Origin of the sequence: Sandarakinorhabdus glacialis, from assembly GCF_014643455.1 — a bacterium.
Lineage (GTDB): Bacteria > Pseudomonadota > Alphaproteobacteria > Sphingomonadales > Sphingomonadaceae > Sandarakinorhabdus > Sandarakinorhabdus glacialis.
This window is the reverse complement of record NZ_BMJM01000005.1, coordinates 112,627-168,493: the sequence shown is the minus strand read 5'-3', so window position 1 is coordinate 168,493 and position 55,867 is coordinate 112,627. Positions and strand designations below refer to the sequence as shown.

The 55,867-nt window shown below is 66.5% G+C and carries 61 protein-coding genes (2 of these 61 running past the window's edge); 29 read left to right on the top strand and 32 right to left on the bottom strand.

Annotated elements, in window-relative coordinates:
- The 7 genes from der to IEW98_RS08920 form a co-directional block, all read right to left on the bottom strand.
- Positions 1-415, bottom strand: the 5' end (the start) of a protein-coding gene (gene der / locus IEW98_RS08950) for a ribosome biogenesis GTPase Der (protein ID WP_188762592.1). It extends 1,052 nt beyond the left edge of the window; 415 of the gene's 1,467 nt are visible here — the first part of the coding sequence; its start codon is at positions 413-415; the stop codon falls past the left edge of the window.
- 35 nt (positions 416-450) lie between these two features.
- Positions 451-1,788 carry an outer membrane protein assembly factor BamB family protein gene (locus IEW98_RS08945; RefSeq protein ID WP_243450651.1) on the bottom strand — a complete coding sequence of 446 codons (1,338 nt, stop codon included), beginning with the start codon at positions 1,786-1,788 and terminating at the stop codon, positions 451-453.
- A gap of 11 nt (positions 1,789-1,799) precedes the next feature.
- A complete protein-coding gene (locus IEW98_RS08940) occupies positions 1,800-2,552 on the bottom strand; it encodes a tetratricopeptide repeat protein (protein WP_243450665.1) in 753 nt (250 codons plus the stop codon).
- A 123-nt stretch (positions 2,553-2,675) separates the two neighbouring features.
- Positions 2,676-3,527, bottom strand: coding sequence for a 3-methyl-2-oxobutanoate hydroxymethyltransferase (panB, locus tag IEW98_RS08935; RefSeq protein ID WP_188762590.1), 852 nt, complete (start codon positions 3,525-3,527; stop codon positions 2,676-2,678).
- Positions 3,527-6,142, bottom strand: coding sequence for an AMP-binding protein (locus tag IEW98_RS08930; protein WP_188762589.1), 2,616 nt, complete (start codon positions 6,140-6,142; stop codon positions 3,527-3,529). Before IEW98_RS08930 ends, panB begins: the two co-directional genes overlap by 1 nt.
- 97 nt (positions 6,143-6,239) lie before the next feature.
- Positions 6,240-7,382 carry an acyltransferase family protein gene (locus IEW98_RS08925; RefSeq protein ID WP_188762588.1) on the bottom strand — a complete coding sequence of 381 codons (1,143 nt, stop codon included), beginning with the start codon at positions 7,380-7,382 and terminating at the stop codon, positions 6,240-6,242.
- 191 nt (positions 7,383-7,573) lie between these two features.
- On the bottom strand, positions 7,574-7,978 hold the full coding sequence (locus tag IEW98_RS08920) for an EVE domain-containing protein (RefSeq protein ID WP_188762587.1): 405 nt from the start codon (positions 7,976-7,978) through the stop codon (positions 7,574-7,576).
- Positions 7,979-8,067: 89 nt separating this feature from the next.
- Here IEW98_RS08920 and IEW98_RS08915 point away from each other — a divergent pair, with 89 nt between their 5' ends.
- The 3 genes from IEW98_RS08915 to IEW98_RS08905 all read left to right on the top strand — a co-directional run bounded on the left by IEW98_RS08915 (position 8,068) and on the right by IEW98_RS08905 (position 10,096).
- Complete coding sequence (locus IEW98_RS08915) at positions 8,068-8,952, top strand: DMT family transporter (protein WP_188762586.1); 885 nt, start codon at positions 8,068-8,070, stop codon at positions 8,950-8,952.
- 78 nt (positions 8,953-9,030) lie between these two features.
- A complete protein-coding gene (locus tag IEW98_RS08910; protein WP_188762585.1) occupies positions 9,031-9,810 on the top strand; it encodes an SDR family NAD(P)-dependent oxidoreductase in 780 nt (259 codons plus the stop codon).
- A gap of 103 nt (positions 9,811-9,913) precedes the next feature.
- Entirely contained in the window at positions 9,914-10,096 is a 183-nt protein-coding gene (locus IEW98_RS08905) for a YegP family protein (protein WP_188762584.1), read from the top strand.
- Positions 10,097-10,099: 3 nt separating this feature from the next.
- On the opposite strand, the gene IEW98_RS08900 is transcribed toward IEW98_RS08905, so the two are convergent.
- Positions 10,100-10,381 carry a 4a-hydroxytetrahydrobiopterin dehydratase gene (locus tag IEW98_RS08900; RefSeq protein WP_188762583.1) on the bottom strand — a complete coding sequence of 94 codons (282 nt, stop codon included), beginning with the start codon at positions 10,379-10,381 and terminating at the stop codon, positions 10,100-10,102.
- 44 nt (positions 10,382-10,425) lie between these two features.
- Between IEW98_RS08900 and IEW98_RS08895 the strand changes: the two genes are divergently transcribed.
- A complete protein-coding gene (locus tag IEW98_RS08895) occupies positions 10,426-10,827 on the top strand; it encodes a metallopeptidase family protein (RefSeq protein WP_188762582.1) in 402 nt (133 codons plus the stop codon).
- Between the two features lie 418 nt (positions 10,828-11,245).
- Here the strand turns inward: IEW98_RS08895 and IEW98_RS08890 are convergent, their stop codons facing one another.
- Both IEW98_RS08890 and IEW98_RS08885 read right to left on the bottom strand, forming a co-directional pair.
- Positions 11,246-13,597 carry a TonB-dependent receptor gene (locus IEW98_RS08890; protein ID WP_243450650.1) on the bottom strand — a complete coding sequence of 784 codons (2,352 nt, stop codon included), beginning with the start codon at positions 13,595-13,597 and terminating at the stop codon, positions 11,246-11,248.
- 149 nt (positions 13,598-13,746) lie between these two features.
- Positions 13,747-14,829: a Gfo/Idh/MocA family protein gene (locus IEW98_RS08885; protein WP_188762581.1), complete on the bottom strand. Its 1,083-nt coding sequence runs from the start codon at positions 14,827-14,829 to the stop codon at positions 13,747-13,749.
- A 29-nt stretch (positions 14,830-14,858) separates the two neighbouring features.
- On the opposite strand from IEW98_RS08885, the gene IEW98_RS08880 reads away from it, so the two are divergent.
- Both IEW98_RS08880 and IEW98_RS08875 read left to right on the top strand, forming a co-directional pair.
- Positions 14,859-15,794: an aldo/keto reductase gene (locus IEW98_RS08880; protein ID WP_188762580.1), complete on the top strand. Its 936-nt coding sequence runs from the start codon at positions 14,859-14,861 to the stop codon at positions 15,792-15,794.
- Positions 15,795-15,805: 11 nt separating this feature from the next.
- Positions 15,806-16,864: an LLM class flavin-dependent oxidoreductase gene (locus tag IEW98_RS08875; RefSeq protein ID WP_188762707.1), complete on the top strand. Its 1,059-nt coding sequence runs from the start codon at positions 15,806-15,808 to the stop codon at positions 16,862-16,864.
- 57 nt (positions 16,865-16,921) lie between these two features.
- On the opposite strand, the gene IEW98_RS08870 is transcribed toward IEW98_RS08875, so the two are convergent.
- Complete coding sequence (locus IEW98_RS08870) at positions 16,922-17,335, bottom strand: hypothetical protein (protein WP_188762579.1); 414 nt, start codon at positions 17,333-17,335, stop codon at positions 16,922-16,924.
- 303 nt (positions 17,336-17,638) lie between these two features.
- Between IEW98_RS08870 and IEW98_RS08865 the strand changes: the two genes are divergently transcribed.
- The 5 genes from IEW98_RS08865 (at position 17,639) to wrbA (ending at position 22,547) form a co-directional block, all read left to right on the top strand.
- Positions 17,639-19,282 carry an O-antigen ligase family protein gene (locus IEW98_RS08865; protein WP_188762578.1) on the top strand — a complete coding sequence of 548 codons (1,644 nt, stop codon included), beginning with the start codon at positions 17,639-17,641 and terminating at the stop codon, positions 19,280-19,282.
- A 21-nt stretch (positions 19,283-19,303) separates the two neighbouring features.
- Positions 19,304-19,723 carry an acyl-CoA thioesterase gene (locus IEW98_RS08860; RefSeq protein ID WP_243450649.1) on the top strand — a complete coding sequence of 140 codons (420 nt, stop codon included), beginning with the start codon at positions 19,304-19,306 and terminating at the stop codon, positions 19,721-19,723.
- A gap of 220 nt (positions 19,724-19,943) precedes the next feature.
- Complete coding sequence (gene guaA / locus IEW98_RS08855; protein ID WP_188762577.1) at positions 19,944-21,500, top strand: glutamine-hydrolyzing GMP synthase; 1,557 nt, start codon at positions 19,944-19,946, stop codon at positions 21,498-21,500.
- Positions 21,491-21,844 (top strand): ArsC family reductase, encoded by a 354-nt coding sequence (locus tag IEW98_RS08850; RefSeq protein ID WP_188762576.1) that lies wholly within the window; start codon positions 21,491-21,493, stop codon positions 21,842-21,844. The genes guaA and IEW98_RS08850 overlap by 10 nt, the downstream gene beginning before the upstream one ends.
- Before the next feature lie 103 nt (positions 21,845-21,947).
- A complete protein-coding gene (gene wrbA / locus IEW98_RS08845; protein ID WP_188762575.1) occupies positions 21,948-22,547 on the top strand; it encodes an NAD(P)H:quinone oxidoreductase in 600 nt (199 codons plus the stop codon).
- Between the two features lie 235 nt (positions 22,548-22,782).
- Here the strand turns inward: wrbA and dnaA are convergent, their stop codons facing one another.
- Entirely contained in the window at positions 22,783-24,207 is a 1,425-nt protein-coding gene (gene dnaA / locus IEW98_RS08840; protein ID WP_371870767.1) for a chromosomal replication initiator protein DnaA, read from the bottom strand.
- A gap of 194 nt (positions 24,208-24,401) precedes the next feature.
- On the opposite strand from dnaA, the gene IEW98_RS08835 reads away from it, so the two are divergent.
- On the top strand, positions 24,402-24,620 hold the full coding sequence (locus IEW98_RS08835) for a hypothetical protein (protein WP_188762574.1): 219 nt from the start codon (positions 24,402-24,404) through the stop codon (positions 24,618-24,620).
- Positions 24,621-25,139: 519 nt separating this feature from the next.
- Here IEW98_RS08835 and rpsT read toward each other — a convergent pair.
- Together rpsT and mutM are read right to left on the bottom strand one after the other, a co-directional pair.
- Positions 25,140-25,409 carry a 30S ribosomal protein S20 gene (gene rpsT, locus IEW98_RS08830; protein WP_188762573.1) on the bottom strand — a complete coding sequence of 90 codons (270 nt, stop codon included), beginning with the start codon at positions 25,407-25,409 and terminating at the stop codon, positions 25,140-25,142.
- Positions 25,410-25,529: 120 nt separating this feature from the next.
- Positions 25,530-26,345, bottom strand: a complete 816-nt coding sequence (mutM, locus tag IEW98_RS08825) for a bifunctional DNA-formamidopyrimidine glycosylase/DNA-(apurinic or apyrimidinic site) lyase (protein WP_188762572.1) — start codon at positions 26,343-26,345, stop codon at positions 25,530-25,532.
- 76 nt (positions 26,346-26,421) lie between these two features.
- On the opposite strand from mutM, the gene IEW98_RS08820 reads away from it, so the two are divergent.
- The 7 genes from IEW98_RS08820 (at position 26,422) to IEW98_RS08790 (ending at position 33,862) form a co-directional block, all read left to right on the top strand.
- Complete coding sequence (locus tag IEW98_RS08820; protein WP_188762571.1) at positions 26,422-27,156, top strand: class I SAM-dependent methyltransferase; 735 nt, start codon at positions 26,422-26,424, stop codon at positions 27,154-27,156.
- Positions 27,157-27,214: 58 nt separating this feature from the next.
- Positions 27,215-28,759, top strand: a complete 1,545-nt coding sequence (locus IEW98_RS08815) for an AarF/UbiB family protein (RefSeq protein ID WP_188762570.1) — start codon at positions 27,215-27,217, stop codon at positions 28,757-28,759.
- Positions 28,752-29,273: a GNAT family N-acetyltransferase gene (locus IEW98_RS08810; RefSeq protein ID WP_207792538.1), complete on the top strand. Its 522-nt coding sequence runs from the start codon at positions 28,752-28,754 to the stop codon at positions 29,271-29,273. Before IEW98_RS08815 ends, IEW98_RS08810 begins: the two co-directional genes overlap by 8 nt.
- A 19-nt stretch (positions 29,274-29,292) precedes the next feature.
- Entirely contained in the window at positions 29,293-30,480 is a 1,188-nt protein-coding gene (coaBC, locus tag IEW98_RS08805; RefSeq protein ID WP_188762569.1) for a bifunctional phosphopantothenoylcysteine decarboxylase/phosphopantothenate--cysteine ligase CoaBC, read from the top strand.
- Positions 30,470-30,922, top strand: coding sequence for a dUTP diphosphatase (gene dut / locus IEW98_RS08800; protein ID WP_188762568.1), 453 nt, complete (start codon positions 30,470-30,472; stop codon positions 30,920-30,922). Before coaBC ends, dut begins: the two co-directional genes overlap by 11 nt.
- Positions 30,923-31,008: 86 nt before the next feature.
- Positions 31,009-31,767: a HesA/MoeB/ThiF family protein gene (locus IEW98_RS08795; RefSeq protein WP_188762567.1), complete on the top strand. Its 759-nt coding sequence runs from the start codon at positions 31,009-31,011 to the stop codon at positions 31,765-31,767.
- A gap of 31 nt (positions 31,768-31,798) precedes the next feature.
- On the top strand, positions 31,799-33,862 hold the full coding sequence (locus IEW98_RS08790) for a transglycosylase domain-containing protein (RefSeq protein WP_243450648.1): 2,064 nt from the start codon (positions 31,799-31,801) through the stop codon (positions 33,860-33,862).
- Here the strand turns inward: IEW98_RS08790 and queG are convergent.
- Genes queG through IEW98_RS08775 form a run of 3 tightly spaced genes read right to left on the bottom strand, consistent with a single transcriptional unit; the run spans position 33,821 to position 37,956 of the window.
- Positions 33,821-34,885 (bottom strand): tRNA epoxyqueuosine(34) reductase QueG, encoded by a 1,065-nt coding sequence (queG, locus tag IEW98_RS08785; RefSeq protein WP_188762566.1) that lies wholly within the window; start codon positions 34,883-34,885, stop codon positions 33,821-33,823. The genes IEW98_RS08790 and queG overlap by 42 nt on opposite strands.
- 57 nt (positions 34,886-34,942) lie before the next feature.
- Positions 34,943-35,752, bottom strand: a complete 810-nt coding sequence (locus IEW98_RS08780; RefSeq protein WP_188762565.1) for an alpha/beta hydrolase — start codon at positions 35,750-35,752, stop codon at positions 34,943-34,945.
- Positions 35,749-37,956 carry an NADP-dependent malic enzyme gene (locus IEW98_RS08775; RefSeq protein WP_371870766.1) on the bottom strand — a complete coding sequence of 736 codons (2,208 nt, stop codon included), beginning with the start codon at positions 37,954-37,956 and terminating at the stop codon, positions 35,749-35,751. Before IEW98_RS08775 ends, IEW98_RS08780 begins: the two co-directional genes overlap by 4 nt.
- A gap of 254 nt (positions 37,957-38,210) precedes the next feature.
- Here IEW98_RS08775 and mutS point away from each other — a divergent pair, with 254 nt between their 5' ends.
- From mutS to IEW98_RS08745, 6 genes are all read left to right on the top strand, one after another.
- Positions 38,211-40,781: a DNA mismatch repair protein MutS gene (gene mutS / locus IEW98_RS08770; RefSeq protein ID WP_188762702.1), complete on the top strand. Its 2,571-nt coding sequence runs from the start codon at positions 38,211-38,213 to the stop codon at positions 40,779-40,781.
- 134 nt (positions 40,782-40,915) lie between these two features.
- Positions 40,916-41,383: a c-type cytochrome gene (locus IEW98_RS08765; protein ID WP_188762563.1), complete on the top strand. Its 468-nt coding sequence runs from the start codon at positions 40,916-40,918 to the stop codon at positions 41,381-41,383.
- Between the two features lie 151 nt (positions 41,384-41,534).
- On the top strand, positions 41,535-42,446 hold the full coding sequence (locus tag IEW98_RS16755) for a c-type cytochrome (protein ID WP_188762562.1): 912 nt from the start codon (positions 41,535-41,537) through the stop codon (positions 42,444-42,446).
- A 164-nt stretch (positions 42,447-42,610) separates the two neighbouring features.
- Positions 42,611-43,285, top strand: coding sequence for an ABC transporter ATP-binding protein (locus IEW98_RS08755; protein ID WP_188762561.1), 675 nt, complete (start codon positions 42,611-42,613; stop codon positions 43,283-43,285).
- Complete coding sequence (locus IEW98_RS08750; protein ID WP_188762560.1) at positions 43,282-45,822, top strand: FtsX-like permease family protein; 2,541 nt, start codon at positions 43,282-43,284, stop codon at positions 45,820-45,822. The genes IEW98_RS08755 and IEW98_RS08750 overlap by 4 nt, the downstream gene beginning before the upstream one ends.
- The gene (locus IEW98_RS08745; RefSeq protein WP_188762559.1) at positions 45,822-46,874 is read left to right on the top strand and encodes a lipocalin-like domain-containing protein; all 1,053 of its coding nucleotides are present in this window, start codon (positions 45,822-45,824) and stop codon (positions 46,872-46,874) included. The genes IEW98_RS08750 and IEW98_RS08745 overlap by 1 nt, the downstream gene beginning before the upstream one ends.
- Before the next feature lie 9 nt (positions 46,875-46,883).
- On the opposite strand, the gene IEW98_RS08740 is transcribed toward IEW98_RS08745, so the two are convergent.
- The 14 genes from IEW98_RS08740 to IEW98_RS08675 all read right to left on the bottom strand — a co-directional run bounded on the left by IEW98_RS08740 (position 46,884) and on the right by IEW98_RS08675 (position 51,969).
- Positions 46,884-47,324, bottom strand: a complete 441-nt coding sequence (locus tag IEW98_RS08740) for a PaaI family thioesterase (protein WP_243450647.1) — start codon at positions 47,322-47,324, stop codon at positions 46,884-46,886.
- A complete protein-coding gene (locus IEW98_RS08735; protein ID WP_188762558.1) occupies positions 47,321-47,803 on the bottom strand; it encodes a PaaI family thioesterase in 483 nt (160 codons plus the stop codon). The genes IEW98_RS08740 and IEW98_RS08735 overlap by 4 nt, the downstream gene beginning before the upstream one ends.
- Complete coding sequence (locus IEW98_RS08730; protein WP_188762557.1) at positions 47,800-48,210, bottom strand: SufE family protein; 411 nt, start codon at positions 48,208-48,210, stop codon at positions 47,800-47,802. The genes IEW98_RS08735 and IEW98_RS08730 overlap by 4 nt, the downstream gene beginning before the upstream one ends.
- A gap of 39 nt (positions 48,211-48,249) precedes the next feature.
- On the bottom strand, positions 48,250-48,492 hold the full coding sequence (locus IEW98_RS08725; RefSeq protein ID WP_188762556.1) for a hypothetical protein: 243 nt from the start codon (positions 48,490-48,492) through the stop codon (positions 48,250-48,252).
- A 24-nt stretch (positions 48,493-48,516) separates the two neighbouring features.
- A complete protein-coding gene (locus IEW98_RS08720; RefSeq protein WP_188762555.1) occupies positions 48,517-48,774 on the bottom strand; it encodes a hypothetical protein in 258 nt (85 codons plus the stop codon).
- A 37-nt stretch (positions 48,775-48,811) separates the two neighbouring features.
- Positions 48,812-49,135 (bottom strand): hypothetical protein, encoded by a 324-nt coding sequence (locus IEW98_RS08715; protein WP_188762554.1) that lies wholly within the window; start codon positions 49,133-49,135, stop codon positions 48,812-48,814.
- 10 nt (positions 49,136-49,145) lie between these two features.
- Complete coding sequence (locus tag IEW98_RS08710; protein WP_243450646.1) at positions 49,146-49,424, bottom strand: hypothetical protein; 279 nt, start codon at positions 49,422-49,424, stop codon at positions 49,146-49,148.
- Positions 49,425-49,434: 10 nt separating this feature from the next.
- Positions 49,435-49,734 (bottom strand): hypothetical protein, encoded by a 300-nt coding sequence (locus IEW98_RS08705; RefSeq protein WP_188762553.1) that lies wholly within the window; start codon positions 49,732-49,734, stop codon positions 49,435-49,437.
- A 14-nt stretch (positions 49,735-49,748) separates the two neighbouring features.
- Positions 49,749-50,036 (bottom strand): hypothetical protein, encoded by a 288-nt coding sequence (locus IEW98_RS08700; protein ID WP_188762552.1) that lies wholly within the window; start codon positions 50,034-50,036, stop codon positions 49,749-49,751.
- 54 nt (positions 50,037-50,090) lie between these two features.
- Positions 50,091-50,471 (bottom strand): envelope stress response membrane protein PspC, encoded by a 381-nt coding sequence (gene pspC / locus IEW98_RS08695; protein WP_188762551.1) that lies wholly within the window; start codon positions 50,469-50,471, stop codon positions 50,091-50,093.
- A gap of 27 nt (positions 50,472-50,498) precedes the next feature.
- Positions 50,499-50,702, bottom strand: coding sequence for a PspC domain-containing protein (locus IEW98_RS08690; RefSeq protein WP_188762550.1), 204 nt, complete (start codon positions 50,700-50,702; stop codon positions 50,499-50,501).
- 41 nt (positions 50,703-50,743) lie between these two features.
- Positions 50,744-51,007 carry an envelope stress response membrane protein PspB gene (pspB, locus tag IEW98_RS08685; protein ID WP_188762549.1) on the bottom strand — a complete coding sequence of 88 codons (264 nt, stop codon included), beginning with the start codon at positions 51,005-51,007 and terminating at the stop codon, positions 50,744-50,746.
- 4 nt (positions 51,008-51,011) lie between these two features.
- Positions 51,012-51,686, bottom strand: a complete 675-nt coding sequence (pspA, locus tag IEW98_RS08680) for a phage shock protein PspA (protein WP_188762548.1) — start codon at positions 51,684-51,686, stop codon at positions 51,012-51,014.
- A 115-nt stretch (positions 51,687-51,801) separates the two neighbouring features.
- Positions 51,802-51,969, bottom strand: a complete 168-nt coding sequence (locus tag IEW98_RS08675) for a hypothetical protein (RefSeq protein WP_188762547.1) — start codon at positions 51,967-51,969, stop codon at positions 51,802-51,804.
- Positions 51,970-52,151: 182 nt separating this feature from the next.
- Here IEW98_RS08675 and pspF point away from each other — a divergent pair, with 182 nt between their 5' ends.
- Positions 52,152-53,222 carry a phage shock protein operon transcriptional activator gene (gene pspF, locus IEW98_RS08670; RefSeq protein WP_188762546.1) on the top strand — a complete coding sequence of 357 codons (1,071 nt, stop codon included), beginning with the start codon at positions 52,152-52,154 and terminating at the stop codon, positions 53,220-53,222.
- On the opposite strand, the gene IEW98_RS08665 is transcribed toward pspF, so the two are convergent.
- Positions 53,200-53,793: a septation protein A gene (locus IEW98_RS08665; RefSeq protein ID WP_188762545.1), complete on the bottom strand. Its 594-nt coding sequence runs from the start codon at positions 53,791-53,793 to the stop codon at positions 53,200-53,202. The two genes, pspF and IEW98_RS08665, sit on opposite strands and share 23 nt — an antisense overlap.
- A 136-nt stretch (positions 53,794-53,929) precedes the next feature.
- Here IEW98_RS08665 and ccmA point away from each other — a divergent pair, with 136 nt between their 5' ends.
- From ccmA to IEW98_RS08650, 3 genes are all read left to right on the top strand, one after another.
- Entirely contained in the window at positions 53,930-54,505 is a 576-nt protein-coding gene (ccmA, locus tag IEW98_RS08660; protein ID WP_188762544.1) for a heme ABC exporter ATP-binding protein CcmA, read from the top strand.
- Positions 54,505-55,131 carry a heme exporter protein CcmB gene (ccmB, locus tag IEW98_RS08655; protein ID WP_188762543.1) on the top strand — a complete coding sequence of 209 codons (627 nt, stop codon included), beginning with the start codon at positions 54,505-54,507 and terminating at the stop codon, positions 55,129-55,131. The genes ccmA and ccmB overlap by 1 nt, the downstream gene beginning before the upstream one ends.
- 124 nt (positions 55,132-55,255) lie before the next feature.
- A protein-coding gene (locus IEW98_RS08650; protein ID WP_188762542.1) for a DMT family transporter crosses the window boundary here: on the top strand, positions 55,256-55,867 show its 5' portion. The gene runs 264 nt beyond the window's last position; 612 of the gene's 876 nt are visible here — the first part of the coding sequence; it begins with the start codon at positions 55,256-55,258; the stop codon falls past the right edge of the window.

Below are 55,867 nucleotides of genomic sequence, written 5' to 3'. Positions count from 1 at the left end.
AGCTCTCGGCAACGCCAAGCTCGCCGGCGCGCCCTTCGGCCTTGTTGGCGACCAGAATTAGCGGCGTGCCGCGCTTGCGCAGCCAGTCGGCGAAATGCTTGTCGAGCGGCGTCACCCCGGCGCGCGCATCGAACACCAGCAGCGCGACGACGGCATCGCCAACCGCCGCATCGGTTTGCTGGCGCATCCGGCCGGCCAGGCTGGCGGCATCGGCATCCTCGAAACCCGCCGTATCGACGACGGTGAACTCGAGATCGAACAGCTTGGCGAGCCCCTCGCGGCGATCGCGCGTGACCCCCGGCATATCGTCGACAAGCGCCAGCTTGCGGCCGACGAGACGATTGAACAGGGTCGATTTGCCGACGTTGGGGCGCCCGACGATCGCGACGCGGGGTAGTGAATCAGTGTTGGACATTGCGCGCACCTAGCAGAGGAGCGCGCATCCGGCCATCATCGATACGCGGTCAGCTTGCCATCGTCGGTCAGCACATAGGCGGTATTGCCGGCGACGATCGGCGGCTGGAATGCCGAGGCCGACAATTTGATCGTTGAAATGATCTTGCCGGTATACGGCGAGACGACCACCATCTCCTTGTTCGAACCCGCCACGATCAGACGATCCGATGCCAGCACCGGCCCTGCCCATCTGATCGGCTTGGTCTTTTTCTTGACGTTGCCGAAATTGGGCAGCTGCAACATCCAGCGCACCTTGCCATCGCCGCGCGTCAGGCACAGGAGCTCGCCCTCGAGCGTCACCACGAACACGAATTCGCCGGCAACCCACGGCATCGACGTCCCGGCAAAATTGCGCTCCCAGGCGCGTTGCCCGGTCGCCAACTCCAGCGCCGCCATGCGCCCGCCATGGCCGATGGCATAGACCCGACCGCGATCGATCACCGGCGAGGCGTCGATGTCCGACAAGGCCGCCATCGCGGTCGAGCGCCCGGTCCGTGCCAGCGCATCGGACCATACCGTCCGACCGTTTTCAGCGCGTAGTGCATTGAGCTCCCCGCTCGAGAATCCGACCACGACAGTGTCCTGGGCCACCGCCGGCGCGCCCACCCCAAGCAGCCCGGCGACTTCGACGGTGCCCGCTACCGTCCACAATTCGTCGCCCTTTTCGGCGTTCAGCGCAAATATCTGGTTGTCCTGGGTGACCACGAAAACCCGGTTGTTTGCCACCGCGGGCGCCCCGCGCAGCGGTGCACCCAGCGTCTTGCGCCACAGTTCGGCGCCGGTTTTCGAATCGAACGCCGCAACGATGCCATAGCCGGTCGTCGCGAATATGCGCCCGTCACCGCCGCCGACACCGCCGCCGAACGCCGCATTGCTGTTCTTCTTGGCGACCGAAATCCGCGACTGCCACACTACTGCCCCGGTGGTCGCATCGAAGGCGCGAACATCGCCGCCGGTGTCCATGGTGAACACCCGCCCGTCCATCACGATCGGTCCGGAATTCAGCCGCCGCGTGCCGCTGCTGCCCGCGCCGATCGAAACCGACCAGGCCGCAGCCACCGTCTCGGGCAACGCCAGGTGGCCGTTCGCCTTCGACGCCGAACCGCCCGATTGCGCCCAATCGGCATTGGCTTCGGCGGGTGGCAAGACGATCGCCAGGTCCTGCAGCTCGGGCTCGGCAACGGCGCGGGTCTCGTAATTCAGCACCGGAATGCGCTCGCCCAGCGTCGGAGTCTTGGTCTTGCCGCCCTTGAATATGCCGCAGCCCGAAAGCGCCAGCGCCGCCACCACGACGAAACTCACCGATTGCTTGCGCAAGATCTGGCTATGCAAAGTTATGGCCCTTACTCGGCAGGCGCGGCGGCAGGCGCCGGCGCGGTTTGCGCACTGGTGTTGTCTGAGGACGCCGCGCCCGGCACCTTCAGGCTCGCCGCATCGACGCCGAGCGACAGCGCCAGTTCGGCGGCGCGACCACGCAGGCTCGTCGGCAGGCTTTGGTCACGCACGATCGCGGTCAGCAGCGGCTTGGCGAGATCGGGTTTGCCCGCCTTCAGATGCGCCAGCGCCGTCATCTCGCCGGCAATGCCGAACCAGGCATTGCCCGGGACGCTAAGCGTCTTCAACCGCTCGATCACCGCCGCCGGCGGCAGCGTGTCAAAGCCCAGCCGCACCGATTTGATCAGCGCCGCATCGCGCAGCGGCTGCGACAGCTTGCCGTCCACCGCAACCGCGTCGAGCAGCTTCATCGCCTTGGCATTGTCGCCGGCACCGGCGGCATCGGCCGCCTGCATCATCTGCGCCAACCCGCGATAGCCACCGGGGCCGTCCTTGGCGAGCCGATCGAGCACCGGACGCGCCGCCGCCGCATCGCCGACTTCCAGCTTGCTCATCGCCTGGGTCAGGTCCTCGCCCGCTGTCGCCCGCGCCTTGGCCTGCGAATCCTGCCACCACAGCCAGCCACCGACGGCTCCCAGGAACAGCACAACAGCCGCGATGATGGCAATCCCGTAGCGATCCCAAAGCGTCGCCACCTGGTCGCGGCGCACGCCTTCGTCGACTTCCCGCAGAAACGCTTCGTCGGGTTCGTGCGGGGTCACAGCCAAGATCAAAACGCTCCAAAATGCAGGTCAAAATACGGATCGGGCCGTCGCCTGCCCAGCGCCCAACCCATCGCAAATGCCGGGCGAAGGCTTTCGCAGGCGTGAATGCCCCAAGCGCGGTCAGAGATAAAGTTGTTTCTCCGTCGGGAACCGCCGCTCGCGCACCGCCGCTGCAAAGGTCGCCGCCGCCGTATCGATCCGCACCGCGAGGTCGTCGAAGCGCTCGACGAAGCGCGGCACCCGCTCGAACATGCCGAGCATGTCGTCGACCACCAGCACCTGGCCATCGCACGCCGCCGACGCACCGATGCCGATCGTCGGGCATTTGACCGTCTCGGTGATACGCCGTGCCAGCGGCTCGACGACGCCCTCGACCACCAGCGCGAACGCCCCCGCCGCCGCCACCGCTTCCGCATCGGCAAGGATGGTCGCGGCCTCTTCGGCGCTGCGACCACGGGCCCCGTAACCGCCCAACGCATTGACCGCCTGCGGGGTCAGGCCGACGTGCGCCACGACTGGAATTCCGCGCCGCGACAGGAAGTTGATCGTCTCGGCCATCGCCGTGCCGCCCTCCAGCTTCACCCCCGCCGCGCCGGTTTCCTTCATTACCCGTGCGGCATTCTCGAACGCCTGCTGCGGCGACGCTTCGTAACTGCCGAACGGCATGTCGACGACGACGACCGAATGATACGACCCGCGCACCACCGCCGCGCCGTGGGCGATCATCATCTCGAGCGTGACCTTCACCGTCGTATCGAGGCCATAGATGACCTGCCCGAGCGAATCGCCGACCAGCAACATGTCGCAATGCTTGTCGAGCAACTGCGCCATCCGCGCCGTGTAGGCGGTGAGCATGACGACAGGCTCGCCACCTTTGCGCTTGGCGATCCCCGGCACCGTCAACCGCCGCACCGGCTCCGGGACGGGATGCGCCCGGCTGGTACCGGTATCGAGCGTGAAAGTAGTCGACATCAACTGTGTTCCCGTTCGCGGCGCAATCGCCGAAAGTTTCGCGAGATCAGCCCACCGGCGGCCATCCAGGCGCGTTCGAAGACAAGCCCGGCAACGACGCTCAACACCAGCAGCGCCGGCACCATGATCTCGGTCTGCCCGGCGAGATCGAACCGGTATTTGAGCAAATGTGCCATCATGACGTGGCTGATATAGATGAAATATCCCGCCGACGCGATGCGCAGCACGATCGCCGCCGCCCGGTCGGGCACAGGCACCCACGGCACCGCCAGCAACGTCGCTATCGCCAGCGACAGCCAGGTCTGCCGCGCCGACATAAGGCCATAATCCCAGCCCGACAGCACGACGACCAGGACCACCACAGTCATCACCTGCCAGCGTCCGCGCGCAATCAGCGCCATCCAGCCGAGCACATAGAGATAATATTGCGCATCGATGGTTAGCGACACCGGGTTGGCATCGTCGAACACATACCTCGGCACGAGGATTTCCGCCGCCAACGCGCCTGCCAGCAGAGCCAGCGAAAACACGAACGGCCGCGCCCGGCTCAATCGGCGCAGCGGCGGCACCTTGAATACCAATATGGTCAGCAACAACGCGTGGAACACCGTCTCGATGAACCAGAACGCAAACAACGGCCCTCTCTGGGCATCGTCCACCGTGAACACGCTGACCAGTGTGAACCAGCCCCACGACCATGCCGCGCCGCTTGCCAGCAGCAGCGGAATCATCACCACCATGTAGGGCAAAATCATTCGCTCGAGCGATCCGGTCAGCGCCGGTCCCGTCCGGCCGGCCTCGAACGCCGACCGCTGGAACCGCGCCAGGTTATAGCCCGCCATCAGGAACAGGATCGCCGCGCCGCCGCGCAGGAACTCCGAATCGAGCGGCGCCGCATGCCCGGTGATGACCAGCGCCAGCGCCAGCAGCCGCACCAGCGTCTCGGTGCCGATCCGCGTCCCCCGGCGGCCGTGCGATGTCCCCGGCTCGGGCGCCATCGCCACCAGCGCGCTGATCGGCATCGCCTCCCACTGCGCCGGCAACTGGCCGAGCGACTTCTCGATCGCCACCGCGACATTGACATACGACATGCTGTCGCCGCCAAGCGCCTGGAAACTCGCCTCGCCGGTCAGCGCCGACCGGTTGAACGCCCGCCGATAACCCACCAGGATCGGATGCGCCCCCGTCTCCGCTACCGCCTGCCGCGCCGCCGCCGCCGCCGTCCCGGCGCGCCGCACCGCCGCATAATCGGTCTTGCCCGTCGCCAGCCGCGGCACCGGCCCCGCCACCACGGCGATCGCCGCCTCGGGAATATGGCAGCGCTCGGCGGTCAACGTCTCGATCCGCTCGCGCGCTTCGGCCGTAACAGCCGCCTCGACATGAACCGTTACCAGCGTGTCGTCGCCGCTGACGACCGCCTCGTGCCCGGCCTGCCGCAGCAACGCCTCGATGTCGTCGAACCCGATCCTGAGGCCCGCAATCTTGGCAAACCGGCTCGCCCGTCCAACGATCCGGTAAAGCCCCGCCGAATTGCGCACCGCGATATCGCCCGTCCGCAGCTCGCCCGGTCCGCTGGCTAGCGCCAGGTCGCCGCGTTCCAAAGCATAGCCCATCATCACGTTCGGCCCGCGATAGACGAGCTCGCCCGGTGTTTCCGCCGCCTCGATCACCGCGCCATCGTCCCCTAACAGCGAAAACGCCCCGCCCGGGATCGCCCGGCCGATGCAATCGGGAAACTCCGCCGCCTGTTCGTGCGGCAGCCACGCCATCCGCGGCGACGCCTCGGTCTGGCCGTACATCGCAAAAAACCGGAACCCCTGCGTATCGCCGCGCGCCGCCAACGCCCGCACCCGGTCCGCCGGCAACCGCCCCCCCGCCTGCGTCAGGCTGCGGATCGAATCGGGCAACCGCGCCTCGAGCCCGCTGCGCTCGAGCAGCTCGAAACTATACGGCACCCCCGATAGCGACGTCGGCCGCAACCGCTCGATCATCCCGGCAAAATCGGGATGCGTCATCGACACATCGGTAACGATGATCGACGCGCCCGCCATCAGATGCGAGTTGAGCACAGACAGTCCAAAGCTGTAGTGGATCGGCAATGTCGTCACCGCGCGCTCGTCCGGCCCCAGCTCCAGATACTGGACGATCGCCGCTGCGTTTGCCGCCACCGCCGCCCCCGAAAGCCGCACCAGCTTCGGGCTGCCCGTCGATCCCGATGTCGGCAGCAGCAGCGCCAGTTCCGGATGCAGCGCCGCCGGCGCGCCGCCAACCTCCACCCGGCCATCCGACGGCCACATCGTCAGTCCCGGCGCAAACGTCGCCAGCACCCGCCCGGCATCGCCATCGGCATCGAGCAACAGCACCGGGTTCCCGGCCCGCAAACATCCCAGATACGCCGCAATGCTGGCGACATCGTTGCGCACCAGTAGCGCCGTCAGCCGCCGCTCCCCATCCGGCGCCGCCGCAGCGATCATCGCATCCGCCCGCGCCAGCAGCTCACCATACGTCAGCGCGGCACCATCCGCCGTCAGCAACGCCGTCCGGTCGGCATGCCGGTCCAACCGCCTTGCCCAGTCGGCGCCGTTATCGGCAGTCAGCACCAGGTCTTCGAGCACGGCCCCATCCAACGATCATGGTCCATCTACAAGATTGCACGGCGGCGCCGCGTGCCGCCGTGTCGTGGCCCGCTCATAACCGACATCTGGCCGAAGTTCACGCCTTACGCGACACCCGCCTGAATCGGTCGATGACAGTCGATCCCATGGCCTGCCCCGGCATTTCGACAAAACGATACGTCAGCGCCGCCACCACCCACACCATCACCACCATCAACACCACCATCGCATCCATATGCCACTTGTTCGCAGGGTCAGGCGTATATCCCAGCCTGCCCCCGAGGTCGGTGACGTTGCGCAAACGCCCCATGATCAGCTGGTGCACCATATAGATCGAATACGACAGCACACCGGCGCGGACGAAGAACGGCCCGCGCATCAATCGCGATACCGGCCCGGCTTCCATCGCGAACACCGCCAGCGCCGCGCTGAACAGGAAGGGCGCCAGGAACGACCAGTGCGACAAGCGGGCGCTGGCCACGAAAACCGTGACGGCAACGACCAGCAGCACTTCGCTGATGGCCAATTTACGGGTGCCGACCGATCCGAGCCAGTTCGACACCGACTTCCACTGGGTCGCCATCAGCGCCCCCAGCCCGAACCCGACCAGGCATCGCACCAGCCCCATGTCGAAGGTGATCCGCATCGAGCTGTGCGTCGCCATTAGCGCCGCCAGCGCGACCGCGACCATGGCCACCAACCCTGCCCACAACCGCCGCGGCAAGGCCAGGACCAGCAGCGCAAATGCGATATACGTCCACCATTCCGCCGAAATGCTCCACGAAGGCATGTTCCAAGGCGAAGTATGGTCCATCGCAAAGCCATTGGTCAGCGTCAGGCTGCGCCACAGGTCGGGCAGGTTTCGCCCGCTCACCGCGCCCAATTCGGCACCCGCCGGCTTCATCGACACTTCGACCAGGAAATACAGCGCGAGGATGAACAGGTGCAGCGGCCACAGCCGGAAAAACCGCCGCGCAACAAAGACCAGCAGGCTTTCGCGATCGGTGATCCGGTTGGCATAGCTGTACGCGATGACGAACCCCGACAGCACGAAGAAGAAATCGACGAACAGGTAGCCGCCGCGAATGAACTCGCTCGATGTCAGGTGGCTGCCGTTGGGATAATGGTACAGCACGACCAGGATGGCGCATACGCCGCGCAAGCTGTCGAGCACCTCGAAACGGTGTCGCTTCACCGCCGAAACCGGTCGCCGCGGGGCGACGGCTGTCTCGGCCGACATGGTAGACGCACCGTCCGGCACAGGAATTGCCGGCGTCACGTCGCCGACGCGCCTTTATGCACCGTTAAGGAAGATTGCAGAAAATTCAGACGAATCATGGACTTCCTTGCCGCAAGGCAAGTTCGGCGTCTGGCGCTTTAGCTCTTTTGGGTCAAGCTGGAAGATATAGATGGTACGGTAAATTGCTCCTTTTAACCGGCCATCGACATGATGGCCTGCCATTCGTCATCGCTGACCGGCAGCACCGAAAGCCGGAATTGCCGGAACATCGCCATCCCCGCCAGCGCCGGCTCCCCCTTCATCGCCGCCAGCGTTACCGGCGACTTCATCGCGCGCACCGGCGCCACCGTCACCGCTGGAAATCGCCCGTTGGCATCGCTGGGATCGATGAAATGCTCGCCGACGACCCTGGCGATGCCGACCACCGCCAGCCCTTCGTTCGAATGATAGAAAAACAGCTCCTCGCCGATCTTCATCGTCCGCAGATAGATCGCCGCCTGGTTGTTGCGCACCCCGTCCCAGGTCGTCGACCCGTCGCGCACGAACATGTCCCACGAATATTTCGACGGCTCCGACTTTACCAACCAGTGCATCATCGCTCCTTTTGCATCAGCCTGATGTCCGCCGCCGGCTTCGGGCGCAAGCACCCTTCCCACTATAGCCGCTTTTCTCTACCCCCAGCACCGTGACCAACCTCCGATCCCGCGGCGCGTTCTGGATGATCGTCTCCTGTGTCGCCTTTGCGTCGATGTGGGTGATGATCCGCTACGCCTCGCGCGAAATGCACGCCTTCCAGATCGTCTTCTTCCGCAATTTCATCGGCACCCTCGTCCTGCTTCCCATGATCCTGTCCAACAAGGGCCTGATCCGCTTCTCCAGCCTCGGCCGCAACGTAAAGCGCGCCACCTCGGGCTTCATCGCCACCCTTGCCACCTTCTACGCCGTCGCCCATGCCCCGCTCGCGACGGCACTGTCGATCAACTATACTGCGCCGCTGTTCGCCACCCTCGGCGCGGTGCTGTTCCTCGGCGAACGCATCCGCTTCCGCCGCGTCGCTGCGCTGGTCATCGGCTTCATCGGCATGCTCGTCGTCGTCCGCCCTGGTGCCCTGCCCCTCACCCCCGGCGTCCTCGCCGCGGTCGTGTCCGCCCTCTCCACCGCCTTCTCGATCGTCGCCATCCGCGCTCTCGTCGCCTCCGACGACAGCCGCGCCGTCGCTGCCTGGACCTTCATCCTTACCACCATCCCCAGCCTCATCGTCGCGTCGTTCGTCTGGACCTGGCCGGCGGCGCACCTCTACCCGCTGCTGGCTCTCATCGGCACAGCCGCCGCCATCGGCCAATTGTCGCTGTCGCGCGCCTTCTCGCTCGCCGAGGCATCCGCCATCCTGCCGTACGACTTCGTCCGCTTCGGGCTGATTACCGGTGCCGGCATCCTGTTGTTCGGCGAACGCATGGACGCCCTCACCATCGCCGGCGGCGCGATCATTCTTGCGACGACGATCTACCTCGCCGTCCGCGAGGCGCAGGTCGCCCGGGCGATACGTACCGCCTCCGAAAATCCGGGCTAGGCGCAGACCCCTTTCTTTGTCAGTTGCCGCGCCACAATACCGCCCGCATAAGCCGGGCGATTTTCAGGGAGACGGTAGATGAAGCTTTCGGGTTGTTCGGCAGTGGTCACGGGCGGCGCGTCCGGCCTGGGTGAAGCAACGGCGCGCGCGCTGGCTGCCGAAGGCGTCAAGGTCGCGATCTTCGACATGAACGCCGAAAAGGGCGAAGCCGTCGCAGCATCCATCGGGGGCGTGTTCTGCAACGTCAACGTCACCAGCGACGAATCGGTCGACGCCGGCTTTGCCAAGGCGCGCGCCGCCATCGGCCAGGAGCGTATCCTGATCAACTGCGCCGGCACCGGCAACGCTGCAAAAACCGCCGGCCGCTCGCGCGAAACCGGTGAGATCAAGCATTTCCCGCTCGATGCCTTCAACATGATCATCCAGATCAATCTCGTCGGCACCTTTCGCTGCGTCGCCAAGTCGGCTGCCGGCATGCTCACCCTCGAGCCCCTGGAAGACGGCGAGCGCGGTGCCATCGTCAACACGGCGTCGGTTGCCGCCGAAGACGGCCAGATGGGCCAGGCAGCCTATTCCGCCTCCAAGGGCGGCGTCGTCGGCATGACCCTGCCGATCGCCCGCGACCTGATGAGCGAAGGCATCCGCGTCAACACCATCCTGCCCGGCATCTTCAACACGCCGCTGATGAACAATGCCCCGCAGAACGTGAAGGACGCCCTCGCCGCGTCGGTGCCCTTCCCCAAGCGCCTCGGCAATCCGTCGGAATATGCGTCGCTGGCTGTCGAAATGTGCCGCAACTCCTATTTCAACGGTGAAGACGTCCGCATCGACGGCGCCATCCGGATGTCGCCGCGTTGATCAATACGGCGAGAGCAAGCGGGTCACTTCGCTCGCTCTCGCCGCTTTCCTTTCCAGCGCCAACGCCATAACATCGCTCCCGAAACCAACGGGGAGACTGGAAGTGGCGCACAAGTTCGAAATCCACAAAGACAAGGCCGGCGAATTCCGCGTCCGCTTCGCATACAACAGCGAGACGATCTTCTCGACCGAAGGCTATACTTCGAAAGCCTCTGCCAAAAGCGCCATCGAATCGATCAAGAAGAACGGCCCCGACGCCGAAATCGACGACACCACGGTCGCCTGAACCCTATTCGTCGGCGTCGATGGCGCGGGCCAGGCTGAAGTCCTTCTTCGACAGCCCGCCCGCGTCATGCGTCGTCAGCCGCACATCGACCTTGTTCCAGACGTTCGACCATTCGGGATGATGGTCGGCCTTTTCGGCCAGCAGCGCGACCCGCGTCATGAACGCAAAGGCATGGGTGAAATCGCCAAATTTATACTGCCGGTCGATGCCGTCGCCGTTGCGGGTCCATCCCGGCACGCCCGCCAGCGCCGTTTCGATTTCGGCGTCGCTCAACTTCGCAGTCATCGCACATCCTCGCATTAATGCCCTGCCCCGCCTATCTAGCGGCAATGAACAACCGTCAAACAATAGCCCCCAGCATCGCCGACATCGAGGCCCTCGCCCAGGCCGCCGTCGAGCGTCTGCCCGAAATGTTCCGCCGCCACCTCGGCCCCGTCCTCCTCCGCGTCGAGGACTTCCCCGACGCCGACGTCATGGCGGCGATGGAGCTCGAGAGCGAGTGGGACATCCTCGGCCTTTACCAGGGCCGCCATGTCGGCATGAAAGGCGACGAGCCATCGGGCGCCCTTCCCGACATGATTTTCCTCTACCGCCGCCCCTTGCTCGACGAATGGTCCCAGACCGAAGACAGCCTGGAGGCCATCGTCAGCCATGTGCTGGTGCATGAAGTCGGCCATCATTTCGGGTTGAGCGACGAGGCGATGGAAGCGATCGAGGCCGAACTGGATTGAGCTACCTCTTTCGTCACCCCTCCCTCTTGCCGTCACCCCGGCGAAGGCCGGGGCCCATCTCCTGCACGCCCCGGAGATGGGTCCCGGCCTTCGCCGGGGTGACGAAAAGATGTGAGAGCCGGACAAAGCCCACCGCTGGCTAACCAAACCCTGTCATCCCGGGCTCGACCCGGGACCCAGTTGCGTCTCTGCTGACAAATGCCCCCCAACTCCCAAACTGTCACCCCAGCGAAGGCTGGGGTCCAGTCCCGTGCTTCCCGGAAAAGCGAGCAAGAAGAACAGCAACAGACAAAAGGCACGGGCAAAGCCCGCGCTGGCGTCGGACGAGTTCGGCGCGTGAAGGTCGCGCCGCCTCGCCGGCCGGTCTTGCGCCTGTCGGCGCGCAGCGCATTTGCGCTACGCGCTCGCGGCGCTGCGACTAGAAGTTGACCCGTCCAGTGATTCCGAAATAACGGTCGGCCTCGCGCGGGATCAGGTAGCGCAGTGATCCGCCCGGCCCGCCGTTGGTGATCGCCGCCGCGAAGCTCTGATCGAACAGGTTCTTGACGACGAAGGTCAGCTTGTAGCGGTCGTCCTCGCCGACCAGCCCGATCTGGGCGTCGACGAGGCTGTACGCCGCGATCCGGCCCTGCTCGCGGATGACGGGGCTGGGATCGAACAGCGAGAACTGGCTCGATTGCGTCGAACCCTGCACGCCGAGCGTCACGTCGGCAAAACCGCCGGTGCGGATCCGGTAATCGACGCCAAGCGAGCCCTTCCACTTCGGCGCATAACCAAGCTGGGTGCCGGCCGGAATGACGGCAGCGCCAGGCGGTGCCAGGAATTCATCGACCTTGGCATCGGTATAGGCGACCCCGCCGCTGATGTTGAGGTCCGCCAACGGCCGCCAGTTGAGATCGAGCTCGGCGCCGCGCGTTGATACATCGCCGGCATTGGTGAACCGCGTTACCACCACGCCAGCCACCAAGTCGGGGTTATTCGCCTGGAAATTCTTGTACTTGGCGTAATAGGCGGCCACGTTGACGACCAGCGTGTTGCCGAACAGGCTGTTCTTCAAGCCCAGTTCGAAACTGTCGACGGTTTCCGCCTCGATGACGTTGGTGCCGCTGGCGGTCAGGTTGAAAAACACGTTGTACGCCGGGCCCTTGTAGCCGCGCGCATAAGTGCCGTACGCCATCACGTCGTCGGTTACGTCGAACTGCGCGCCGACCTTGCCCGACAGATTATCCTGCGTCGTCTGCGTGGCATAGGGCTGGCCGTTCGATCGTGCTGGATCGCCGTTGATCAAGCCCTGACGCGCCGAAAAGAACACCCCCTGGTCGAAGTTGGGCTGGATGCCCGGCCCCGTCAGCGCCGTCCGTCGACTGTGGAAAACGCTGTTCTGGTCGACCGTATAGCGCAGCCCAAAAATCCCGCGCAGCCGGTCCGAGAAGTTCAGCGTCGACTGCCCGAACACCGCCACGTTGGTCAGTTCCGAGCCGAACGTCGCCGTCGCCGAAGGGAACGTCGTCGCCGGCGCGCCCGGCGATCCGCACGTCACGAGCGCCAGCGGCGTCGGCGCCGGGTTGCACACCACGACATTGCGCGTGAATGTCCGCTCGCTGTCGGCCTTCGAGTAAAACGCCCCCAGCACATAGGCAAAGAACTGGTCCGCCGGCGACGTCAGCCGCAGTTCCTGGCTAAACGTCGTCCCGGTCTGCGGCCCGTCATCATGGAGCTGGTTGAGCCCCGCATAGGCCCCCGCCGTCCAGTCGCCGTCGCGGATCTCGCGGTTCTTGTAGTCGCGATACGCGGTGATCGAGGTCACGGTATTGTCGCCAAGTTCGATATCGGCCTGCAGCGAGATACCCCAGCTTTCCTCCTCGGTGCGGGTGATCAAATTCTGGCGGATAACCCGCGTCTCGTCGCCTTGAAAACCGATGCCCGCCAGTGCCAGCGAGCCGACGCCCGTCGGCGCCGTGCCGATGACTTCGGCGCAACAATCGTCGTTCGCTTTGCGCCAGTCGCCGATGAGCTTCAACTGCACCGTATCGCTGACATCGGCGAGCAGGATGCCGCGGACACCATAGCGCTGGTAGCCGTTGACGCGGCGGTTCACGCCCGGCGCATCGTTGAAGATATTGCCGTCGTATTCCCCGTAGAACCCCGTCACCCGCGCGCGCAGCCGGTCGCCCATCGGCACATCGACGCCGCCACGAACGCGATATTCATTGCCGTTGTCGAAGAAGAAGCCACCCTCGACAAAGCCGCCGAAATCCTCCCCGGGCATCTTCGACACGATGTTGACGACACCCGCCGACGAATTCTTGCCGAACAGCGTCCCCTGCGGCCCGCGCAGCACTTCGATCCGCTCGATATCGACCAGGTCCGAGAAGGCCTCGCCCGCCCGGCTCAGCACGACGCCGTCGAGCACCGTCGACACCGAAGGCTCGCCGGCGATCGAGAAGGTCGCGGTGCCGACGCCGCGCAGATACAGCGACTGGTTGATCGTCGTCCCCGACTTGCGGAAATTCAGCGACGGCACGAGGTACTGCGCGCCCTCGAGGTTGACCGCGCCCTGCGCCGCCAGCCGGTCGCCAGACACTACCGACACGGCGACGGGAACATCCTGCAACCGCTCCGACCGCTTTTGCGCGGTCACGATGATCTCGGCGCTCTCGGTTCCCGCATCGGTGGCAACGTCCACAGCAGTATCGGCCGTCTGGGCCGCGGCAGGCCCGGCGAGCATCACAAAAGCGGCAACCGAGCCAAGCAACACCGTGCGCATCATGTCTCTCCCAAGGGGTGGGGCCGATCGGCCACCTGTCGCCGGGGATTGGCCCGGCATCGTTACCCCGTGCAAGAAAGCCTTTCTGTCCCGTCGTCAATCGGCCCGAAATGAAACGCCCGCACCGTGTTGCCCGGCCGCAACACTTCGCCCTACAGGCCCAGTTCGCTCATCTCCACCACCCGGTGCTCGCGCGCGCTGATCTCCGCCGCCAGCCCCATCGCCGCCGCGCGCAAGCCATCGTCCGCGGTCACGATCACCGGTCCCTCGCCGCGCACCGCCGCGGTGAACGCCCGGTGCTGGTAGAATGTCGAGCCATGGTGATGCCCCGCCGCCAGCGCCGCCGCGTCGGTATGGACCAGCGCCCGCGTCACCTGCTTGGGGTTCATGAACCCCGTCCGCGGCGAATGGACGATCTCGCCCGCCGGGATGAAACACTCCAGCCGCGCCGCATCACCCGTCGCCGCGATCTCCTCTTGCTGCTCCGCCCCATCGGCGAACATGCAAAGATCGAGCATCGCCCGCACGCCATTGGCGAACTCGACCGTCGTGAAGCTGTTGTCGATGATATCGGGCTTCCTGCCGCCGTACCGCTCGTCCTGGTGGTTGACGTCCATGGCGCCCGAACAGAACACCCTTACCGGCTCGGCCCCGACGATCAACCGCATCAGATCGAAAAAGTGACAGCATTTCTCGGTCATCGTGCCGCCGGTATTGGCCGAAAACCGGTTCCAGTCGCCGACCTTGACCAGGAACGGAAACCGGTGCTCGCGGATCGACAGCATCTGCAGCTTGCCGACGCGCCCGTCATTGATCTGCCGCACATATTCGGCCACCGGCGGCATGAAGCGATACTCCATCCCCGTCCAGAACACCGGTGCATAGCCTGCCGCCGCATCCGCCACCGCGCGCGCATCGGCGATCGTCGTCGCGAGCGGCTTCTCGCACAATATATGCAACCCTGCGTCCATCAACGGCGGCAGCACCTGCACATGCGTGAAGTTGGGCGACGCCACCACCACCGCATCGCACAGCCCCGAAGCCGCCAGCCCCGCCGCATCGCCGAATCGCGCCACCTCGGCCCCGACCGCCGCCGATGCACGATCGAGCGAAGACGCCACCGGATCGGCCAGCGCCGTCACCACCGCGCCCGGCGTCAGCGCGATATTGGCGATATGCTCAAGTGCCATCATCCCCGAACCGACGATGCCGTACCGTATAGTGTCGCTTTTCATTTTGCCGCGCTCCGGGCATTGGAGGAATCATGGATCACATCGCCCTTTCCCCCGAACGCCGTGCCCTCGGCAAGTCCCACCTGATGGTCTCGCCGATGGCGTGGGGCATGTGGCGCTTCGCCGGCGACGATGTGAACGCTGCCCGCGCCAAGGTCGAAGCCGCACTCGCCGCCGGCATAAACTTTTTCGATACCGCCGACATCTACGGCCCCGACAACGACGAACCCTTCGGCGCTGCGGAGGCGCTGCTCGGCCGGGTCTTCGCCGAATCGCCCGCCCTGCGCGATCAAATCGTGCTGGCGTCGAAAGGCGGCATCCGCATGGGCGTGCCCTATGATTCGTCGCCCGCCTATATCCGCGCTGCCGTCGAAGCATCGCTGACCCGCCTCGGCACCGAGCAGATCGACCTTTGGCAGATCCACCGCCCCGACATGCTCTCCCACCCCGCCGAAACCGCCGGCGTCCTCGATGCCCTCGTCGGCGAAGGCAAGATCGCCGCAGTCGGCGTCTCCAACCACACCAACGCCCAGACCAGTGCGCTGTCCCGCTACCTCCGCGCCGGCATTGTCTCGGTCCAGCCCGAATTCTCCCTGCTCGCCACCGCGCCGCTGTTCGACGGCACCCTCGACCGCGCCATGAAGCACGGCGTCGCCGTCATGGCCTGGTCCCCCCTCGGCCAGGGCCGTCTCGGCGACGGCGATCCCCGCCCCGGCCGCCGCGTCGCCGTCGACACCCAAATCGCGGGCGTCCAGTCCGCCCTCCTCGCCCATGGCGAGCAATACGGCGTCGGCATCGCTGCCACCGCCTATGCCTGGATCATGGCTCACCCCGCCGGCATCATCCCCATCGTCGGCAGTCAGAACAGCGCCCGCATCGCCGAAAGCGCCGACGCCTACAAGGTCCGCTTCACCCGCACCGAATGGTACGCGATCCTGACCGCCGCACTTGGGGAGAATCTGCCGTGAGCGTTCCTGAAATGAAAAAATGCGAAGTCAGCTGGTTTTCGGCGCTCTGCGACGATGACTATGAATTCCTCGGTCAACCCGACCCGGCGCTCAAGTCGAGCTGGGAGCATTGCCGCAACATCGTGCTCACCGCCGAAAAGTCGGGCTTCGACAACATCCTGCTGCCTTCTGGCTATGCGCTCGGCATCGACACCACCGTCTTCGCCGCTGCCATCGCCGCCATCACCCGCCGCATCCGCCTGCTCATGGCCGTCCGCGTCGGCGAAACCTGGCCGCCGCAACTCGCCCGCCAGATCGCGACACTCGACCGACTCCTGGAAGGTCGTTTAACCATCAACATCATCTCCTCGGACATGCCCGGCGAGACAATGCCCTCCGCCCCCCGCTACGCCCGCACCGTCGAGGTCATGGAGATCCTCAAGACCATCCTGAACCGCCAGCCGCTCGATCATCAGGGCGAGCATTACAAGCTCAAGCTCGATCCCCCCGGCGTCACCACCGTCTCTGGCAAATGCCCGCCGCTCTATTTCGGCGGCCTCAGCGAGGACGCGCGCGAAGCTGCCGCCCGCGCTGCCGACGTCTATCTGATGTGGCCCGACACCATGCCCGCAGTCGAGGCCATCGTCGACGACATGACCGCCCGCGCCGCCCGCCATGGCCGCACGCTCAAGTTCGGCTACCGCGTCCATGTCGTCGTCCGCGAAACCGAAACCGAAGCCCGCGCCGCCGCCGACCGCCTGTTGTCGCACCTCGACGCCGCCACCGGCGACGCCATCCGCGCCAAGTCGCTCGACGCCACGTCGGTGGGCGTCAAGCGCCAGGCCGAACTCCGCGATTCCGCCAGTGACGGCTACGTAGAAGACAATCTCTGGACCGGCATCGGCCGCGCCCGCTCGGGCTGCGGCGCCGCCATCGTCGGTGACCCCGGCCAGGTCCTTAGAAAGCTCCAGTCCTATCAAGCCATCGGCATGGAGGCGTTCATCCTGTCGGGCTACCCCCACGCCGCCGAGGCCGACCTTTTCGCCCGCCACGTCCTGCCCGAATTGCAGCACGGCCCGCTGGCACTCTGATCGCCAAGCGCGGCGGATTTGTCGATGCTGCCGTCGGCGTCGGAGCGGGCGATGAAGTCATGCAGCTGGCGATGAAGGTGGCGGGCGGGAGCAGTACGGCGCATCGGTTTCGCCCTGCACCCAGAGTATGATGGAACGCCTCGACCTTCGCCGATCCCTGCCCGATGGCGATGCCGTCGATGCCGTCGTCGCCGCCGACCCCGCCTCGATCGCGTCCAAGCTGCCGAATGCCGCCTCCGCTGGCGGCACCACCGACGCCGCGATGATGCTGCCGCGAACATTGCCCGTCAGCGCCGCCGCCACAGCCTCGCCGGCTTCGGCAACCGACGCCCGCGCCCGGTCCAGCCTCAGCATCCGCTGGTCGAGCGCGATCAGTGCCTCGTCGAGGTCGTGCCCGCGAAATTCGCTGCCCGGGTCGATCGCATCGCGCATCGCGCTGCCGTAGTCGCCCGCCACGACCTTCGTCAGCACCCGGTGCCGCAGCGCCGATCCGGGCGCCGGCAGCGATCGCGTCGCACAGCGCCTTCAGGCGGCCGCGAACATCAGATCCTAAATCCTTTGGAATATCCCGAATCTTGTCATCGACGGGGCTCTTTTCCAGACTTAGCGCCGGCGACCAGCGTAAATTATGCACTTTTCTTGCTAGTCATTGCAATGACGGGCGTTCTAACATCATGGCCTGTCGATACCAACGACCGGGACGATGCCATGGTGTTGGACGCGGGCGACGCGATCGGGCAATGGTGCAGGGCAACAACGGATAAAGTGTAGCGCGTGGCCCAGACATCAGTCCTCAAGCCCTATCACCGCGGCCGCAAGCCCAGTGCGCTGCAGCGTTTCGTGCTCGGCGCCGCGCTTATCGCCCTTGCCGCTTTCTATGGCCTGATGAGCAGCGTGCTGCCGATGCGCGTCCTCGCCATCCCCGCCGCCCCGATCCTGCTACTGTTCGGCGTCATCCTCTGGATGCTCCCCGATATCGGCGGCACCAAGGCCGAGTTGCTCGGCAAGGCCCTGATCTGGTTCACCGGGTTCAGCGTACTCTGGCCCAGCTTCGTCGCCCTAAACGCCCCGGGCCTGCCGTGGATCACGCCGACGCGAATCGTCATCTTCGGCGCGCTCGCGGTGTTCCTGTTCAACTATTCCACATCGTCCGAAATGCGGCAGCAGATATCCGAATCGATGAAAAGCATCCCCTGGCTCGGCAAGCTGTTCTGGGCCTTCTGGGCGATTACCACGATTTCGCTGGTGATGTCGGCAACGCCGCTCTGGTCGTTCAACAAATACATCAACAACCAGATCTTCTGGACGATGATGTTCGCGCTGTCGGCGTGGCTGTCGGTCCGCAAGGGCTTTGCCGAAACCTTCAGCCGCGTAATGGCGTGGAGCGTCATTTTCGTCGCCTGCGTCGCCATTGTCGAATACAGCCGCCAATCGGTGTTCTGGCTGCCGTGGCTGCCCGGTTTCCTCAAGGCCGATTCGGAACTTCTTGCCCAGATGGCGCAGTTCAACGGCCGCGCCGGCACCAATCTCTACCGCGTCCGCGGGACGTTCTCGGGGGCGCTCTATTTCGCCGAATATCTCGCCATCGCCTTTCCGTTCGTCGTCCATCGCCTCGCCAGCTCGCGCAAGGTCTCTCACACCCTCCTGCTCGTCGCCGCCACGCTCGCTGTCGCGCTGGCGATGATATTCACCAATTCGCGCTCGGCAGCGCTTGCCATGCTGCTGACCCCGCTCGGCTATTGCTTCATGCTGGCGTGGCGGGCGCGGACCCAGCAGGTCACTTCACTGGCCGCCAGCGGCGTCGTCTTCGCCTATCCGATGCTCGCCGGCGTCTTCGCCATGCTCGTCGTCTTCTGGCGCCGCCTCCACGTCATGATCATCGGCGGCGGCCAGCACCAGGGCAGCACCGATTCGCGCGCGACCCAATGGGCGATGGGCTGGCCCAAGATCGCCACCCATCCGATCGGCCACGGCGTCGGCCGTTCCGGCGAAGCGCTGGGCTTCTACAATCCGGGGTCCGACAACCCGACCGTCGACAGCTATATGCTGACCTTGCTGCTCGAATACGGCCCGCTCGGGCTGCTCGCCTTCCTCGGCATCTTCTTAGTCGCCATCTGGCACGGTTTCTGGGGCTTTGCGCGGTCGCGCACCACCGACGCCAAGGTCTTCGCGCCGCTGACCGTCGCGCTGACAAACTATATCATCATCAAGCTGGTCAGCAGCACCGAGATCAACTTCCCGATCGTCGTCATCATGCTCGGCTGCATCATGGGCCTCGTCCGCCAGCAGCACCAGGCCGACACCGTTACCAGCGCCGCCGAACAGGCCGAGCCTGAAACCGATATCCGGTTCCAGGCCGCCTACCGTCCCGGCGGCGACCAGCCGCAGGGCCAGGACCGGATGCGCCACGGTGCGTGAGCAACAGCGCAAGACCCCCAGGTGAGCCGCATCGACTACCATGCCTTTCGCGACGTGCCGACGCGCTGGATGGACAACGACGCCTATGGCCACGTCAACAACGTCGTCTACTACAGCTGGTTCGACACGGCGGTGAACGCGCTGCTGGTCGAATGGGGCCTGCTCGATATCCAGCACGGCCGCACCATCGGGCTGGTCGTCGAGACCGGCTGCCGCTATTTCCGGTCGGTCGCCTTCCCGCAAGTCGTCGAAGCCGGCGTCCGCATCGCCCATGTCGGCACCTCGAGCGTCCGCTGGGAAGTCGGCCTGTTCACCGCCGGCCACGAAGGCCCCTGCGCCGAAGGTCATTTCATCCACGTCTATGTGGACCGCGACTCCCGCCGCCCCGCGCCCTTGCCGGAAGAGTGGCGCACTTGCCTCGCCGAACTGACCACCAGATAAAAAACAAGGAATCGTCATGCTGAACTCGTTTCAGCATCCACCGCCCCGCCAAGCCCAAGCTCCCCGTCCAACGCACCACTCGCCGTGCAGCCACCGCACCAACCAAGCGCAACCACACCACCCCCGCTCATCCCGAGCGAAGTCGAGGGACCGCCCGACCCATCCCGCCAAACCCACCCCCAAGCTTGCCACAACCGCCCCACCGCTTTAATCGCCACCGATGACGACCCCCCCAGACTCCGTCCTGATCCTCGATTTCGGCAGCCAGGTGACCCAGCTCATCGCCCGCCGCGTCCGCGAGGCCGGCGTCTATTCCGAAATCGTCCCATTCGCCAAAGGCGGTGAGGCCTATGACCGCCTCGCCCCCCGCGCCGTCATCCTGTCGGGCAGCCCCGCCTCGGTCACCGACGCCGACAGCCCGCGCATCCCCGAAAACATCCTCGCCGCCGACGTCCCCATCCTCGGCATCTGCTACGGCGAGCAAGTCCTTTGCGCCCAGACCGGCGGCGCGGTCGGCCCCTCCGGCCACCGCGAATTCGGCCGCGCCGACATCGAGATCGTCGATGATTGCGCCTTCTTCGACGGCGTCTGGAAAAAGGGCGACAAGCCCCATGTCTGGATGAGCCACGGCGACCGCATCGACGCCATCCCCGCAGGTTTCCGCCCCGTCGCCGTCTCCGCCGGCGCGCCGTTTGCCGCCATCGCCAACGACACCACCCGCCGCTACGGCGTGCAATTCCACCCCGAAGTCTACCACACCCCCGACGGCGCCAGGCTCCTCGCCAACTTCGTCCTCAATGTCGCAGGCATGGCCCCGACCTGGACGATGGCCGGCTTCCGCGCCGCCAAGATCGCCGAGATCCGCGCCCAGGTCGGCACCGAGCGCGTCCTCTGCGGCCTGTCGGGCGGCGTCGATTCCTCGGTCGCCGCACTTCTCATCCACGAAGCCATCGGTGACCAGCTGACCTGCGTCTTCGTCGACCACGGCCTCCTCCGCGCCGGCGAAGCCGAGCAGGTCGTGACCATGTTCCGTGAACATTACCACATCCCGCTCGTCCATGTGGACGCCAGCGACGCCTTCATGGCCGGCCTCGCCGGCGTCACCGACCCCGAGAAAAAGCGCAAGTTCATCGGCGGCGCCTTCATCGACGTCTTCGAGGCCGAAGCGAAAAAGATCGGCGGCGCCCGCTTCCTCGCCCAAGGTACGCTCTACCCCGACGTCATCGAAAGCGTCTCCTTCACCGGTGGCCCCAGCGTCACCATCAAGAGCCACCACAATGTCGGCGGGCTCCCGGCGCGCATGAACATGGCGCTCGTCGAACCGCTGCGCGAACTCTTCAAGGACGAAGTCCGCCGTCTCGGCGTCGAGCTAGGCCTTCCACCAGCCTTCGTCGGTCGCCACCCCTTCCCCGGCCCCGGCCTTGCCATCCGCATCCCCGGCGAAGTGACGAAGGAGGCCTGCGACACGCTCCGCAAGGCCGACGCCATCTACCTCGAGGAAATTCACAAGGCCGGACTCTATGACGAGATCTGGCAAGCCTTCGCCGTCCTCCTCCCCGTCCGCACCGTCGGCGTCATGGGCGACGGCCGCACCTACGACAAGGTCTGCGGGCTTCGTGCCGTCACCAGCGTCGATGGCATGACCGCCGACGTCTATCCCTTCGAAAGCGCCTTCCTCAGCCGCTGCGCCACCCGCATCGTCAACGAAGTCCCCGGCATCAACCGCGTCGTCTACGACTACACCTCGAAACCGCCCGGCACGATCGAATGGGAATGATCCTCCACGGCATCAAGAACTGCGACACGGTAAAAAAGGCCCGCACCTGGCTCGACAGCCACGGCGTCGCCCATGACTTCCACGACTACAAGGCCAGCGGCGCCGATCCTGACAAACTCCGCGCCTGGGTCGACGTTCTCGGCTGGGAAATCCTGCTCAACCGCGCCGGCACCACCTTCCGCACCCTGCCCGATGCCGACAAAACCAACATCGACGCCGAAAAAGCCATCGCGCTGATGCTCGCCCAACCCTCGATGATCAAGCGCCCCGTCGTCGAAGGTCCTGGTGTCCTTCTCGTCGGCTTCAAGCCAGAAACCTACACCGCAGCTTTTCTAAATAGCTGAACGACCGCATCGACATTATCCATATTCTTCCTTAGCCCACGCCCGCCTATCAAGACTTCGACGCCGCGGCCATGATGGCCCCGCACGGTTGAGGAGAACGACAATGGCTAAAGTCCTGGTGCTTTATTATTCGAGCTACGGCCACATCGAAACCATGGCCAACGCCGTCGCCGAGGGCGCTCGCGCCACCGGCGCCACTGTCGACATCAAGCGCGTCCCCGAAACCGTCCCCGAGGAACTCGCCAAGGCCAGCTATTTCAAGCTCAACCAGCAGGCCCCCATCGCCGTCATCGGCGACCTCGCCAACTACGACGCCATCATCATCGGCGCCCCCACCCGCTTCGGCCGCATGCCGTCGCAGCTCACCGCCTTCCTCGACCAGGCCGGCGGCCTGTGGCAGTCGGGCGTCCTCAACGGCAAGGTCGGCGGCGCCTTCACCTCGTCGGCGTCGCAACACGGCGGCAACGAAACCACCCTGTTCTCGATCATCACCAACCTGCTCCACTTCGGCCTGACCATCATCGGCCTGCCCTACAGCCACCAAGGCCAGATGGGCATCGACGAGATCGTCGGCGGGGCTCCCTACGGCGCCACCACCATCGCCGGCGGCAAGGGCGAACGCCAGCCGAGCAAGACCGAACTCGACGGCGCCCGCCACCAGGGCGAACTCATCGCCAAAGCCGCCGCCAAACTCATCGCCTAGTTCTTCATCGTCACCCCGGCGAAGGCCGGGGCCCATCTCCTGCCCGTCCCGGAACAAGAGCCTCCGGCGGGCAGGGGCCAATGCCCCTGCACCCCAGCATTTCCGCTAAGATAACAAAACCTCGCTCATCCCGAGCGAAGTCGAGGGACGCACCACCCTGCGACAAAGACCCAAAATTGGGTCCGGGGCCAAGGCCCCAGCCGCCGGAGGCCAAACAGCCGCCGGAGACTCTACTCTAAGCGTCAAGCAACCGCGTCAAATGCGCGACATCCGCATCGATCTCGCGATCCGCGACCCGCAGCTCCTCGATGCGCTTCACCGCATGCATCACCGTCGTATGGTCACGCCCACCAAATCGCCGCCCGATCTCGGGCAACGACCGCGGGGTCAGCCGCTTGGCGAGATACATCGCCACTTGCCGCGGCCGCGCCACTTCGCGCGCCCGCCGCGCCGACAGGAGGTCGGTCATCTTGAGGTGATAATATTCGGCAACCTTGCGCTGGATCTCGTCGATCGTCAGCTTCTTCTCATGCGCGCGCAGCAGGTCGGCCAACGTCTCGCGGGTAAACTCGAGCGTCACCGGCTGGTTGACCAGCGCCGCATACGCCACCACCCGGTTCAGCGCGCCCTCAAGTTCACGCACATTTGCGGTTATCTTCCTGGCAAGGAATTCAATCACCTCAGCCGGAACAACGACGTTCTGGCTCATCCCCGCCAGCTTGGCATGCAGAATATTGAGCCGCAGTTCATAGTCCGCCGCGTTGATATCGGCGACCAACCCCCACGCCATCCTCGACAGGATCCGTTCCTGGATGCCCTCGAGATTTTGCGGCGACCGATCGGCGGTGATCACCAGGCGCTTACCCGCGCTGATGATTTCGTTCATCGTGTGGAAGAATTCTTCCTGCGTCGATTCCTTGCCGGCGATGAACTGGACATCGTCGATCATGAGCAAATCGACCGACCGCAGCCTCTGCTTGAAGGCAATCGTATCCTTCGCCCGCAGCGCCGCCAGAAATTCGACCATGAACTTCTCGGCCGACATATAGGCGACCTTGGCGTCGGGCTTCTCCGCCAGGAATGCGTTGCCGATGGCGTGCATCAGATGAGTCTTGCCCAGCCCGGTCGTGCCGTGCAGAAACAAGGGGTTGAACCCGACCGGACCCGGCTCGGCGACGGCCTGCGCCGCGTTGTAGGCAAGCTCGTTCGACTTGCCGACGATGAAATTATCGAAACTGTACCGGCTTTCGACCGGCAGGCTGATCGCCATTGCCGCCGGCGAGATCGCAGCGGCCGTCGCGATCGCGGCCCGCACCGCAGCAGGCGTTGCAGCAACCGGCGTCGCCGTCATGCCAGCCTGCACGGCCACCGCGACGTGTCGCGTCCCCGGCCGCTGCGCTGCCCAATGCTGGCGCAACTTGTCGGCGAAATGGCTCGCCACCCAATCGGCGAGAAACGCCGTCGGCGCCGCCAGCCGGACCTGGTCACCATCGGCCCCCAGCAGCGCCAGCGGCGCCAGCCAGGTGTCGAAGTTGCGCTCTCCCGATTCGACCCGCAGCGCCGCGCGCACCCGGCCCCACGACCGCACCAGGTTGTCCTCGGCGGCTCCGGCGCCAGCGGCTCCGGCCACAGGGCCCCCGACCGCCCCGGCATCCGACACCCGCCCGGCACCATTGTGGCTCACAGTCGCGCGCCCCGGCAGCGTCGACCAGCCTGCCGCTCGCTGCGACGAAGCCGATGTTGCCGAAACTGCCGATACTGACACGAACCATTGCCTCCCTGTTCAGCACGCCCTTGCGGTCGGCCCACCGCCACGCGGTGTCTCGTTACGAACGGCCTCAACACCGTCCTTCAATGGCGCTGCAACCGCAGCACCTGCTCCCCCTCGCCGACGTGCCGTCGCATCCACCTTGGCCGCACCGGTTCGGTGCCGCCTGGCAATACACAACCGACAACATCGGCAAAAACACGCTCCTCCAAAGGCCCGGAATGTCCCCATCGACAGGCAAATTCTTCCCCGACGCGGCAATCGCCACGCGCAAGCCTGAACAAGCTGTCGACCGGACCGGATGACGCAGATCATGCGCCGAAGCCCCGAAAGAGCGCCCAGATAAGCAACCCAAGGGCCGCCTAGCAAGCGTCAGAATCACCGCAGAACTGAAATAATTCCGTTGACACGCAGATCGGCCGATTCACTGTTTCCGCCATGCAAACCGCTGTTTTCACATGACAGCGCGGTTACCGTTCAGTGACAAGGCCTGATAGCCGGCCCATCAAGTCGTTGCTTTGTGGCGCTTTGCTGCAGATGCAAAGACGCAGCGATTCGCGCGCCAGTAGGTCAGGGTTGTCCCGGACCAGGCGCTCCCCGAAACCAGCGAGATGGTTTAAGGTCCGTTACGAACTGCGGCCGACCAGCTTGTGCGCGAATCGCGGCGCGAATCACCCCGCTGGGGGCGATGCCCCTGCTCGCCAGACAGGAAACGATGCCCGAATGCCAAAGGGCGCAGGCTCTCACCCACGCCCATTGACTGCATATTCACTCAATCTTGCCGCCGAAGCAGCATCGACGCTACCCGCGTTAGCGCCGACGGCTCAGGCCGTCTGCAACGCCTTGGCGCGCTTGGCGAGGCGCGAAATCTTCCGCGACACGGTGTTCTTGTGGAACACGCCCTTGGCGACGCCGCGCATCATCTCGGGCTGGGCGGCGGCAAGCGCTGCTGCGGCTGCAACCGGTTCGCCGGCGGCAATCGACGATTCGCACTTCTTCACGAAGGTCCGGATGCGGCTGACGCGCGCCTTGTTGATCTCGGCGCGGCGGTCGTTGCGGCGGATGCGCTTTTCAGCCTGGGGCGTATTGGCCATGGTCGTCCTTGAAAAATCTGTTCGTTGCTCGGGCATTCCCGGCGCAAAGCCGGAACGGACGCGAGTTGTCCCGCGACGGAAGCCGTGCCGCATAGCCGCGACACGGCTTTTGGTCAATCACTACCGTTGATCGACCTTGCAAAAGAAGCTCGACCGCCCCGACTGGACGATCCGCTCGATCGGCGTCCCGCACCGCGGGCACGGCTGTCCCTCCCGCCCATAGACGCAAAAATTCTTCTGGAAATACCCCAGCGTCCCGTCGGGCGCCGCATGATCGCGCAGGCTCGAGCCCCCCGCCCGGATCGCATCGAGCAACACCTCGGGCACCGCCTCGGCAAGCTTCGCCAGCCGCGCCTTCGTCACCTTGCCCCCGGCGCGCGCCGGATGAATGCCCGCCTTGAACAGCGCCTCGCACACATAGATGTTGCCAAGGCCCGCAACGATGCGCTGGTCGAGCAGCAACGCCTTGATAGGCGCCGCACGCCCCTTGAAGGCCGCGACCAGCATCGCCGCCCCGAAATCCGGTCCCAGCGGCTCCGGCCCCAGCCCCGCCAGCAGCGGGTGCGACTCCATCAAGGTCGTCTCGGTCAGGTCGAGCGACCCGAACCGCCGCGCATCGTTAAACGCCACCGTTCGGCCATTGCCGGTCTCGAACACGACATGGTCATGCTTGCCGATCTCGGCGGGATCGAGCCGCATCCGCCCCGACATCCCGAGATGCAGGATCATCGTGTCGCCGCGATCGGTATCGACCAGCCCATATTTCGCCCGGCGCCGGCAGGCGAGCACTTTCGCCCCGGTCAGCCTTTGGCCGAGCCCATCCGGAAACGGACGCCGCAGGTCGGCGCGGTGGAGGGTGATTCGCGTGAACCGCTGTCCGGTCCAGACAGGCGCCAGCCCGCGCATGACGATCTCGACTTCGGGAAGTTCGGGCATCGGCGCGACATACGGCCCGTTTGCCGTTCCGCCAAGGCCAAGCTAGGACGTCGTGCTTCCAAGGAGTCCCGCGCACGTGACCGACAAGACCGTCAGCTTTGGCTACCAGGACGTCGCCCCCCAGGAAAAGACCCGCCGCGTCGGTGAAGTCTTTGCCTCGGTCGCCAAGCGCTACGACATCATGAACGACCTGATGTCGGCGGGCATGCACCGCGTCTGGAAGGATGATTTCGTCCGCGCGCTCAAGCCGCAGCCGAATGAGCGCATCCTCGACATGGCCGGCGGCACCGGCGACATCGCTTTTCGCATCGAAAAATCGGGTGCCAGCGTCACCGTTGCCGACATCAACCCCGAAATGCTCGCGGTCGGCATGGAGCGCGCCGCCAGGAAGGACGTCACTTCGATGGTATGGCGCGAGGAAAACGCCGAGGTCCTCAGCTTCCCCGATCGGAGTTTCGACGCCTATACGATCGCGTTCGGCATCCGCAATGTCACCGACATCCCCGCAGCCCTCAAGGAAGCCCACCGGGTCCTGGGCTTCGGCGGTCGCTTTTTCTGTCTCGAATTCTCGACGACAAAATGGCCCGGCTTCGGCGAAGCCTATGATCTTTATTCCGAAAAGATCGTCCCCCGCATCGGCAAGGCGATCGCCAACGACTCCGAAAGCTATCGCTATTTGATCGAATCGATCCGCCGGTTTCCCAAGATGCCCGATTTCGCCCGGATGATCGAAGCTGCCGGCTTCAAGAACGTAAAATACCGCCCCATTTTGGGCGGCGCAGTCGCTATCCACACCGGCTGGAAAATATGAAGATCGACTGGGGTCTGGGGCCAATGGCCCCAGCCGCCGGAGGCACTTTGGCCCGCGCATGACCTCCACCCCAACCCACCTCTGGCGCATGCTGGTCTGGGGCCGCCGCCTCGCCAGGCACGGCGCCCTGCGCCCGTTCGAGGATCCCCGCGCCCCGCGCAGCATCCGTTTCGTCGCCAGGCTCGCACGCCTCGGCACCAACGCCCCCCAGACCCCCGATTTCGCCGCCGGGCTCAGCGCGGTCGGTCCCGCCGCGGTCAAGTTCGGCCAGGCGCTGGCGACGCGTCCCGACCTGATCGGCATCGAGGCGGCGCTCGATCTCGTGCGCCTGCAGGATTCCCTGCCGCCCCTCCCGTTCGCCCAGATGGAAACGGTCCTCAACGCCAGCTACGGCAAAAATAGCTGGCGCGATTATTTCAAATCGATCGACCCGGTGGCGATCGGCGCCGCGTCGATGGCGCAGGTCCATGCCGGCATCACGCTCGACGGCCGCAAGGTCGCGATCAAGATGCTGCGGCCGGGGATCGAGGCCGATTTGGCGCGGGCCATCGACACGTACAGCTGGGCGGCCGGCCATATCGAGCTGCTCGGCGGCGAGTTCGCCCGGCTGCGGCCGCGCGCCGTGATCGCCACCTTCAAGGGCTGGACCGAGGCCGAGCTCGACCTCAGGCGCGAGGCGGCGTCGGCGTCGGAACTCGCCGAAACCCTCCTCGGCGAGCCTGATTTCATCGTTCCCGACATCGACTGGGCGCGGTCGTCGCGGCGGGTGCTGGTTCTCGACTGGGTCGACGGCGTCAAGATGAACGACACCGAGGGCCTCGCCGCGCTCGATTTCGACCGCCGCCGGCTCGCCGAGGTGCTGGTCAACGCCTTCCTCGCCCAAGCCATCGGCCAAGGCTTTTTCCACGCCGATCTTCACCAGGGCAATCTCTTCGTCGTTCCCGCCCGCGACGGCCATGAAGCCCGCATCGCGGTCATCGATTTCGGCATCATGGGCCGCATCAACCGCCGCGCCCGCATGTATCTCGCCGAGATCCTGTTCGGCCTCGTCACCGGCAACTACAAGCGCGTCGCCGAGATCCATTTCGAGGCGGGCTATGTGCCGCCGCACCACAGTGTCGGCGCGTTCGCGACGGCACTGCGCTCGGTCGGCGAGCCGATCCGCGGCAAGCGCGCCAAGGACGTCAACATCACCGACCTGCTCGAGGGGCTGTTCTCGATCACCCGCAGCTTCGACATGCAAGTCCAGCCGCACCTCCTGCTGTTGCAAAAGACCATGGTGATGGTCGAAGGCGTCGCGCTCACCCTCGATCCGCAGGTCAACATGTGGGAAGTCGCCGAGCCATATGTGCGCGGCTGGGTCCGCGATGAAATGGGGCCCGAGGCCGTGATCGCCGACCGTCTCGTCGAGAACAACCGCGCGCTGGCACAACTGCCGCGCATCTTCCGGCAATGGGTCGCCGAGCACCCGATCCCCGGCGCCGCTCCCGAGGGCCCGACCCTGGCGCCGCTGCCCGTCCGCGGTGCCCGCGCCGGCTGGTCGACGCCGTGGCTGCTGCTTGCGGCCGGTCTCGGCGCCGGGGCCGTGCATTACCTTGGCTAAGGGCGCGGCGGTCGTCGTTCGCCGCCTCGACCCCGCCGGCGACACGGCGATGCTGCCAGCGCTCGCCGACCTCCTCGTCGAGGCCGTCGCCGGCGGCGCTTCCATCAGCTTCATGGCCGGCTACACCCCTGATGAAGCGTTGGCGTTCTGGACCGCCAAGGTCGCCGCGCCCGGCATGATCGTCCTTGTCGCGCTTGAAGGCGCGGCGCTGCTCGGCACCGTGACCCTCGCCATGGACACCCCGCCCAACCAGCCGCATCGCGCCGATGTGCAGAAGATGATCGTCGCCGAGGCCGCCCGGCGCCGCGGCATCGGCACCGCGCTGATCACCGCGGTCGAAGCCGAGGCCCGCACCGAGACCCGCACGATGCTCGTCCTCGACACCATCAGCTTCAGCGATGCCGCGCGCCTGTATGAACGCTGCGGCTGGACCCGCGCCGGCGAGATCCCCGACTATGCGCTGATGCCGGCCGGCGGCCTCGCCCCGACGACGGTCTATTTCAAGCGGCTCTAACCCCGTCTAAGGGTAGGTCATGTTAGGCAAGACCATACTCCTCATCGTCGGCGGTGGCATTGCTGCGTTCAAGTCGCTCGAACTCGTCCGCGAACTCCGCCGCGCCGGCGCCAGCGTCACCCCCGTCCTCACCGAGGCCGGCGCGCGCTTCGTCACGCCGCTCAGCCTCGCCGCGCTTACCGAGGCCAAGGTTCGCCTATCGTTGTGGGATCTCGAGGACGACACCGAGAATGGGGCCAGCATGGGCCATATCCAGCTCAGCCGCAGCGCCGATCTCATCGTCGTCTGCCCCGCCACCGCCGACCTCATGGCCCGCGCCGCCACCGGCCAGGCGAACGACCTCGCCAGCACCCTCCTGCTCGCCACCGACACGCCGGTCCTGATGGTTCCCGCCATGAACGTCCGCATGTGGCTCCACCCGGCGACGCAGCGCAACATCGCCCGGCTCCGCGCCGACGGTCTCAAGGTAATGGAGCCCGATGACGGCGAGATGGCGTGCGGCGAGTTCGGCCCCGGCCGCCTGCCGCAGGTCCCCGCCATCATGGCGACGATCGCCGCGCATTTCGGGCCAAAGCGTCTGTCCGGCAAGACCGCAATCGTCACCGCCGGCCCGACCCACGAGGCCATCGACCCGGTGCGTTTCCTCGGCAATCGCTCGTCGGGCAAGCAGGGCTTCGCCATCGCCGCCGCGCTCGCCGAGCAGGGGGCAAGCGTTACCCTTGTCGCCGGCCCGGTCGCGCTCGCCACGCCGGAAGGGGTCAGGCGCATCGATGTCACCAGCGCCCGCGACATGGCCGTAGCCGTCGCCGCCGCGCTGCCCGCCGACATCGCCGTCATGGTCGCCGCCGTCGCCGACTGGCACGTCGAGGCCGCCGGCCAGAAACTGAAAAAATCCGCAGCCGGCCCGCCGGTGCTGACGCTCATCGAAAACCCCGACATTCTCGCCCTTACCGGCCATGCGCCGAACCGCCCCCGCCTGGTGATCGGCTTCGCCGCCGAAACCGGCGACCTGCTCGCCAACGCCAAGGTCAAGCTGGCCAAGAAGGGCGCCGACTGGATGATCGCCAATAATGTCAGCGAAGGCGTCTTCGGCACCGACGCCAACCATGTTTACTTCGTCACCGCTGCCGGCACCGAGGACTGGGGCGCCGGCAGCAAGGCCGACATCGCCGAACGACTCGCAACAAGGATCGCCAATGCCCTCTGAAATTGCCATCGCCGTCCAGATCCTGCCCCATGGCTCCGGCCTCGACCTGCCCGCCTATGCCACCCCCGGCGCCGCCGGCATGGACGCCGTCGCCGCCCTCACCGAAGACCTGATCCTCGCCCCCGGCGACCGCTTCGCCGTGCCCACCGGCATCGCCATGGCCATCCCCGACAATTACGAGGTCCAGGTCCGCCCGCGCTCCGGCCTCGCCTTCAAGCACGGCCTGACCGTTGCCAACGCCCCGGGCACCATCGACTCCGACTATCGCGGCGAATTGAAAGTGATCCTGATCAACCTCGGCCCCGATCCCGTCACCATCACACGCGGCATGCGCATCGCCCAACTCGTCCCCGCCGCCGTAACCCGCGCCCGCCTCCTCATCGTAGAATCCTTGGACGACACCACCCGCGGCGCTGGCGGCTTCGGCAGCACAGGTGCCTGACTTGTCCTCCCCCTCAAGGGGGGAAGCGACTCGCGCCCCTTCGGCGCGGCGGGTGGGGGTGTCTCCCCTCCCCGGAAAAGCATAAAATGCTCTCAGACGAAGAACTCGACCGCTACGCCCGCCACCTCGTCCTCCGCGAAATCGGCGGCCGCGGCCAATCCCTCATTAAATCCGCCAACGTCGCCGTCATCGGCGCCGGTGGCCTCGGCTCGCCGTGCCTGCTCTATCTCGCCGCCGCCGGCATTGGCCGCCTCACCATCATCGACGACGACACCGTCGCCCTCAGCAACCTCCAGCGCCAGGTGATCTTCACCACCGCCGACACCGGCCGCCCCAAAACGGAAGCCGCCACCGAGCACCTCACCGCCCTGAACCCCCACGTCCAAATCTCCCCGCAAACCACACGCCTCGCCCCCGAAAACGCGATTGCCCTCCTCGCCAACCACACCCATATCGCCGACGGCTGCGACAGCTTCGCCACCCGCCTCGCCGTCTCCGACGCCGCTCAAGCCCTGAAAATCCCACTGATCTCCGGCGCAGTCGGCTCCTTCGACGGCCAGGTCGCCACCTTCAAGGGCCACGACCCCGCCCTCCCCTGCTACCGCTGCCTCGTCGGCAACGCCCATGACCAGAACGCGCAAAGCTGCGCCGAATCGGGCATTCTCGGCGCCCTGACCGGCGTCATCGGCGCAATGATGGCGCTCGAGGTCATCCGCGACATCACCGGTTTCGGCGACCCTCTCGCCGGTCGGCTCCTCCTCTACGATGCGCTGGGCGCAAGAATGCGCACCGTCCGCCTGCCCAAGGACCCCAACTGTCCCGGATGCGGAGTAGCTTCCTTGTAACCGCCGCAATTGCCCATTATCTGCCGCCTCCGTGGCCCGCTCCAAATCCCGCCGATCGCAACCCGCGCGGGGGCCCATCGCGCGAGCATTTCTGTTCGTCGTCAAGGCCGGCGCCATCCTCGCTGTTGCCGGCACCCTGGGTGTCGCTGTCGCCGTCGCCATCGCCTATTCGACCCTCCCCGATTTTGACCAGATGATGCGTTCGCCCAACGGGCAATCGGTCGAAATCCGCGGCGCCGGTAACGAAGTCCTTGTCTCGGTCGGGCCCAGCTACGGAGAATGGCTGCCCTATGGCAGCATTCCCAAGGTGATGACCGACGCCATGATCTCGGTCGAAGACAAGCGCTTTCGCTATCACCCCGGCTTCGACCCCATCAGCGCGGCGCGCTCCCTGCTGGTCAATTTCCAGTCGGGCCGCAAGTCGCAGGGCGCTTCGACGATCACCCAGCAGCTGGCGCGCAACGTCTTCCTGACCGCCTCCAAAACCTATGCCCGCAAGGCCCGAGAGATTATCCTGGCGCTCGCCATCGAACGCAAGTTCACCAAGGAAGCCATCCTCGAACTCTACCTCAACCGCGTCTATTTCGGCGGCGGCGCGTACGGCGTCGATGCCGCGTCGCGCAAGTTCTTCGGCCATGGCGCCACCCGCCTCGGCCTCGAGGAAGCCGCCATCGTCGCCGGGCTTGTCCAGGCGCCGTCGCGCTTTGCCCCTTCCGCCGACGCCGATGCCGCCCGCCGCCGCGCCAATATCGTCCTCGGGACCATGGTTCGCTCGGGCAGCATCACCCCCGGCGAGGCCGCCGCCGCCGATGTCGCAACGGTTCGCTTCAGCGCCCCCAGCCGCCGCGCCAGCGTCCGCTATTTCACCGACTGGGTGCTGTCCGAGGTGGAAAACCTCACCGACGAAACCATCGAGCCACTCCAGGTCACCACGACCCTCGACATCGCCGGTCAACGCGCAGCCGAAGCTGCGCTCGCTGCCGAAACGCCCGGCGGGGCGCAGGCAGCGCTGGTCGCGCTCGCCCGCGACGGCGCCGTCAGGGCGATGGTCGGCGGCCGCGATTATGTCAAATCCAACTACAACCGCGCCGTCGCCGCCCGCCGTCAGCCAGGCTCGGCGTTCAAGTTCTTCGTATACGCCGCCGCGATCGAGGACGGCGTCAGCCCCGATGACGTCATGCAGGACAAGCCGCTGACCATCGGCCGCTGGTCGCCGCGCAACAGCAACGGCCGCTATGTCGGCCCGATCACCGTCCGCGACGCCTTTGCCCAATCGGTCAATACCGTTGCCGTCGAACTCGCCGCCCGCGTCGGCTTCGACACCGTCGCCGATACCGCGCGGCGCTTCGGCATCACCACCCCGATCGATCGCCGCCCGGCCATGGCATTGGGCGCCTCCGACGTCACCCTACTCGAAATGACCCAGGCCTATGCCACCGTCGCCAATGGCGGGGTGGAAGCGCGGCCCTACGCCATCACCCGCATCACCTCGGGGTCGGGCAAGGTGCTCTACGAACGCGAATCGGGGCAATCGCGCGTCATCGTCGCGCCCTTTGTTGCTGCCAAGATGACCGAATTGATGCAGGCCGCGGTCGAAACCGGCACCGGCCGCGCCGCCCAGATCGGCCGGCCGCTGGCGGGCAAGACCGGCACGACCTCGTCGAACAAGGACGGCTGGTTCCTCGGGTTCACCAATGAACTCACCACCGGCGTCTGGATGGGCCGCGACGACGCCCGCGCCGTTCCCGGCCTCGCCGGCGGCCGCGCTCCGGCCCGTGCCTTCGCTGCCTATATGGCGCGCGCTGTCGGGGGAACGCCGCCCGCACCGCTGGTCACCGACATCGACACCGGCTTCCCGATCATCGAGCCCGACGACCAGGTTTACGGCATCGAGCAAGGCTATGGCCCCGAACAACAGGACCCGGCCGTGCCCACCGAATACGGCCCCGACGGCGAGCCGCTGGTGCCCGGCAACGTCCAGGCCCCGCCGGCCGCACCGCCCGAAACACCGGCCCCGCAGGCCAATGCCCAGCCCAAGATCAACGACGAATGGCTAAACCGCGTCCTCGTCGACATGGACCCCAATGCGCACTGACAACCGAGCCAGCGCCCAGGCCGCCGCATCCGCCACGCCTTCATCCGGATCACCCAGCAACCCGGCAACGATTGGCATCAGCACCGCATTGCCGCTGTTTCCCGCCGCATAAAGGCAGTTGCGCACCATCCGGTCGCGCCCGATCCGCTTGATCGGCGACCCGGAAAACACCTGCCGGAACCCTGCATCGTCGAGCATCAACAGGTCCGCCAGCGCCGGCGCGGCCAGTTCGGCACGCGGGGCAAACGCCATCTCGCGCGACGCTTGCGCAAAGCGATTCCACGGACACACCGACAGGCAATCGTCGCAGCCATAGATGCGGTTTCCCATCGCCGCACGGAACTCGGTCGGCACCGGCCCTCGGTGCTCGATCGTCAGATACGAAATGCAGCGCCGCGCATCGAGCCGGTACGGCCTCGGAAATGCCGCCGTCGGACACGCCCGCTGGCAGCGATCGCACGACCCGCAGCGGTCGGCGTGCGGCGCATCGACGGGCAGTTCAAGCGTCGTATAGATCGCCCCCAAAAACAGCCACGAGCCATGCTCGCGCGACACGACATTGGTGTGCTTGCCCTGCCAGCCCAGCCCCGCCGCCGCTGCCAGCGGTTTTTCCATCACCGGCGCCGTATCGACGAAGACCTTTAATTCCTTGCCCGGGGCCGCCGCCACCAGCCAACGCGCCAACGCCTTCAGGCGCTTCTTGACGACATCGTGATAATCGCTGCCGAGCGCATAAACCGACACCACGCCGGTCTCGGGACGTCCCGCGTGCCGCAGCGGATCGAGCGCGGGGGCATAGCTCGTGCCCAGCATGATCACCGACCGCACCTCGGGCCAAAGCCCCGCCGGCGACCCTCGCCGCGCCTCGGTCTCCGCCATCCAGATCATGTCGCCATGCCGCCCGGCCTCGAGCCATTCGCGCAGGCGCACCCGCGCCAGCGGCGTCGCATCGGCGGGCGCAATGCCGAACGCCGCAAAACCCAGCCGCGCCGCCTCTGCCGCCAATGCCGAACGATCTACCACAACGCCGTCATCCCGGGCTTGACCCGGGACCCAGTTTCTAAAGCCCGGAACATGCCATCAAAACACACTGGAATCAGGCACGACCGGCAACGGCTCGCCCGGCCCGAACTGCTTCAGCCATCCCTCGATCAGGTCCCCGACCTTGACCTCGAGCTCGCCCCAGAACAGCCAATGCCCCGCCCCCGCGATCTCGTGATAGTCCACCGTCCCCGCCAGCTTCCGCGCCGTCGCTCGTGAGATCCCCGCCACGGTAATGCGGTCCTCGGTGCCGACGATCATCAGCGCCGGTTGCGACAACCGCCCATAGTCCACGCGCGTCACCCGCGTCGCCGACATACGAGGTATCGCCATCTCGGCGACCACCCGCCCCGAATCCCACACCAACTGGTCGAATTCCTTTAACGCGGTCGCATCGGGCACGCCGTTATAGATGCCCCAGCGCGCCGCCTGGTATTCGATCCGCGTCGGCGAATGCCACCAGCCCCATTTGGTCACGATCCCCGCCATCGTCCGCAGCGTCGCCGGCCCCGGCGAAACTGTCGTCGCCGTCGCTGCCGTCGACAGCAGCACGAGCCCCTGGTGCGCCACCCGCGCCGCCACGATTTGCGCCAGCATGCCGCCCATCGAATGGCCGACGATCACCGGCGTCGCCGGCAATTTGCCGATCTCCGCCACCAGGAATGCCGCATAATCCTCGACCGTCAGCGTGCCGATCCCCGGCGCCGGCGGCAGCTTCGGGTCGCGATCGTGAAACGGCAGCGCCGGTGTCACCACCTCGTGCCCCAACGCCTCGAACCGTGTCTTCAACCGGGCAAAAGTCGCCGGTGTCGCCCACATTCCATGAATGCAGAACAGGATGGGCTTCAAACAACAACTCCTGTCGAAGCCAGCACAGCCATGGTCACCAGGTCGGAAGCAGTCGCTGTCATCGGCGCAATCTGCACCGGCCGGCCCATGTTGACCAGCAGTGGCCCGATGACGCGGGCGCCGGCCAGTTCCTTCAACAGCTTGGCAGCGATATTGGCCGAATGCAGCCCCGGCATGATCAGCACATTGGCGGGGCCCGACAGTCGGCTGAACGGATATTGCGCGCGCATGGCGGGATTCAACGCGACATCGGCCGACATCTCGCCCTCATATTCGAACCCGACCCGGCGCTCGTCGAGCAGCTTCACCGCACCGCGCAGATTGCCGACGATATCGCCCGGCGGATTGCCGAAGTTGGAATAGGACAGGAACGCCACCCGCGGTTCCTCGCCCAGCCGCCGCGCCACTGCCGCGGTCTGTTCGGCGATATCGGCCAATTGCGTCGCGTCGGGGCGCTCGTTGACCGTCGTGTCGGCGATGAAGATCGTCTGCGACTTGCCGACCACCATGTGCACGCCGAAGGGCCGATGCCCCTCCGACGGGTCGATGACATGCCGGACCTGGCGATAGGTCGTCGCGAAATTGCGCGTCACGCCGGTGATCATCACATCGGCCTCGCCCAGTTCGACGAGCATCGCACCAAAGATGTTGCGCTCGTGGTTGACCATGCGCTGAACGTCGCGCAGCAGAAACCCGCGCCGCTGCAACCGCGCATAAAGATGCTCGACCATGCGCGGCACCAGCGGGCTGATGCTCGAATTGTGGATTTCATAGCTGTCGACATCCGGCACGCCGATCCGCGCCAGCGCCTCGCGCACCGGCGCCTCGCGGCCGACCAGCACCGGCTCGCCATATCCCGAACTGCGATAATTGACCGCCGCGCGCAGCACGACCTCCTGCTCGGCCTCGGCGAACACGCACCGCCGCGGCCGCACCCGCGCCGCCTCCACGGCACTGGCCAGGATCGATGTCGTCGGATTGAGCCGCGAGCGCAGTTCCTGCCGATAGGCGACCTCGTCAAAAAACGGCTTCTTCGCCGCCCCCGAAGCCATCGCCGCCTTCGCCACCGCGGTCGGAATTTCCTCGATCAGCCGCGGATCGAACGGCGCCGGGATGATATATTCGGGCCCGAACGTCCGCGCCTTGCCGCCGTACGCGGCCGCGACCTCGTCGGGCACCTGCATCCGTGCCAGCGCGGCGATCGCATTCGCCGCCGCCAGCTTCATTTCCTCGTTGATCTGCGTTGCCCGCACATCGAGCGCACCCCTGAACAGATACGGGAAACACAGGACATTGTTGACCTGGTTGGGATAATCGCTGCGCCCGGTCGCCACGATCGCATCGCTGCGCACCCGGTGGACTTCCTCCGGCGTCACTTCCGGATCGGGGTTGGCCATCGCAAAGATGATCGGGTTCGGCGCCATCGAAGCCACCATCGCCTCGTTGACCGCGCCCTTCTGCGACAGGCCCATGAAGACATCGGCGCCGCGCATCGCCTCTTCCAGCGTGCGGTCGTCGGTCACCGCCGCATGCGCCGACTTCCACTGGTTCATACCCTTTTCGCGGCCCTGCCAGATCACCCCGTTGGTGTCGCACATAATGACGTTTCGGACACCGTACGCCTTGATCAGCTCGGTGCACGCGATTGCCGCTGCCCCCGCGCCATTGACCACCATCTTGACGTCCTCGGCCTTGCGCCCGGTCAGATGCAGCGCATTGATCAGCCCCGCCGCCGCGACGATCGCGGTGCCGTGCTGGTCATCGTGAAAGACCGGGATATTCATCCGCTCCTTCAGCGTCGTCTCGATGATGAAGCATTCGGGCGCCTTGATGTCCTCAAGGTTGATGCCGCCAAAGCTCGGCTCCATCAGTTCGACCGCATCGATAAATCGCGTCACGTCCTCGGTCGCCAGTTCGATGTCGATCGAATCGATATCGGCAAAGCGCTTGAACAGCACCGCCTTGCCCTCCATCACCGGCTTCGACGCCAGCGCACCCAGGTTTCCCAGCCCCAGGATCGCGGTGCCGTTGGAGATGACCGCCACAAGGTTGCCCTTGATCGTATAGTCATACGCCGCGTCGGGATTGGCCGCGATCGCGCGCACCGGCGCCGCAACACCGGGCGAATAGGCCAGCGACAGGTCGCGCTGCGTCGCCATCGGCTTCGACGCGATGATATCGAGCTTGCCGGGCCGGCCGCCCATGCGGTGGAACGCCAAAGCTTCGCGGTCACCGAAATCGGATGGGTTTTCGTCGGACACTGGATTCTCCTGGCAAGCCTCCCTGATAAGGCTTCGCAAGCCCAAGCGGCAAGCGTCCTCTTCCTTCCCCCCTCCCTTCTTCAAGGGAGGGGTCGGGGGCGGGTTAGTTTCTTCTTCTCTACCGCAATGCCCTCCCGCCCTTCCCCCACCGAACCATCCCCGCTACCAAACCCCGCGTGACCTCCACCGCCTCCCCGATGATCGCGCAATTTCTCACGCTGAAGGCCGAAGCCCCCGACTGCCTGCTCTTCTTCCGCATGGGCGACTTCTACGAGCTGTTCTTCGAAGACGCCGTCGCCGCCGCCGCCACCCTCGACATCGCACTCACCAAGCGCGGCGAGCACGACGGCGTGCCCATCCCGATGTGCGGCGTCCCCGTCCACGCCGCCGACAACTACCTCGCCCGCCTCATAAAGGGCGGCCACCGCGTCGCCATCGCCGAACAGGTCGAGGACCCCGCCGTCGCCCGCGCCCGCCCCGGCAAATCGATCGTCGCGCGTGCCATCACCCGCGTCGTCACCCCCGGCACCCTGACCGAAGCCGGCCTGCTCGAACCCAAACGCGCCAACTGGCTCGCCGCCATTGCCCCCGGACCCCAAACCGGCCTCGCCTGGTGCGATCTCTCGACCGGCGCCTTCGCCACTCGCGCCTGCACCCCCGACGAAGCCACCGCCGAACTCGCCCGCCTCGCCCCCGCCGAACTCATCGCCCCCGAAGGCTGGAAAGACTCTCCCGCCACGCCGCGTCCGCTCCCCGAATTCTCCGCCCAAAAAGGCGAAGCCCGCCTCAAGTCGCGCTTCGCCGTAGTCACCCTCGACGGCTTCGGCGCCTTCACCCCTTCGGAGATCGCCGCCGCCGGCGCCCTGCTCGCCTATGTCGAGGCCACCGCCAAGGGCAGCATTCCCCTCCTCAGCCCACCCCGCCCCGAACTGCCCGGCAGCACCATGGCCATCGACGCCGCCACCCGTACCAGCCTCGAACTGACCCGCGGACCCGGCGGCACCCGCGCCGGCAGCCTCGAAGCCTGCATCGACCGCACCGTCACCGCCGCCGGCGCCCGCCAACTTGGCGCCGACCTTGCCGCGCCGCTCACCGACGCCCCGCAAATCGCCGCCCGGCTCGATCTCGTCGCCTGGTTCTGCGAAAACGCCGTCACCCGCATCCGCACCCGCGAAGCCCTTGCCGCCATGCCCGACATCGCCCGCGCGCTCGGGCGCCTTGCGGTCGGTCGCTGGACCCCCCGCGACCTCGCCCAGATGCGTGACGGCCTCGCCCTCAGCCTCGCCCTCAAAGCCGCGCTTAGCGCCCCCAGCCTGACGACCCCCACCCTGCTGACCGACACCCTCGCCCGCTTCGGCGCCCATGGCTCTCTCGTCGAAGCGCTGCGCCGCGCCCTCGTCCCCGAACCTCCGCACGACCCCGGCGCCGGCGGCAGCATCGCTCCGGGCTACGACGCCGCGCTCGACGCGCTAAGGGAAACCGCCCGCGACGGCCGCACCGCCGTCCTCGGCCTCGAAACCCGCCTGCGCGAACAAACCGGCGTCGCCGCGCTCAAGATCCGTCACAACGGCGTCCTCGGCTATCACATCGAAGTCGCCGCGCGCTTCGCCGACCCGCTCATGGCCGCCGACTCCGGCCTCATCCACCGCCAGACACTCGCCGGCGTCGTCCGCTTCGGCAGCGTCGATCTCGCCGCCCTCGCCAGCACCATCGCCCAGGCCGGCGACCATGCCCTTGCCGCCGAGGCCGCCCACCTCGAGGAACTCCGCTCCCTCATCCTCGCCGAAGCCGCCGCCATCGCCGAAACCGCCCAGGCCCTCGCCCGCCTCGACGTGGCAAGCGCCCTCGCCGACCTCGCCGCCACGGAAAACTGGTCCCGGCCCAAAGTCGACGCGACCACCGCCTTCCACATCGAATCCGGCCGGCACCCCGTCGTCGAAGCCGCCGTCAAGGCCGCGCGAAACCCGTTCGTCGCCAATGACTGCGACCTCTCCGCCGACGCGCGGCTATGGCTCGTTACCGGCCCCAACATGGCGGGCAAATCGACCTTTTTGCGCCAGAACGCCCTCATCGCCGTCCTCGCCCAGGCCGGCAGCTTCGTCCCCGCCCGCGCCGCGCACATCGGCGTCGTCGACCGCTTGTTCAGCCGCGTCGGCGCCGCCGACGACCTCGCCCAGGGCCGCAGTACCTTCATGGTCGAGATGGTCGAAACCGCCGCCATCCTGTCGGGTGCCACGTCCTGCAGCCTCGTCATCCTCGACGAAGTCGGCCGCGGCACCAGCACCTACGACGGCCTCGCCATCGCCTGGGCGGTACTCGAGGCCGTCCACGACGACCTCCAGTGCCGCTGCCTGTTCGCCACCCACTACCACGAGCTCGTCCAGCTAAAGGAGCGCCTCAAAAGCCTGGCCACCGCCCATGTCACCGCCCGCGAATGGAAAGGCGACCTCGTCTTCCTCCACGAGGTCAAGCCCGGCGCCGCCGACAAGAGCTACGGCCTCGCCGTCGCGCGCCTGGCCGGTGTCCCCGCCCCCGTCCTAACCCGCGCCCGCGGCGTCCTCGCCCGCCTCGAGGCCAACCGCGACAAGACCGGCGGGCTGGCTGCCGGCCTGTCCGACCTGCCCCTGTTCGGCGCCCATCCCGCCGAACCTGCAACCGACCCGCTGCGCGCCAAGCTCGCCGCCATCGACCCCGACGCCATCACCCCCCGCGAAGCCCTCGATCTCCTCGCCGACCTCAAGGCGCTCATGGGCGAGGAACAGGCCTGACCCGAACAGAGTTCACAGCCTCAAACCGGTCGGCGATCCCCGACGTTACCATCCCGCCCTCGATACCCGGTTGCATGCCAAGCGGTTCTGCTTTCAACTGCCGCATCATCGCCAGTCCAAGACGGAGACAGACAATGTCGAAGCACCCCCTGCAAACGGCCCTGCTCGCCGCCGCCTGCACCGCCGCATTCGTGGCCCCGGCCATCGCCCAAACCGCCCCGGCCAGCGACCCGATCGCCGCACGCCAGGCGCTGATGGAGCAGAACGGCAAGGACACCAAGACTGGCGCCGACATGCTCAAGGGCGCGGTGCCGTACGACGCGGCCAAGGCCAAGGCCATCTTCCAGGGTATGAACGACGTCGCCGCCAAGTTCGGCGGCCTGTTCCCCAAAGGCACCGAGACCGGCGGCAAGACCGAAGCCGCCCCGGCGATCTGGACCAAGCCCGCCGACTTCAAGGCCGCCCTCGCCAAGTTCCAGGCCGACACTGCCGCCGCCGCTACCGGCGACCTGTCGACCACAGCCGCCTTCGGCACCGCCTTCGGCAAGGTCACCGCAAACTGCAAAGCCTGCCACGAAAGTTTGCGCGTCAAAAAGGGCTGACCCGGATAGCCCCGCCGCATCACCCTCTTCTTCAACCGTCACCCCGGCCCTTTCTCCCCGTCACCCCGGCGAAGGCCGGGGCCCATCTCCCGCCCAACGCCGCTAAACCCGGACGCAATCGGCACAACCTCTCCAACCAGGCCCTCACCCCGTGAAACGCCTCGCCATCCTCGCTCTCGGGCTAATCGCAATCGGCGCCGCGCTCTTCTACGCCCTGACCATCCCCGACCGCCTCCCCCCCTCCCAGATCGCCACCCTCGCCACCGCCAGCCCAACTCGAGGCGCCCGCATCTTCTGGGCCGGCGGCTGCGCCTCGTGCCACGCCCCCGCCGGCGCCCGCGGCAATGACCGCCTCAACCTCCCCGGCGGCGCGCCCATCGAAACCCCCTTCGGCACCTTCCACGCCCCCAACATCTCGCCCCACCCCGACGGCATCGGCCGCTGGAACCTCGCCGATTTCGCCAACGCCATGCAGCGCGGCGTCGACCCGCGCGGCCGGCACCTGTACCCCGCCTTCCCCTACACCTCGTACGTCCACATGACCGCCGCCGACATCGCCGACCTGTTCGCCTATATCCGCACCCTCCCGCCCGTCCCTGGCACCGCCCCTGCCAACGCCCTGTCGTTCCCCTTCAACATCCGCCGCGGCATCGGCCTGTGGAAGCTCGCCTTCATGCCCGGTGCAGCCCCGGTCGTCGCGCTCCCCGCCAGCGCCGGCCCCGCCGCCCGCGCCGGCCAATACCTCGTCGAAGGCCCCGGCCATTGCGGCCAATGCCACACCCCGCGCAGCTTCGGCGGCGCCGGTGCCATGCAATCCAGCCAATGGCTCTCCGGCGCCCCCAGTCCGGAGGGAAAAGGCCAAATCCTCAACATCACCCCCGGCTCGAAATCGATCGGCAGCTGGTCCACCGCCGAAATCGCCGAATATCTCGCAACCGGCTTCACCCCCGACTACGACTCGGTTGGCGGCTCGATGGCCGACGTCCAACGCAACCTCGCCATGCTCCCCCGGGCCGACCACGCCGCAATCGCCGCCTATCTCAAAGCCATCCCCGCCCATTAAACCTTGTCCTCCCCCTCAACGGGGGAGGCGAGAGACGCGTCTTCACGCGGCCCGGGTGGGGGTGGTCCCCCGCCAACACAAGCACGCTTTAGCCAAAGGTCCCTAAACCCCCGCGCCAACACGCCCGATATCCCCCCACCCCATTCCCCCCTAAGTTACCCCCAGTGACATCCCCCCCAGCCCTCACCGTCCATCAGCTCGCCAAGTCCGTCCCCGGCGGCCGGCGCCTCTTCCACAACCTCGACCTGACCGTCGCCCCGGGCGAGATCGTCGCCATCATGGGCGAATCAGGCATCGGCAAATCCACCCTGCTCAATCTCGTCGCCGGCCTCGACAGCGCCGACGCCGGCACCATCTCGATCGCCGGGCAGGCCCTCGACGACAGGCAGGACGACGCCCGCACCATCATCCGCCGCGACCATGTCGGCTTCGTCTTCCAGGCCTTCCACATTCTGCCGCACCTCACCCTCGCGCAGAACATCGCCCTCCCGCTCGTCCTCGCCCGCGCCGACACTGCCGCCTCGCTCGCCCGCGCCATAACCATGCTCGCCAATGTCGGCCTCCCCGGCCGCGGCGGCGACTATCCCGCACAACTCTCCGGCGGCGAGCTCCAGCGCATCGCCATAGCCCGCGCCCTCATCCACGACCCGGCGCTGATCCTCGCCGACGAGCCCACCGGCAACCTCGACCCCGAAACCGCCGAGCGCATCCTTTCGCTGCTCACCACGCAAGTCCGCGCCTCCAGCGCCGGCCTTGTCCTCGTCACCCACAGCGACTGCGCCGCCGCCATCGCCGACCGCGTCCTCGTCCTCGGCCCGACCGGCCTCACGCCCCGATGACCGCAGCTTGGCAGCCCCCACCCACCACCGCCGCCCGCTGGATGGTCATCGGCGAGTGGCGCGCCCATCCCGCCCGCCTCGTCATCGGCGCCCTCGCCATCGCCGTCGGCGTCGCCCTCGGTTTCGCCGTCCACCTCGTCAACCAGACCGCGCTCGCCAGCTTCGATCGCGCCGTCCGCACCGTCAACGGCGCCGCCGACCTGCAGATCCGCGCCGCCACCCCGGCAGGCTTCGCCGAGTCCCTCTACCCCCGCATCGCCCGCACGCCGGGCGTCGCCGCCGCCAGCCCCGTCGTCGAGATCGTCGCCTTCGCCAGTGCGAGCACAACCGGCACAGCCAACCCCGCCCCCATGACCCTGCTCGGCCTCGATGTCCTCCGCGCCGCCGCCGTGACCCCCAGCCTCATCGGCCTGCCCCCCGATCGCAGCAGCCCCTTCGACCCGGACGCAATCTTCCTTTCGCGCGCCGCGCTCACCGCTGCAAAAAAGAACCTCGGCGACCGCATCACCCTCACAGCCGCCAACACCAGCCGCAGCTTCACCATCGCCGGTATCCTCGCCAACACCGGCAACGACCAGGCCATCGCCGTCATCGATATCGCCGACGCCCAGTGGCGCTTCGCCCAACTCGGCAAGCTCCAGCGCATCGATATCCGTCTCGCCCAAGGCATGAACCGCGCCGCCGCAATGGCCGCCATCAACGCCCGGCTCCCCGCCGACGCCCGCTTGGTCTCCCCCGAGAACGCCCAGGCCAGCAGCGACAGCCTCTCCCGCGCCTATCGCGTCAACCTCGAAATGCTCGCCATGGTCGCGCTGCTCACTGGCGGCTTTCTCGTCTATTCGGCGCAATCGCTGTCGGTCGCCCGCCGCCGGCCGCAATTCGCGCTGCTCCGCGTCCTCGGCCTGCGCCCCGGCGCGCTTACCGTCCAGATCGTCCTCGAAGGCGCGATCGTCGGCCTCATCGGCGCCGGCCTCGGCATCGCCATCGGCTATGGCCTCGCCGACCTCGCCGTCACGCTGCTCGGCGGCGATCTCGGCGGCGGTCTCCTCGGTCGCGGCGAGGTCCATCTCGATTTCTCGGCCCCCGCCGCACTCGTCTTCGCCATGATCGGCATCGCCGTCGCCATCGCCAGCAGCCTCGTTCCGGCGCTCGAGGCCGCCCGCGCCAAACCCGCCATCGCCCTCAAGAACGCCGGCGACACTACCGACCCGCGCCATCGCCCCGCCGGCTGGCCCGGCCTCGTCCTCCTCGGCCTCGGCGGTCTCGCCGCACTCGGCCCGCCGATCGCGGAACTGCCCCTGCTCGGCTACGCAGCGATGGCGCTGCTCCTCGCCGGCGGCGTCGCCGCCATGCCCTTCCTCGCCCGCGCCCTGCTCGCGCCGTTGCAGAACCTCTCGCTGCCCGCCCCGCTCGATCTCGCCCTCAAACGCCTGTGGGGCGCGCCCCAACAAGCTGCCGTCGCGCTCTGCGGCATCGTCGCCAGCACCAGCCTCATGGTCGCGATGGCGGTGATGGTCAGCAGCTTTCGCGGCTCGGTCGACGACTGGCTGGTCCAGATCCTGCCGTCCGACGTCTATCTCCACATCGAGGGCGCCGAAACCGCCGGCCTCGATCCCACAGCCCAAGCCCGCCTCGCCGCCACCCCCGGCGTCGCGAAAATCCGCTTCCTCCGCCAGATCCCGCTCCGCCTCGCCGCCGACCGGGCCCCCGTCATCCTCACCGGCCAACCCGATCCCGCCGCCAGCATCCCCCTCATCGGCCGCACTATCCCCGTCCCCGCCGGCGAGGTTGCCGCCTACATCTCCGAACCGATGGTCTGGCTCTACAACCTCAAGCCCGGCGACCGCATGAACCTGCCCCTTGGTGGCAAATCGCGTCCGGTTTTCATCGCCGGCGTCTGGCGCGACTATGCCCGGCAATTCGGCGCCATCACCCTCGCCGACCGGGATTTCACCGCGCTCACAGGAGACCGCACCCGCTCCGAAGCCGCGATAGACACCGCCCCCGGCACCGATCCCGCCAAACTCATCACCGCGCTGCGCCAACGCCTCGGCCCGGTCATCGGCGCCCAGGCGATGTTCGCCGAGCCTCGCCAGATGCGCGCCGTGGCGCTGTCGATCTTCGACCGCAGCTTCGCCATCACCTATGCGCTGGAGGCGATCGCCATCGTCATCGGCCTCGTCGGCGTCGCCGCGACTTTCTCCGCGCAAACCCTCGCCCGCACCCGCGAATTCGGCATGCTCCGCCACATCGGCGTCCGCCGCGGCCAGATCATGACGATGCTCGCCGCCGAGGGCGCGCTACTCGGCATCATCGGCGTCATCGCCGGCCTCGCGCTCGGGGTCCTGATGAGCCAGGTTCTCATCCACGTCGTCAACCCGCAGTCTTTCCACTGGACGATGGACACCCGCATTCCCTGGCCACTGTTCGCCGGCCTCGCCGCCGCGCTCACCGCCGCCGCCGCCGGTACCGCCGCCCTCGCCGGCCGCCGCGCCGTTTCGGCCGATGCCATCCGCGCCGTTCGCGAGGACTGGTAATGCGCATACTCCTCCTCGCACTGGCCCTCCTACTCCCCGCCGCCGCCCCGACCTATCCCGTCGTCACCCCGGGAAAGCCCTTCGCTTTCCCCCGCGACCACGGCGCGCACCCGACTTTCCGCACCGAATGGTGGTACGTCACCGGCTGGCTCAAGACCCCCGAAGGCAAGGATCTCGGCTTCCAGGTGACGTTCTTCAGGACCCGCCCGCCGACCGACCCGGCCAACCCCAGCGCCTTCGCTCCCGGCCAGATCCTCTTCGCCCATGCCGCGCTGTCGGACCCCGCCCTCGGCAAGTTGCAACACAGCCAGCGCATCGCCCGCGCCGGCTTCGGCCTCGCCGAAACCAGCGCCAGGACCACCGACATCGTCCTCGACGACTGGCGCATGAAGCGCACCCCCGACGGCCGCATCCGCACCAGCATCGCCGGCAGCGAATTCGCCTTCGAGCTGACGCTGACGCCGAGCCAGCCCGAGCTTCTCCAGGGCGATCGCGGCTACAGCCGGAAGGGCCCCGCCCCCGCCGACGCAAGCTATTACTACACCCTTCCCCATCTGAAACTCGCCGGCACACTCACCCGTGCGGGGACGCCGGTCACCGTCACCGGCCAGGCATGGCTCGACCGCGAATGGTCGTCGAACTATCTCAACCCGCGTGCCGTCGGCTGGGACTGGCTCGGCCTCAACATGGACGACGGCAGTGCGCTGACCCTGTTCCGCATCCGCGATGCAAAGGGCGCCGCCGTCTGGGCCGGCGGCTCCCATCGTACTCGCACCGGCCAGCAAACCACCCTCGCACCTAGCGACGTCAGCTTCTCCCCCGGTCGCCTCTGGCGCTCGAAAGCCACCGGCGCCAGCTACCCTGTCGCCCCGACCGTAACCGTAATGCTGCGCGGCAAGCCACTAACATTACGAATAAAGCCGCTATTCGACAACCAGGAGCTCGACAGCCGCGGCGGTGGCGGCCCGGTCTATTGGGAAGGCGCCGTAACCGTCCCCGGCGGCCGCGGCTACCTCGAACTCACCGGTTACCAATCCCCCCTGAAAATGTAGCCACCCGGTCTACGCTTCCGGCCAATCCAGCAGGAAGTTCAGATTAGCTGCCGCAATCGGCCGTCCCCGCTCATACTGCCACGCCCGCGCCGCGACGTTGACGATGCGCCGCCCCAGCCGCGTCACCTCCCCTGCAGCGAACGTCTCCACCGGCGTTCCCTCGCGCATGAAGTCGACCGTCACCGTTATCGGCCGGATCCGCGGCATCCTGTCGGCATCGGGCTGCGCGATGATCACCGCCGCCAGTCCGGCAATCTCGAGCAGGCCCGCCAGCGCCCCGCCATGCAGCCGCCCCGGCGCACCGACGAGTCCGATCGCAAACGGCATCACTACCCGCACCTCGTCGTCGTCCTGTTCGAAACGCAGGTCGAGCGCCTTGGCATAAGGCAGCATGTCGAGCCGGCCATGGCGCTCGTCGCGCAGCGCCCGGGCAAGGGCAAGGCTGGTCATGCGACGGCCTTTTCGGGGCGGTTGAGCATGAACGTCCCGGCCATGTTGGCGATTGGGTCGGCCGGATCGCCGTCATGGGCAATGCCGCGCACAAAGGCGATCTGCCGGGTCAGCCGATAGCATGTTGCCCGGCCCGAGACCGTCGCCCGCAGCGCCGGCGCGCGTAAATAGTCCATCCGCAGGTCGATCGTCGCAATCGGCAGGAACTCTCCGAGTGCCAGGTTGATCGAAAAACCCGCCGCCGAGTCCATCAGGGTGAAGATCGCTCCCGACGCGATGATGCCATAGTCCGGGTCGGCAACCTGTTGCGGTGCGTAAGGCATCTGCAACTGGGCCCAGTCCGGACCATAGCTGTCGAACGTAATGCCGAGCAAATTGAGATGCGGCACCCCGTCGAGGAAGCGCTGCACGAACCGCCGCTGCCGCGCCGCCAGGTCGAGCACGGGCCTCGGCAAGTCGCTGGGCGGCAGATCGCTCATGTCGAGACCCGCGCCAGTTCGCCGATCCGCGCCACCATCGAAGCCAGCCCCTGCGTGCGGTTCGACGACAAATGCTTCGACAGGCCCAACCCCTCGAGCCGCGTCCGGATTTCGCCGGTATCGATCGCCGCCGGCGCCCGCCCATCGGCCAGCATGAGCACCAGCGCGACCAGCCCCTTGACGATCGCCGCGTCGCTGTCGGCGGCAAAATGCAAGCGTCCGCCGGCAAGGCTGGGGTGCAGCCACACCTGGCTCGCACATCCGCGCACCCGCGACGCCTCGGTCTTCAGCGCCGCCGGCATCTCGGGCAATCCGCGCCCCAGGTCGATCAACAACCGGTACCGGTCGTCCCAATCGTCGAGCGCTTCGAATTCGGCCTCGACATCGTCAAAAGTCGCGATGCTCATCGCGCCCGTTTGCGGCGCACCGCCCGCAGGGTCAACCCGTCAAAAATCGACGCCCGAGGCAATCGCCTCCAGTTTGCGAATCCGCTCCTTCAGGTCGGCAAGATCGATCCGCTGCCCGATCGCCGGCAAATCACTGACGCCCGAATAGCCGCCATGCTGCTCGATCTCGCGCGCCCGCAATCGCAACCAGCCGCCCCAGGCCCAGGTCGCAAAGCCGCCGATCAGGCCCAGCCCCATCAGGCCGGCGGTGCTGATGACCATGAGAGATTCCAACGGTGGCATGTTCAGTCCTCCCAATTCCGAGCGTTATTTGTTCTTCAAGGATTCGATCTCGTCCGACAGCCGCTTGGCCGGGTCGGTCGCCAGTCGCTCGAGCACCTGGATGCGCTCGTTCAAACGCGTCACCTCGGCCTTCAACCGCGCCGCTTCGGCAACGCTCACACCGTCGCCGCCGGTATCGAACAGGGCCTGCGCACGTCCGCCCCGCTTGCCAAATCGCCCGCCCAGCACCCGGCCGATAGTTACGATCAGGATGATCAGGACGACCATTTCAAACGGGTTCATCGGGTCTCTCGCAGGTAAGGGGTTGCAGGCAAACGGCTTAATTCAGTGCCTTGCCCAAGTCGTCGATCTCGGCCGAAAGCCGCTTGGCCGGATCGGTGGCGATGCGTTCGAGCACCTGCAGCCGGTCCTTGACGCTGCCGATCTCGGCGCTCAGCCGGGCATTCTCCTGGGTCAGCAATTTGACCCGCTCCATCGCCTCGCTGCTGACGGCCGGCAGCAGTGGCTTGCCCCAACTGCTCTCGAGTGGATAACCGTTCTTGATCCGCAGCCAGGTCGTAACCACCCAGCCAACCGTGCCGATAAGCACCGCGCTGACCATGATCGGCGCAACCGCCGGGAAATAACTCGGGTCCAGGGCCATGACAAATTCCTCAGTTCAGCTTGGTTGCCGGCCCGTCACGCAGTGTCTCGATCTGCACCGCCAAGCCTTCGTTGCGGTCGGTAACGATGCGGTTCAACGTCGCGACATGGCTTTCGAGCCGTTCGATCTTGGTGGCATATTGCGCCGCCTGCTCACCCGCGACGGTCGCTGCAAGTTCGAGCTGCTTTTCCTTCAGCTTCATCCAGCGCTTGGCAACGCTGCCCAGGATCGCCGCCAGCACGATCGCCAGCACGACGAACGGAAACAGGTCGGATGCGTCGAGCAACATGGTAATTCCTTCAGTTCTGGGTGGTGCCGGGCACCGCCGGCGCGTCGCGCAAACCTTCGATCTGCGCCGTCAGCCCCTCGTTGCGATCGGTGACGATGCGATTGAGAACGGCGACGCGCTCCTCCAGCGTGGCGATCTTGGCGGCATATTGCGCCGCCTGCTCGGCCGAAGCATGCGCTGTCACCGAAAGCTGCTTTTCCTTCAGATTGGCCCAGCGCTTGAAGATCGCGGTGGCAAAGGCGCCGACGATCGCGACGATGGGGATCAACGTGCCGAATATCGGGATCAAATATCGAACATTGTCGTCCATGATAAGATCTCCCCCTAAAGCTTGTCGATTTGCGCCGAAAGCCGCGACGGCGCGTCGGTCGCGATGCGTTCCAGCACCGCCATCCGCTCCTCGAGCCGGCCAACCTTGCCGCGCAGCAGCGCGTTTTCGTTCTCGAGTATCTCGTTCTGGCGCTTCATCCCGTCGTCCGCCTTGCCGACCATGCCGCCCCATTCGTTTGAAACGGGATAGCCATGCCTGGCGCGGATGGCGGTGGTGATGATCCAGGCGATGAAGCTCATCGCGATGATCAGCAGAACGAAAGTCGGTCCACCGAGGTCCATTGTCGTTCCCCTTGATTTAACGCATCAGCGCAGCTCTTCGATCTGGCCCGCGCCTCAGCGCAGCTCTTCGATCTGATTCGCGAGGCGGCTGTTGGAAGACGTCACATAGGCTTCGATATCGCGCAACCGGCGGTCCGACTCGCGGAACGAGGCGTTGACGTCGCGCACCGTGCGCTGCGGCGCCACCCGCACATTTTTCCAGAAACGCTGGTCCTCGGCGCTCTCGTTATACAGCATGCCGGGCTTGGGATCTGCGATCAGGCCCATTGCGACATAGATGATCGGCAGGAAACCAACCCCGAAGACTGTCAGCGCGATGGCACCGACGCGAACCCAGGTGGCGTCCCAGCCGAAATAATCGGCAATGCCCGAACAAACCCCCATCAGACGCTTGTTGCGCTTGTCGAGGTAAAAGCGGGTGCGGCGAACGCTCATCTCAGATCTCCCCTTTTGCGATGCGGGCTAGAGGACGCGTTTGCGGTCGGCGATGAGCCCGATTGCGAGATAGACCAGCAACAGCGATCCCGCTCCGAGCAGCGTGCCGACCACAAAAGCCAGCCGCACCCATATCGCTTCGATCCCGGTATAATCGGCGATCCCCGAGCAGACGCCCATGATGCGGCCATTGGTCTTGTCGAGCCCGAACGGGCCATTGATCGTCAACATCGTCGTCAATCCTTCTGCTTTGCAGCCTGTGTCTGCTTCGCTCAGCGAAGCTGGTGTTTTTGCGTCGACAGGTCGGGAATGCGCCCGTCCTTCCACTGCGGATCGTCGGCAGCGATGATCCGTTCGATCGAATCGAGCCGGCTATCGAGCCGCCGCGCCATCTCGTGCAGATCGTCGAGCAGCGCTTCGTCCTGCTGGCTGATGCCCCGGCCCGACTTCCACCGGGTCAGATAGTGCAGGATCATCCACGGCAGCCCGATGAACAGCATCCCGACGACGGCGATTGGGACCATGACGTTTTCCATGATCTCAACCCTCCGATTTAGGCGACAAACGCGCCTTCATCGCCGCCAGCTCGGCCGAAACTTCGTCGTCGGCGGTCAGGTCGGCGAACTCGTCGGACAAGGTCCGCGTCGGCCCGCCCAGCGACAGCGCATCCGCACGTCCCTCGGCGAGATCGGCGCGGCGCTCCATCACCTCGAAGCGCGCAAACGCCTCGTCGACACGGGGGCCCTTGGTCATCTCGATCATCCGCGAGCGCTGCGTCGCGCTTTCGATCCGGTTGAGAATGACGTTCTGCCGGGTCCGTGCCTCGCGAAGCTTGCCTTCCAGCTTGTGGATATCGGCCTCGTTGAGCGCCAGGCCCTGGTCGAGCGCGGCGACTTCACCCGACATCTGCTCGGCAAAACTCTTCGCCTTGCCCTTCTCGACCAGCGCCGCCTTGGCCAGGTCCTCGCGGCCCTTGCTCAGCGCCAGCTCGGCCTTTTCGGCCCAGCTCGACTGCGCAGCCTCGGCGCGGATGATGGCGCGGCGCATTTCCTTCTGGTCGGCGATCGTGCGCGCCGCCGATGCCCGGACTTCGACCAGCGTTTCCTCCATCTCCATGATGATCATGCGGATCATCTTCGCCGGATCTTCGGCGCGATCGAGAAGGTCGGTCACATTGGCAGCGATGATATCGCGGGTCCGAGAAAAGATACCCATGGTATTGATGCTCCAGTTCGAAATCAGCCGGTTCGTATCGAGGGTGCCGGAGGGCGAGGGGTGGGGCAGAGATTGTATCCTGGCCCTCGACCCTCCGGCGATCGTCACAAGGTTATTAGCCACGGACGATATTCGATTCAGCGGAAACTTTCACCTGCGAACCGGTATCGGCCGCAAACGCCGGTCCAGCCGCCGCAACGATGAAGGTCCCGCCCATGACGACGGCTGCAAAAATGCCGACCAGGCTGCGCATGGTGTCGCTGTTGTTGAAAAAATTGCTCATCGTACATCTCCTGTCTGGCGTGACCGGCGCGTCGCCGGTGCTCATGCAGGATCCTTTGCAGGTCCCGTGCCAAGTGCCCCGGGTTTCGTAAGTCACTGGAATCATGGCCATCAAATAGAGGCTTGGTATTTATTCCGTATGATCTATTGCTGAAATTTGGGAAATCCCACTAACATGCGGTCATGCAAAAGCCTGCCGCCCTTATCGGCTCATCCTCGATCTTTCTCGATGCCGTCGAGCGCGCCTCCGCCGCGGCGCCGCTCAACCGTCCGGTACTGATCATCGGCGAGCGCGGCACCGGCAAGGAGTTGATCGCCGAGCGCCTCCACCGCCTGTCGTCGCGCTGGGGCGGGCCGCTGGTTTCACTCAACTGCGCCGCGCTCCCCGAAAACCTCATCGACGCCGAACTCTTCGGCTATGAAGCCGGCGCCTTCACCGGCGCCCAGCGGGCCCGCGCCGGCCGGTTCGAGGACGCCGACGGCGGCACGCTCTTCCTCGACGAGATCGCCACCCTCGCCCCCGCCGCGCAGGAACGCCTGCTCCGCGTCGTCGAATATGGCGAGCTCACCCGCATCGGCTCGAACCGCGCCATCCATGTCGACGTCCGCCTCGTCGGCGCCACCAACGAGGATCTCCCCACCCTCGTCGAACGCGGGCGTTTCCGCGCCGATCTCCTCGATCGCCTGTCTTTCGAGGTCGTCACCCTGCCGCCACTTCGCGAACGCGCCGAGGACATCGAGGCTTTATCCTCGCACTTCGCCCGCCGCATGGCCGCCGAGCTCGGCTGGTCGCGCTTCCCCGGCTTCACCGCCGCCGCGCAAACCACGCTCGATCACTACGCTTGGCCCGGCAATGTCCGCGAGTTGAAAAACGTCGTCGAACGCTCGCTCTATCGCTGGGGCGATCCCGACAGCCCCATCGGCCGCATCATCCTCGACCCGTTCGAATCGCCATGGCGCCCGGTCCCGCTACCCGGCGGCCAACGCGCCATCAGCGCCGCGCCCGCCACTACCGAAATCGCGCGCTCAGCCCCCGCTCCGCTACCCGACTGCAGCGACTTCCGCGCCGCTGTGCTCGCCCATGAACGCGAAATCCTGCTCGGCGCGCTCGAACGCTGTCGCCACAATCAACGCCGCACCGCCGCCGCGCTGGCGCTCAGCTATGACCAGCTCCGCCATGCCCTCAAGCGCCACAACATGCTCGATCAGGGTCAGACCGAGGCGTCCAGTGTCAGCCTTCGGCCTCAGGCTTGACCCCATAGCGCTGCAGCAACGGTGCCTGCAGCATCGCGAACACGAACGTCGCCCCCGTCACGCCCCAGACCTTGAAATTCACCCATTGGTCAGTCGTCAGAATCTGCCGCGCCACCTCGTTCGCCGCCAGCAACACCAGGAAGAACAACGCCCAGTTCCGCGTCAATTTCGTCCAGCCGGCATCGCTCATCGGCGGCAGCGCCTCGCCCAGCACCAGCTTGAGATAGGACCGCCCCCGCGCCAGCCCCAGCAACAATATCCCGGCAAACATCGCATAGATCAGCGACGGCTTGAGCTTGATGAAGGTCTCGTCCCGCAGCCACAATGTCAGCCCGCCGAACACCAGGACGACCGCGCCGGTAAACAGCAGCATCACCGGAATGTGACGCACCTTCCACCAGGAAACGCTCATCGCCACCAGCACCGCCACCATGAACGCCGCGGTTGCAGTGAACACACCACCGAATTTGTTGGCCGCAAAAAACACCAGCAACGGCCCGAAATCGATCGCCAGCTTGAGCAATGCCGGCATGGCCGGACGGGTCACAGTTTGCGGATCAAGATCACTCATGCGCCCCCCATAGTGACTTTCCACAACTTCCGAAACCGCAGACCGCCTCTCCAAAACCAATGTCATCCCGGGCTCGACCCGGGACCCAGCTGTTTTGTCCCCTTGCCACACCGCCGCCGCCCGCTAGCGTGCCCGCGTGTCCCCCGAACCCCTGATCGTCACCAATCTCGCCTGCCAGCGCGGCAACCGCCTGCTGTTCGAAAACCTGTCTTTCACCGTCAATCGAGGCGAAGCCCTCCACCTCGAAGGCCCCAATGGCAGCGGCAAATCGAGCCTCCTCCGCCTGCTCGCCGGCCTCCTCCGCCCCACCTCGGGCACCATCCACGGGGGCAATCCCCGCGGCTTCCTCGGCCACGAAACCGCCCTCAAACCCCGCATGACCCTCCTCGCCGAACTCACCCACTGGGCCCGCCTAGACGGCACCACTGCCGCCCTCCCCACCGCCATGGCCGCAATGAACGTCGCCGCCCTCGCCGACATTCCCTGCAAGCACCTGTCCTCGGGCCAACGCCGCCGCGCCGGCCTCGCCCGCGTCATCGCCAGCAGCGCGCCGCTCTGGCTCCTCGACGAACCCACTGCCGGCCTCGACACCGCCTCCACCGCACGCCTCGCCGCCGCCATGGCCACCCACCGCGCCGCCGGCGGCATGATCGTCGCCGCCGTCCATGGCGACATCGGCCTCGCCGATCCCCAGCGCCTCAGGCTCGGCTGATGTTTCTCACCCTCGTTCGCCGCGACCTCGCCCTCATCGCCCGCTCGCCGGCGCTATGGATGCCCGTGCTATTCTTCATCCTCGTCGCCGCGCTCTTCCCCTTCGCCGTCGGCCCCGACGCCCGCCTCCTCGCCCGCATTGCCCCCGGCATAATCTGGGTCGCCGCCCTCCTCGCCGCGCTGCTGCCGGTCGAAACCCTCATCGCTCCCGATCTCGAGGACGGCACCCTCGACCAGCTCGCCGCCCGCGACATCCCCATGGAGCTCGTCGCCGCCGCCCGCATCCTCGCCCATTGGCTCGGCTTCGCCCTGCCCCTGCTCGCCGCCCTTCCCATCGCCGCCGTCCTCACCGGCATGGACGCCGCCACCGGCTGGCGCCTCGCCCTCGCCCTCCTGCTCGGCACCCCCGCCCTCGCTGCCCTCGCCGTCGTTGCCGCCGCACTCACCGCGGGCCTGCGCGGTGGCGGCGCCCTCGCCGGCCTCATCATCCTTCCCCTCGCCCTCCCCATCCTCATCTTCGGCGTCGGCGCCGCCGCCCCCGGCGCGCTCAAGCTACTCGCCGCCGCCAGCCTCGTCACCCTCGCCCTCGCCCCCTTCGCCGCCGCCGCCGCCATGCGCCAGGAATAGCGCACTTCCCCTCTCCCTCTTAGGGAGAGGCGACTCGCGCCCCTCAGGCGCGGCGGGTGAGGGTAATCCCGCTCCTCCCTGCTAAAACCTTCCCCAATCACCCCAACCCGCCTAACCCCCCATCATGCCCACAGCCCCAAACCGCCTCGCCTTCCCCGCGATGATCCTCGGCAGCGTCGCCCTCGCCTTCGGCCCCTGGCTCGTCCGCCTCGCCGATGTCGCCCCCATATCCTCGGCGTTCTGGCGCATGAGCCTGGCCATCATCCCCCTCGCCCTCCTCGCCCGCTTCGTCGGCCCCGCCATGCCCAAGGGCACCCTCAGCCCCCGCATCCTCTGGCTCGCCGCCCTCGCCGGCGTCTTCTTCGCCGCCGATCTCGCCCTCTGGCACTACGGCATCGTCCGCACGACGCTGGCCAACGCCAGCCTGCTCTCCAACGCCGCCAGCTTCCTGCTACCGCTCTGGGGCTTCGTCGTGCTCGGCCAGAAACCCGGCAAAAAAGCCCTTGTCGCCATCCTTTTCGCCCTCGCCGGCACCATGCTTCTCGTCGGCCGCAGCGCCGATCTCAGCGCGCGCAACCTCGCCGGCGACCTGTTTTGCCTCGCCGCCGCCGTCCTCTACACCGCCTACCTGCTCGTCGTGGATCGCCTGCGCGGCACCGTCCCGGTGTTCCCGGTCCTGGCCCTCGCCACCGGCTTTGGCGCCATCGCGCTGCTCCCCGCCGCCATCATCCTCGGC

Coding starts and splice junctions, on each gene's coding strand:
- panB (WP_188762590.1), bottom strand. CDS start 3,527: ATGTCGACTACTTTCACGCTCGATACCGGTACCAGCCGGGCGCATCCC.
- IEW98_RS08925 (WP_188762588.1), bottom strand. CDS start 7,382: ATGTCGGCCGAGACAGCCGTCGCCCCGCGGCGACCGGTTTCGGCGGTG.
- IEW98_RS08920 (WP_188762587.1), bottom strand. CDS start 7,978: ATGATGCACTGGTTGGTAAAGTCGGAGCCGTCGAAATATTCGTGGGAC.
- IEW98_RS08910 (WP_188762585.1), top strand. CDS start 9,031: ATGAAGCTTTCGGGTTGTTCGGCAGTGGTCACGGGCGGCGCGTCCGGC.
- IEW98_RS08900 (WP_188762583.1), bottom strand. CDS start 10,381: ATGACTGCGAAGTTGAGCGACGCCGAAATCGAAACGGCGCTGGCGGGC.
- IEW98_RS08895 (WP_188762582.1), top strand. CDS start 10,426: ATGAACAACCGTCAAACAATAGCCCCCAGCATCGCCGACATCGAGGCC.
- IEW98_RS08890 (WP_243450650.1), bottom strand. CDS start 13,597: ATGATGCGCACGGTGTTGCTTGGCTCGGTTGCCGCTTTTGTGATGCTC.
- IEW98_RS08885 (WP_188762581.1), bottom strand. CDS start 14,829: ATGAAAAGCGACACTATACGGTACGGCATCGTCGGTTCGGGGATGATG.
- IEW98_RS08880 (WP_188762580.1), top strand. CDS start 14,859: ATGGATCACATCGCCCTTTCCCCCGAACGCCGTGCCCTCGGCAAGTCC.
- IEW98_RS08875 (WP_188762707.1), top strand. CDS start 15,806: ATGAAAAAATGCGAAGTCAGCTGGTTTTCGGCGCTCTGCGACGATGAC.
- guaA (WP_188762577.1), top strand. CDS start 19,944: ATGACGACCCCCCCAGACTCCGTCCTGATCCTCGATTTCGGCAGCCAG.
- IEW98_RS08850 (WP_188762576.1), top strand. CDS start 21,491: ATGGGAATGATCCTCCACGGCATCAAGAACTGCGACACGGTAAAAAAG.
- wrbA (WP_188762575.1), top strand. CDS start 21,948: ATGGCTAAAGTCCTGGTGCTTTATTATTCGAGCTACGGCCACATCGAA.
- IEW98_RS08835 (WP_188762574.1), top strand. CDS start 24,402: ATGGCGCTGCAACCGCAGCACCTGCTCCCCCTCGCCGACGTGCCGTCG.
- rpsT (WP_188762573.1), bottom strand. CDS start 25,409: ATGGCCAATACGCCCCAGGCTGAAAAGCGCATCCGCCGCAACGACCGC.
- mutM (WP_188762572.1), bottom strand. CDS start 26,345: ATGCCCGAACTTCCCGAAGTCGAGATCGTCATGCGCGGGCTGGCGCCT.
- IEW98_RS08815 (WP_188762570.1), top strand. CDS start 27,215: ATGACCTCCACCCCAACCCACCTCTGGCGCATGCTGGTCTGGGGCCGC.
- coaBC (WP_188762569.1), top strand. CDS start 29,293: ATGTTAGGCAAGACCATACTCCTCATCGTCGGCGGTGGCATTGCTGCG.
- dut (WP_188762568.1), top strand. CDS start 30,470: ATGCCCTCTGAAATTGCCATCGCCGTCCAGATCCTGCCCCATGGCTCC.
- IEW98_RS08795 (WP_188762567.1), top strand. CDS start 31,009: ATGCTCTCAGACGAAGAACTCGACCGCTACGCCCGCCACCTCGTCCTC.
- IEW98_RS08775 (WP_371870766.1), bottom strand. CDS start 37,956: ATGGGCGGCCGGCCCGGCAAGCTCGATATCATCGCGTCGAAGCCGATG.
- mutS (WP_188762702.1), top strand. CDS start 38,211: ATGATCGCGCAATTTCTCACGCTGAAGGCCGAAGCCCCCGACTGCCTG.
- IEW98_RS08765 (WP_188762563.1), top strand. CDS start 40,916: ATGTCGAAGCACCCCCTGCAAACGGCCCTGCTCGCCGCCGCCTGCACC.
- IEW98_RS08750 (WP_188762560.1), top strand. CDS start 43,282: ATGACCGCAGCTTGGCAGCCCCCACCCACCACCGCCGCCCGCTGGATG.
- IEW98_RS08745 (WP_188762559.1), top strand. CDS start 45,822: ATGCGCATACTCCTCCTCGCACTGGCCCTCCTACTCCCCGCCGCCGCC.
- IEW98_RS08740 (WP_243450647.1), bottom strand. CDS start 47,324: ATGACCAGCCTTGCCCTTGCCCGGGCGCTGCGCGACGAGCGCCATGGC.
- IEW98_RS08735 (WP_188762558.1), bottom strand. CDS start 47,803: ATGAGCGATCTGCCGCCCAGCGACTTGCCGAGGCCCGTGCTCGACCTG.
- IEW98_RS08730 (WP_188762557.1), bottom strand. CDS start 48,210: ATGAGCATCGCGACTTTTGACGATGTCGAGGCCGAATTCGAAGCGCTC.
- IEW98_RS08725 (WP_188762556.1), bottom strand. CDS start 48,492: ATGCCACCGTTGGAATCTCTCATGGTCATCAGCACCGCCGGCCTGATG.
- IEW98_RS08720 (WP_188762555.1), bottom strand. CDS start 48,774: ATGAACCCGTTTGAAATGGTCGTCCTGATCATCCTGATCGTAACTATC.
- IEW98_RS08715 (WP_188762554.1), bottom strand. CDS start 49,135: ATGGCCCTGGACCCGAGTTATTTCCCGGCGGTTGCGCCGATCATGGTC.
- IEW98_RS08710 (WP_243450646.1), bottom strand. CDS start 49,424: ATGTTGCTCGACGCATCCGACCTGTTTCCGTTCGTCGTGCTGGCGATC.
- IEW98_RS08705 (WP_188762553.1), bottom strand. CDS start 49,734: ATGGACGACAATGTTCGATATTTGATCCCGATATTCGGCACGTTGATC.
- IEW98_RS08700 (WP_188762552.1), bottom strand. CDS start 50,036: ATGGACCTCGGTGGACCGACTTTCGTTCTGCTGATCATCGCGATGAGC.
- pspC (WP_188762551.1), bottom strand. CDS start 50,471: ATGAGCGTTCGCCGCACCCGCTTTTACCTCGACAAGCGCAACAAGCGT.
- IEW98_RS08690 (WP_188762550.1), bottom strand. CDS start 50,702: ATGTTGACGATCAATGGCCCGTTCGGGCTCGACAAGACCAATGGCCGC.
- pspB (WP_188762549.1), bottom strand. CDS start 51,007: ATGGAAAACGTCATGGTCCCAATCGCCGTCGTCGGGATGCTGTTCATC.
- pspA (WP_188762548.1), bottom strand. CDS start 51,686: ATGGGTATCTTTTCTCGGACCCGCGATATCATCGCTGCCAATGTGACC.
- IEW98_RS08675 (WP_188762547.1), bottom strand. CDS start 51,969: ATGAGCAATTTTTTCAACAACAGCGACACCATGCGCAGCCTGGTCGGC.
- pspF (WP_188762546.1), top strand. CDS start 52,152: ATGCAAAAGCCTGCCGCCCTTATCGGCTCATCCTCGATCTTTCTCGAT.
- IEW98_RS08665 (WP_188762545.1), bottom strand. CDS start 53,793: ATGAGTGATCTTGATCCGCAAACTGTGACCCGTCCGGCCATGCCGGCA.
- ccmB (WP_188762543.1), top strand. CDS start 54,505: ATGTTTCTCACCCTCGTTCGCCGCGACCTCGCCCTCATCGCCCGCTCG.